The organism is Enterococcus sp. DIV0970a (assembly GCF_051711265.1).
Lineage (GTDB): Bacteria > Bacillota > Bacilli > Lactobacillales > Enterococcaceae > Enterococcus_D > Enterococcus_D casseliflavus.
This window is the reverse complement of the sequence record NZ_JBIOMF010000001.1, coordinates 2,005,344-2,063,014: the sequence shown is the minus strand read 5'-3', so window position 1 is coordinate 2,063,014 and position 57,671 is coordinate 2,005,344. Positions and strand designations below refer to the sequence as shown.

49 protein-coding genes and 1 tRNA gene (1 of these 50 only partly in view) are annotated in these 57,671 nt (G+C 43.5%); 37 read left to right on the top strand and 13 right to left on the bottom strand.

Features of this window, described 5'->3' with window-relative positions:
* Both IGK14_RS09875 and IGK14_RS09870 read left to right on the top strand, forming a co-directional pair.
* Positions 1 to 692, top strand: partial view of a zinc ABC transporter substrate-binding protein AdcA gene (locus IGK14_RS09875; protein WP_010749533.1) — the 3' portion only. The gene continues 847 nt to the left of window position 1, outside the view; the window shows 692 of its 1,539 coding nt (coding positions 848-1,539); its start codon lies beyond the left edge, outside the window; the stop codon is at positions 690 to 692.
* Positions 693 to 758: 66 nt separating this feature from the next.
* Complete coding sequence (locus IGK14_RS09870; protein ID WP_010749534.1) at positions 759 to 1,769, top strand: plasmid pRiA4b ORF-3 family protein; 1,011 nt, start codon at positions 759 to 761, stop codon at positions 1,767 to 1,769.
* Positions 1,770 to 1,859: 90 nt separating this feature from the next.
* On the opposite strand, the gene IGK14_RS09865 is transcribed toward IGK14_RS09870, so the two are convergent.
* Positions 1,860 to 2,975 carry an NAD(P)/FAD-dependent oxidoreductase gene (locus tag IGK14_RS09865; protein ID WP_010749535.1) on the bottom strand — a complete coding sequence of 372 codons (1,116 nt, stop codon included), beginning with the start codon at positions 2,973 to 2,975 and terminating at the stop codon, positions 1,860 to 1,862.
* A 118-nt stretch (positions 2,976 to 3,093) separates the two neighbouring features.
* Between IGK14_RS09865 and recQ the strand changes: the two genes are divergently transcribed.
* From recQ to IGK14_RS09825, 8 genes are all read left to right on the top strand, one after another.
* Positions 3,094 to 4,860: a DNA helicase RecQ gene (gene recQ / locus IGK14_RS09860; protein WP_010749536.1), complete on the top strand. Its 1,767-nt coding sequence runs from the start codon at positions 3,094 to 3,096 to the stop codon at positions 4,858 to 4,860.
* Between the two features lie 57 nt (positions 4,861 to 4,917).
* Positions 4,918 to 5,337 carry a GNAT family N-acetyltransferase gene (locus IGK14_RS09855; protein WP_010749537.1) on the top strand — a complete coding sequence of 140 codons (420 nt, stop codon included), beginning with the start codon at positions 4,918 to 4,920 and terminating at the stop codon, positions 5,335 to 5,337.
* Between the two features lie 57 nt (positions 5,338 to 5,394).
* Complete coding sequence (locus IGK14_RS09850) at positions 5,395 to 6,135, top strand: MurR/RpiR family transcriptional regulator (protein ID WP_005229889.1); 741 nt, start codon at positions 5,395 to 5,397, stop codon at positions 6,133 to 6,135.
* Positions 6,136 to 6,676: 541 nt separating this feature from the next.
* Positions 6,677 to 7,042: a hypothetical protein gene (locus tag IGK14_RS09845; RefSeq protein WP_010749538.1), complete on the top strand. Its 366-nt coding sequence runs from the start codon at positions 6,677 to 6,679 to the stop codon at positions 7,040 to 7,042.
* Positions 7,043 to 7,087: 45 nt separating this feature from the next.
* Positions 7,088 to 9,427: a lectin-like domain-containing protein gene (locus IGK14_RS09840; protein ID WP_010749539.1), complete on the top strand. Its 2,340-nt coding sequence runs from the start codon at positions 7,088 to 7,090 to the stop codon at positions 9,425 to 9,427.
* Positions 9,428 to 9,753: 326 nt separating this feature from the next.
* Complete coding sequence (locus tag IGK14_RS09835; RefSeq protein ID WP_010749540.1) at positions 9,754 to 11,382, top strand: PTS transporter subunit EIIC; 1,629 nt, start codon at positions 9,754 to 9,756, stop codon at positions 11,380 to 11,382.
* The gene (locus tag IGK14_RS09830) at positions 11,382 to 12,713 is read left to right on the top strand and encodes a 6-phospho-alpha-glucosidase (RefSeq protein WP_010749541.1); all 1,332 of its coding nucleotides are present in this window, start codon (positions 11,382 to 11,384) and stop codon (positions 12,711 to 12,713) included. Before IGK14_RS09835 ends, IGK14_RS09830 begins: the two co-directional genes overlap by 1 nt.
* A gap of 220 nt (positions 12,714 to 12,933) precedes the next feature.
* The gene (locus tag IGK14_RS09825; RefSeq protein WP_010749542.1) at positions 12,934 to 14,307 is read left to right on the top strand and encodes a gluconokinase; all 1,374 of its coding nucleotides are present in this window, start codon (positions 12,934 to 12,936) and stop codon (positions 14,305 to 14,307) included.
* A gap of 18 nt (positions 14,308 to 14,325) precedes the next feature.
* Here the strand turns inward: IGK14_RS09825 and IGK14_RS09820 are convergent, their stop codons facing one another.
* On the bottom strand, positions 14,326 to 15,066 hold the full coding sequence (locus IGK14_RS09820) for a MurR/RpiR family transcriptional regulator (protein ID WP_010749543.1): 741 nt from the start codon (positions 15,064 to 15,066) through the stop codon (positions 14,326 to 14,328).
* Between the two features lie 151 nt (positions 15,067 to 15,217).
* Between IGK14_RS09820 and IGK14_RS09815 the strand changes: the two genes are divergently transcribed.
* The 5 genes from IGK14_RS09815 to IGK14_RS09795 all read left to right on the top strand — a co-directional run bounded on the left by IGK14_RS09815 (position 15,218) and on the right by IGK14_RS09795 (position 19,412).
* Positions 15,218 to 15,970: an IclR family transcriptional regulator gene (locus IGK14_RS09815; RefSeq protein WP_034695931.1), complete on the top strand. Its 753-nt coding sequence runs from the start codon at positions 15,218 to 15,220 to the stop codon at positions 15,968 to 15,970.
* 110 nt (positions 15,971 to 16,080) lie between these two features.
* The gene (locus IGK14_RS09810; protein WP_010749545.1) at positions 16,081 to 16,728 is read left to right on the top strand and encodes a bifunctional 4-hydroxy-2-oxoglutarate aldolase/2-dehydro-3-deoxy-phosphogluconate aldolase; all 648 of its coding nucleotides are present in this window, start codon (positions 16,081 to 16,083) and stop codon (positions 16,726 to 16,728) included.
* Position 16,729: 1 nt separating this feature from the next.
* On the top strand, positions 16,730 to 17,728 hold the full coding sequence (locus IGK14_RS09805) for a sugar kinase (RefSeq protein ID WP_231435004.1): 999 nt from the start codon (positions 16,730 to 16,732) through the stop codon (positions 17,726 to 17,728).
* 12 nt (positions 17,729 to 17,740) lie between these two features.
* Positions 17,741 to 18,583, top strand: a complete 843-nt coding sequence (kduI, locus tag IGK14_RS09800; protein WP_005229915.1) for a 5-dehydro-4-deoxy-D-glucuronate isomerase — start codon at positions 17,741 to 17,743, stop codon at positions 18,581 to 18,583.
* A gap of 22 nt (positions 18,584 to 18,605) precedes the next feature.
* Positions 18,606 to 19,412, top strand: coding sequence for a gluconate 5-dehydrogenase (locus tag IGK14_RS09795; RefSeq protein ID WP_005229917.1), 807 nt, complete (start codon positions 18,606 to 18,608; stop codon positions 19,410 to 19,412).
* Positions 19,413 to 19,670: 258 nt separating this feature from the next.
* On the opposite strand, the gene IGK14_RS09790 is transcribed toward IGK14_RS09795, so the two are convergent.
* The 5 genes from IGK14_RS09790 to IGK14_RS09770 form a co-directional block, all read right to left on the bottom strand.
* Complete coding sequence (locus IGK14_RS09790) at positions 19,671 to 20,342, bottom strand: rhamnogalacturonan acetylesterase (protein WP_010749547.1); 672 nt, start codon at positions 20,340 to 20,342, stop codon at positions 19,671 to 19,673.
* 10 nt (positions 20,343 to 20,352) lie between these two features.
* Positions 20,353 to 21,741, bottom strand: a complete 1,389-nt coding sequence (uxaC, locus tag IGK14_RS09785) for a glucuronate isomerase (RefSeq protein ID WP_010749548.1) — start codon at positions 21,739 to 21,741, stop codon at positions 20,353 to 20,355.
* Positions 21,742 to 21,761: 20 nt separating this feature from the next.
* Complete coding sequence (locus IGK14_RS09780; protein ID WP_010749549.1) at positions 21,762 to 23,273, bottom strand: UxaA family hydrolase; 1,512 nt, start codon at positions 23,271 to 23,273, stop codon at positions 21,762 to 21,764.
* 12 nt (positions 23,274 to 23,285) lie between these two features.
* A complete protein-coding gene (locus IGK14_RS09775; protein ID WP_438712139.1) occupies positions 23,286 to 24,689 on the bottom strand; it encodes a tagaturonate reductase in 1,404 nt (467 codons plus the stop codon).
* A 69-nt stretch (positions 24,690 to 24,758) separates the two neighbouring features.
* Positions 24,759 to 25,739 (bottom strand): LacI family DNA-binding transcriptional regulator, encoded by a 981-nt coding sequence (locus IGK14_RS09770; RefSeq protein ID WP_010749551.1) that lies wholly within the window; start codon positions 25,737 to 25,739, stop codon positions 24,759 to 24,761.
* Between the two features lie 162 nt (positions 25,740 to 25,901).
* Here IGK14_RS09770 and IGK14_RS09765 point away from each other — a divergent pair, with 162 nt between their 5' ends.
* A complete protein-coding gene (locus IGK14_RS09765) occupies positions 25,902 to 28,115 on the top strand; it encodes an AraC family transcriptional regulator (RefSeq protein WP_010749552.1) in 2,214 nt (737 codons plus the stop codon).
* A gap of 59 nt (positions 28,116 to 28,174) precedes the next feature.
* Here IGK14_RS09765 and IGK14_RS09760 read toward each other — a convergent pair whose 3' ends face one another.
* Positions 28,175 to 29,062 (bottom strand): carbohydrate ABC transporter permease, encoded by an 888-nt coding sequence (locus IGK14_RS09760; protein WP_010749553.1) that lies wholly within the window; start codon positions 29,060 to 29,062, stop codon positions 28,175 to 28,177.
* A 259-nt stretch (positions 29,063 to 29,321) separates the two neighbouring features.
* Between IGK14_RS09760 and IGK14_RS09755 the strand changes: the two genes are divergently transcribed.
* The 12 genes from IGK14_RS09755 to IGK14_RS09700 all read left to right on the top strand — a co-directional run bounded on the left by IGK14_RS09755 (position 29,322) and on the right by IGK14_RS09700 (position 41,189).
* Positions 29,322 to 30,290: an ABC transporter permease gene (locus tag IGK14_RS09755; protein ID WP_005229934.1), complete on the top strand. Its 969-nt coding sequence runs from the start codon at positions 29,322 to 29,324 to the stop codon at positions 30,288 to 30,290.
* A gap of 15 nt (positions 30,291 to 30,305) precedes the next feature.
* Positions 30,306 to 30,983, top strand: a complete 678-nt coding sequence (locus IGK14_RS09750; protein WP_010749554.1) for a YesL family protein — start codon at positions 30,306 to 30,308, stop codon at positions 30,981 to 30,983.
* Positions 30,984 to 31,147: 164 nt separating this feature from the next.
* The gene (locus tag IGK14_RS09745) at positions 31,148 to 32,269 is read left to right on the top strand and encodes a glycoside hydrolase family 88/105 protein (protein ID WP_438712135.1); all 1,122 of its coding nucleotides are present in this window, start codon (positions 31,148 to 31,150) and stop codon (positions 32,267 to 32,269) included.
* Positions 32,266 to 33,582 carry a glycoside hydrolase family 28 protein gene (locus tag IGK14_RS09740; protein ID WP_010749556.1) on the top strand — a complete coding sequence of 439 codons (1,317 nt, stop codon included), beginning with the start codon at positions 32,266 to 32,268 and terminating at the stop codon, positions 33,580 to 33,582. The genes IGK14_RS09745 and IGK14_RS09740 overlap by 4 nt, the downstream gene beginning before the upstream one ends.
* Positions 33,579 to 34,469 (top strand): dienelactone hydrolase family protein, encoded by an 891-nt coding sequence (locus tag IGK14_RS09735; protein WP_010749557.1) that lies wholly within the window; start codon positions 33,579 to 33,581, stop codon positions 34,467 to 34,469. The genes IGK14_RS09740 and IGK14_RS09735 overlap by 4 nt, the downstream gene beginning before the upstream one ends.
* On the top strand, positions 34,430 to 35,347 hold the full coding sequence (locus IGK14_RS09730) for a pectinesterase family protein (protein WP_010749558.1): 918 nt from the start codon (positions 34,430 to 34,432) through the stop codon (positions 35,345 to 35,347). The genes IGK14_RS09735 and IGK14_RS09730 overlap by 40 nt, the downstream gene beginning before the upstream one ends.
* Positions 35,344 to 35,790, top strand: coding sequence for a hypothetical protein (locus IGK14_RS09725; RefSeq protein ID WP_010749559.1), 447 nt, complete (start codon positions 35,344 to 35,346; stop codon positions 35,788 to 35,790). Before IGK14_RS09730 ends, IGK14_RS09725 begins: the two co-directional genes overlap by 4 nt.
* Positions 35,787 to 37,379 (top strand): glycoside hydrolase family 43 protein, encoded by a 1,593-nt coding sequence (locus IGK14_RS09720; protein WP_010749560.1) that lies wholly within the window; start codon positions 35,787 to 35,789, stop codon positions 37,377 to 37,379. Before IGK14_RS09725 ends, IGK14_RS09720 begins: the two co-directional genes overlap by 4 nt.
* A gap of 3 nt (positions 37,380 to 37,382) precedes the next feature.
* Positions 37,383 to 38,876: an extracellular solute-binding protein gene (locus IGK14_RS09715; protein ID WP_438712132.1), complete on the top strand. Its 1,494-nt coding sequence runs from the start codon at positions 37,383 to 37,385 to the stop codon at positions 38,874 to 38,876.
* 149 nt (positions 38,877 to 39,025) lie between these two features.
* Positions 39,026 to 39,859, top strand: coding sequence for a sugar phosphate isomerase/epimerase family protein (locus tag IGK14_RS09710; RefSeq protein ID WP_438712130.1), 834 nt, complete (start codon positions 39,026 to 39,028; stop codon positions 39,857 to 39,859).
* A 165-nt stretch (positions 39,860 to 40,024) separates the two neighbouring features.
* Positions 40,025 to 40,897 (top strand): VOC family protein, encoded by an 873-nt coding sequence (locus IGK14_RS09705; RefSeq protein ID WP_010749563.1) that lies wholly within the window; start codon positions 40,025 to 40,027, stop codon positions 40,895 to 40,897.
* Positions 40,898 to 40,961: 64 nt separating this feature from the next.
* Complete coding sequence (locus tag IGK14_RS09700) at positions 40,962 to 41,189, top strand: hypothetical protein (protein WP_005229963.1); 228 nt, start codon at positions 40,962 to 40,964, stop codon at positions 41,187 to 41,189.
* Between the two features lie 88 nt (positions 41,190 to 41,277).
* On the opposite strand, the gene IGK14_RS09695 is transcribed toward IGK14_RS09700, so the two are convergent.
* The 3 genes from IGK14_RS09695 to IGK14_RS09685 form a co-directional block, all read right to left on the bottom strand.
* On the bottom strand, positions 41,278 to 42,549 hold the full coding sequence (locus IGK14_RS09695; RefSeq protein ID WP_010749564.1) for a hypothetical protein: 1,272 nt from the start codon (positions 42,547 to 42,549) through the stop codon (positions 41,278 to 41,280).
* Positions 42,550 to 42,749: 200 nt separating this feature from the next.
* Positions 42,750 to 43,976 (bottom strand): Ltp family lipoprotein, encoded by a 1,227-nt coding sequence (locus IGK14_RS09690; RefSeq protein WP_010749565.1) that lies wholly within the window; start codon positions 43,974 to 43,976, stop codon positions 42,750 to 42,752.
* 406 nt (positions 43,977 to 44,382) lie between these two features.
* Positions 44,383 to 44,465: transfer RNA gene (locus tag IGK14_RS09685), tRNA-Leu, on the bottom strand.
* A gap of 195 nt (positions 44,466 to 44,660) precedes the next feature.
* Between IGK14_RS09685 and IGK14_RS09680 the strand changes: the two genes are divergently transcribed.
* From IGK14_RS09680 to IGK14_RS09665, 4 genes are all read left to right on the top strand, one after another.
* Complete coding sequence (locus IGK14_RS09680) at positions 44,661 to 45,773, top strand: hypothetical protein (protein ID WP_010749566.1); 1,113 nt, start codon at positions 44,661 to 44,663, stop codon at positions 45,771 to 45,773.
* The gene (locus IGK14_RS09675; protein ID WP_438712127.1) at positions 45,770 to 46,984 is read left to right on the top strand and encodes an ABC transporter permease; all 1,215 of its coding nucleotides are present in this window, start codon (positions 45,770 to 45,772) and stop codon (positions 46,982 to 46,984) included. The genes IGK14_RS09680 and IGK14_RS09675 overlap by 4 nt, the downstream gene beginning before the upstream one ends.
* A gap of 10 nt (positions 46,985 to 46,994) precedes the next feature.
* Positions 46,995 to 47,870 (top strand): ABC transporter ATP-binding protein, encoded by an 876-nt coding sequence (locus tag IGK14_RS09670; RefSeq protein ID WP_005229973.1) that lies wholly within the window; start codon positions 46,995 to 46,997, stop codon positions 47,868 to 47,870.
* Positions 47,871 to 48,037: 167 nt separating this feature from the next.
* The gene (locus IGK14_RS09665) at positions 48,038 to 49,255 is read left to right on the top strand and encodes a pyridoxal phosphate-dependent aminotransferase (protein ID WP_005229975.1); all 1,218 of its coding nucleotides are present in this window, start codon (positions 48,038 to 48,040) and stop codon (positions 49,253 to 49,255) included.
* A gap of 55 nt (positions 49,256 to 49,310) precedes the next feature.
* On the opposite strand, the gene IGK14_RS09660 is transcribed toward IGK14_RS09665, so the two are convergent.
* Positions 49,311 to 49,490, bottom strand: coding sequence for a hypothetical protein (locus IGK14_RS09660; RefSeq protein ID WP_005229977.1), 180 nt, complete (start codon positions 49,488 to 49,490; stop codon positions 49,311 to 49,313).
* 159 nt (positions 49,491 to 49,649) lie between these two features.
* On the opposite strand from IGK14_RS09660, the gene IGK14_RS09655 reads away from it, so the two are divergent.
* The 5 genes from IGK14_RS09655 to IGK14_RS09635 all read left to right on the top strand — a co-directional run bounded on the left by IGK14_RS09655 (position 49,650) and on the right by IGK14_RS09635 (position 56,991).
* Positions 49,650 to 50,495, top strand: a complete 846-nt coding sequence (locus IGK14_RS09655; RefSeq protein WP_010749568.1) for a helix-turn-helix domain-containing protein — start codon at positions 49,650 to 49,652, stop codon at positions 50,493 to 50,495.
* A gap of 68 nt (positions 50,496 to 50,563) precedes the next feature.
* Positions 50,564 to 51,709, top strand: a complete 1,146-nt coding sequence (nagA, locus tag IGK14_RS09650) for an N-acetylglucosamine-6-phosphate deacetylase (protein WP_010749569.1) — start codon at positions 50,564 to 50,566, stop codon at positions 51,707 to 51,709.
* Between the two features lie 122 nt (positions 51,710 to 51,831).
* Positions 51,832 to 52,671: an SDR family oxidoreductase gene (locus tag IGK14_RS09645; RefSeq protein ID WP_154694511.1), complete on the top strand. Its 840-nt coding sequence runs from the start codon at positions 51,832 to 51,834 to the stop codon at positions 52,669 to 52,671.
* A 195-nt stretch (positions 52,672 to 52,866) separates the two neighbouring features.
* Positions 52,867 to 53,568, top strand: a complete 702-nt coding sequence (locus IGK14_RS09640; RefSeq protein ID WP_010749571.1) for an ABC transporter ATP-binding protein — start codon at positions 52,867 to 52,869, stop codon at positions 53,566 to 53,568.
* Positions 53,569 to 56,991 (top strand): ABC transporter permease, encoded by a 3,423-nt coding sequence (locus tag IGK14_RS09635; RefSeq protein WP_194186068.1) that lies wholly within the window; start codon positions 53,569 to 53,571, stop codon positions 56,989 to 56,991. It begins immediately after the preceding gene.
* Positions 56,992 to 57,035: 44 nt separating this feature from the next.
* Here IGK14_RS09635 and IGK14_RS09630 read toward each other — a convergent pair whose 3' ends face one another.
* Entirely contained in the window at positions 57,036 to 57,635 is a 600-nt protein-coding gene (locus tag IGK14_RS09630) for an FUSC family protein (RefSeq protein WP_005231932.1), read from the bottom strand.
* Positions 57,636 to 57,671: the final 36 nt, after the last annotated feature.

Below are 57,671 nucleotides of genomic sequence, written 5' to 3'. Positions count from 1 at the left end.
AACTGGCTGTCTTGAATCCATTAGAAGGGTTGACCCAAGAGCAAATGGATAACGGGGAAGACTATATTTCGATCATGGAACAAAACCGTGATGCCTTGAGAAAAACGACCGATGTAGCAAATGACAAAGAAATAGCGGAAGCCGAAAAAGAAAAAACGGTTTATAACGGCTATTTCGAGGATGCAGATGTTCAAGATCGTCCCTTATCTGATTGGGCAGGAGAATGGCAATCCGTGTATCCATTTTTACAAGACGGAACATTAGACCAAGTGTTTGATTATAAAGCAAAAATGGACAAGAAAATGACGGCTGACGAATACAAAGAGTATTATACGACCGGTTATCAAACAGATGTTGCTCAGATCAAGATCACAGACAATACAATGACGTTTATCTTCGATGATGGTACGAAGAAAGAAGCAAATTATGTGTATACTGGCAAAGAGATTTTGAACTATTCCGCTGGTAATCGGGGCGTACGTTTCTTGTTTGAAAGCACTGACGAAGATGCGGCATTCAAATACATCCAATTCAGCGACCATATGATCGCACCAAGTGCGTCCCATCATTTCCATATCTTCTTCGGCAATGATAGTCATGAAGCCTTATTAGAAGAAATGGATCAATGGCCAACCTATTATCCAACTGGGATGAGCGGATTAGAAATTGCACAGGAAATGCTTTCCCATTAAAAAAAAGATTGACAATCCTCGCTCTTTTCGTCAAAGTAAACTTGATAGGAAGGAGCGAGAATTTTTTTGGAAAAAACATTGAAGAAATTAGCGAAAGTGATTGACCGTATGATGGATCACGTTGATTTGTATGGCGGACCAAGTGTGGTTAGTGACGACGATCTTGAACACTACTTAGATCCTGTTTTTTACTTGATCTTTTGCGCGGAAACAGATGGTGGCATGACTAAATTAAAAGACAAAGTCTTTGTCGAATCGGTGTATACCGAAATGCTGCCTCAAGAAGTACCGTACAGTTTAAATTTTCTTCCGTTTGCCAAAACAGCCATTGAAGACTTTTATTACTGCATGTATAAAGAAAAGCATATCACCAAAACACAATACCAAGAAATCGCCTTTGTATTGGCTGAAAAACAACCTATCTTTTTCGCACGGATGTCCAAACCCCAGTTTTGGTCAGCTGAAAAGAAAGAAGCGATGTTAGCGATGATTCAAGACACCGATCCTGAAGAACATGAACTATTGCCCGTTGATGACCCGCGTATTGCTGCAATCTCGCCAAAAATCGTCCCATTTCCAACGAAACATACGGCCTTTGATGAAGCGGCGAATAGACCAGTCGCCTATCAGATCCGTATTGATTTAGAAGGATACCGTCCGCCAATTTGGCGTCGTTTGATCATTCCTGCAGGGCTGACTTATGAGCAGCTGCATATTTTGATCCAGATTGCCTTTGAGTGGATGAATCAACATTTGTACTTGTTTATTGCCGGTTCGAAATCGATCGGCTTAGGCAATTCCGTACCAACGGATGCTTCCGGTATTGACCAAGATTTTCAGTATTGCAAGTCCATGACCTACATTTATGATATGGGGGCAGATTGGACACATAAGATCAAAATTGAAAAAGTGTTGACCACAGAAGATCACCCAGATCCCGTCGTTCCAGTTTGTATCAAAGCTGTTGGCGATGTTCCAATTGAAGATGCCTTTGATGACGATTTCCGAGAACCACTGGATCGCGAGATCATCAATGAAGTGTTACTCGATTATTGGGAAACAGGAGAATATGTTTAGCGATCAGCTAGAAGACTGTATCGTAACTCTGCAAGACTATCAATGACAACCACCAGACCCTAGCGGTTCTGGTGGTTTTTTAGTCTTCTGTCAAAGACGCTTCTTGATATATTCTGTCATCGGTTTTGTGTAGCTCAAGAATTTTTTTGGTTGAGATCGTCCATCATTGATCCGATTGGCTAGGAGATAACCGATATAAGGCCCGGTCGTTAACCCAGAAGAACCAAGTCCACTGGCGGCGAACAAATTCGTTTCATCAGGCACTTCCCCAAAGAACGGCGCAAAATCAGAAGTATAGGCACGTGTGCCAACGCGCATGGTCACAGGCGTGGCAAAGAGTGCTTCGGGATCTTCAAGAAAAGCACCGATTCCTGTCATCAATTGCTGCTGGGCAGCTTCCGTAGGCGTCAGATCCCAACCAGCATCATTTTCATGCGTAGCGCCTAATAAAATTTGACCATTTGAGAAGGGGATCAAGTCGCCTTCACCCTCTAGCATGGCGACTGGCCAATTATCTGTCGGCAAGTTGGCAGCAAAGGAAAGCAATTGGCCTTTTTGCGGACGAATATCAACGTGATACCCCAAAGGTGATAACAAGTCTAACAATCCAGGTCCAGCTGTCAGACAAAGAACCTCAGCCTCAAGGAGTTGATCCTTTGCTTTGATTTGCCAATGGCTGTCCTTTCTTAAAATTTCGGCTTTTTCTTCGATAAAAGTCACTTGCTGCTGTAAGGCAACTCCTTTTACGTGCGCAAGATAAGCACGACCATCTAAACGACCACCCCCTGAGATCCGTAATGAGGGCATTTCCTTCAATAATGGCAGTGCCTCTTTGGTTTGTGGTTCTGTCAGTAACTCGATCTCGCCGATTTCTGGCGCTTCTTTGCGGCGACTTACAGCCAGATCTGCTAGCTCCTGAAGCGCGTTTTCGGGACGCACCACCAACGTGCCACAGGGGGCATAGATGGAATCATCTAATGCAAAATCCCGCACCAATTGTGGGAAAAACGCGGCACCGTCTTGTGCAAGCTGGTACCATTTTTTATTGCGGCGTTTGGAGAGCCAAGGGGAGATGATGCCAGCACTAGCAGACGTTGCTTGCCCGATAAGGGAATCAACGACAGTCACGTCAAATTTGGTTTTATCAAGATAATTGGCGAGGGTCAATCCAATGATCCCACCGCCGATAATCACAACTTTTTTCATAGTAGAAGACTCCTTTGGTTGATTTCAATGAAAAGCGAATAAAAAGCGAAAGTTCTCTTAATGCCGTTTTCTTTGCGTACTTAATTGCGTATAATAAGGAAATGGAAAAGAGGGTATTATGCAAACTATTCAAACAGTCTTAAAAGAACATTTTGGCTATTCACAGTTTCGTGAAGGTCAAGAGACGATTATTCAATCTATTTTAACACAACAAAATGTTTTGGGAATCATGCCTACTGGTGGCGGGAAATCGATTTGTTATCAGTTACCAGCGCTCTTGCTGGATGGGGTCACCTTGGTCATTTCACCTTTGATTTCTTTAATGAAAGATCAAGTAGACAGCCTCGTTGATATGGGGATCCCCGCTGCTTACATCAATTCTTCCTTGACAGGAGCACAGATCAATCAACGCTTGCAAGAAGCTCGCCAAGGACGAATCAAGCTGCTGTACGTTTCTCCAGAACGTCTGGACTCAGAAGCTTTTCGCTATTCGCTGCGGCAGATGCCGATCGCTTTGTTAGCCGTTGATGAGGCCCACTGTATTTCCCAATGGGGCCACGATTTTCGCCCGAGCTATCTGCGGCTCGCCGAAACGATCGACAATTGGGAACAAAAGCCCACGATCGTAGCCCTTACCGCAACAGCTACGCCCAAAGTTGCCGAAGATATCGAAAACTTACTTTCGATTCCAGCTGAAAATCAAGTCAAGACCGGCTTTGCGCGGGAAAATTTGGCTTTTCAAGTCGTCAAGGATCAAAAAGATACCTACATAACGACGTATTTGAAAATGAACCAAGGACAATCAGGTATTATTTACGCCAGCACCCGCAAAGAAGTGGAACGAATCTATCACCTGTTGAAGCATGAACACGTGTCAGTCGGGTATTACCATGGCGGGCTTTCAGAAGAAGAGCGCTCCTTTTTCCAAGAAGAATTTCTCTATGACCGCCTACAAGTGATGGTAGCCACCAATGCATTCGGAATGGGAATCAACAAAAGCAACGTCCGCTTCGTGATCCATGCCCAGATACCAGGTAATTTGGAGTCTTATTATCAAGAAGCAGGGCGTGCTGGACGAGATGGGGAACCCAGTGATGCGATCTTGCTTTATGCTCCGCAAGACATGCAGATCCAGCAATTCTTTATCGATCAATCCGAATCAGACATTCTTTATCGCCAAAACGAATACTTGAAGTTGCGGGAGATGAGCCAATACGGACATACCCAACTGTGTTTGCAGCGCTATATTTTGCGTTATTTCGGAGAAGATGGTCCCGATTGCGGACGTTGTAGCAATTGTCTTGATGAAAGAGAACAAGTGGATATCACAGTGGATACACAAAAAGTGTTGTCATGTGTGAAACGAATGGGCGAACGCTTTGGGAAAGCCTTGGTGGGGAAAGTGCTAACTGGCTCAGGCGATCAAAAAGTCAAACAGTGGGGCTTTGAAAAGTTACCAACTTATGGATTAATGAAAGATTGGTCCCAAAAGGAAGTCAATCAGCTGATCGATTATTTAACAGCATCAGGGTATCTTTTGCCGTCTGAAGGGCAATACCCGTTGTTAAGTGTGACCAATGCGGGGATTGATGTGTTGCTTGGAAAAGCAAAAGTTTATAGAAAACAAACCAAAGTCAAACAGTTAGTGGTGGATGATGAGCTATTCGATCAACTGCGCACCTTACGATTGAATCTTGCACAAGAACAAAATTTGCCGCCGTATGTGGTTTTTTCTGATAAAACACTGCGAGAGCTGGCAGAAGTCCAGCCAAAAACACCGATCGAGTTTTTACAGATCAAAGGAGTTGGCCAAAATAAGTTGGATAAGTATGGCGACGCCTTTTTAGCATTGCTTTCTGAATACGAAAAGACGGAAAGTGACTAAAACAGATCATTTTTCTAAGATAAGACAAAAAAGACAGCAGGAAGGGAGGAAACATCAGTGATTACGATTCGACCGGCAGTAGCTGCAGATCAAGCATTTTGGTTTTCTTTGGATACTCACTTACCAACGGAAGTCTTCGCCAAAAAGATAATGGAAAAAACTGCTTATGTTGTAGTTGCAGACGAACAGCCAGTAGGGTTACTGCGCTACAATTTTTTCTGGGACACGATTCCTTTTTGTACCATGTTAGTGATCGCAGAAGCGCATCAAGGCAAGGGACTTGGGAAACGGTTGGTTACTTATTGGGAACAACAGCAAAAAGCAGCCGGCCATGCTCTTTGTTTGACTTCCACGCAAGTCGACGAGCAGGCACAGCATTTCTATCGCAACCTTGGTTACCAAGATGCCGGTGGGTTACTTTTGACAAGTCCTGGATTTGAACAGCCGATGGAATTGTTCCTTGTCAAACAGTTGTGATGTTTCTGCCAGCTTATGGTACATTGATAGGAGAACAAAAAAATAGGAGCGTTTAACATGTCTTTTTTTGGAAAAATCGATTTCAATGAGTTATCAGAGACCGATCGTGCAATCTATCATTACATGTCCAGCCAAAGTGATAAAATTCCTTACATGCGTGTCCGGGAGATCGCGCTTGAATCCCACACTTCAGCTTCTTCGGTCATGCGCTTTATCCGTAAATTAGGGTATGAGAGCTTTACGGAGTTTCGTACCCAGTTTAAAGTCCCTGAATTAGATGCCGTTAGTTTTTATAGCAGCATGAATGTCCTGAATGCTGAACATTTTCCGCGAGATATTGAAGGAAAGATTCGTCGGATCGCAGAAAGAATGTTGGAATGCGACAACATCATTTTTTATGGCATCGGTGCCTCTGGTTCCATGTGTGAATACGCTGCCCGCCGTTTTGCTACGATTGGGTTTAATAGCTATGCATTAGTGGATAATACGTACCCCATTTTTGCTAAGTTGAAGCATACTTCGGATAATATGATCGTCGTCTTGTCCATCACGGGAATGACTACCGAGATCATTGAAGTCGTCAATGGGTTTCGTAACAATCCAGACTTCACCACGGTAGCGATCACCAGTGATGCCAATAGCACTCTGGGACGAATGTCCGATTATGTCTTGGACTATTCAGTTGATGTAAAACGCATCAACAAGTATGAAGATTTGACGACGCAAATTCCTTGTCTTTTCTTAGTGGAAGCGTTGTCGGAGACGGTTCGTCAGTTTTCTTTATCCGCAGGGGAATGAGAAACGTTTTTCCTTTAATAAATGAAAAAACAAACTGGTTCAATGGATCAAGATGCTTTTCTCTTGATGACTTTTGGAACAGTTTGTTTTTTTGAATTTTAGCAAGCTAATTAAGGTTCAGTCTTGTTTAAAGAAAATGAGAGGGGCGCCTGACATGAAGCGTTGATTCAAGGTATCGAGGATTACGGGAATAACGTAATCTAAAATCATTGAGCTTTTTGTTGAATAAAGAGAGATGGCAAGTTTCTAAAATAGTTGCAACAATAACATATGAATGAAACGTATGTTTTTTAAACTTCATGCAGGATATTCATCGATCGAGGAATATCGTGAATTTTAATCTAAGTAGAACATCGATATAATTAGTATGACATGTTTGAAAACCATCGTTTTTGAGATATCAAATACGACAATGATCAAAAAAGAATGAATCCCATTTAAACAGTACTATTTAGACTTTTGTAAAGAGATCTACCTAAAAAAATAACACGTCTCAAAAACGATGGTTTTCGAAATGAACAACTCACAAGGAGGAGGGAGAATGGATATTAACGGTGCGTCAATTAGAGGAAGGGCTTTGAAAGTATGTTTGGTCTTATTGTTCGCTTTCGGGTTTACAAGAACGAGTTTTGGCGATGAGAGACGTTCAACGGAAACGGAAGGGACAGTGATGTTTACCGGGATTTATGAGCCTGTGGATCAACCAGAACCATCTCCGCCAACAGGTCCTGTTCCGCGTCCACCGCAAGACACGGGTAAGCCCGGCGGGCAGCTACCCCAGACAAACTTCATTCAACGATTGGATTGGGTGATTCTAGGAAGTCTCTTGCTGATCACCGCACTTAACGTTTACGTAGTAAAACAACTTATCAACAAAGGGAAATCAACATCCCTTAAGTGGGACTAGATCCCATGGGAAAAATAAGAGAAATGACATTTAGGAGTGAATGCGATGAACTCATTTTTTCGCAAAAAAAATAAGTGGTTGCTGGTTCTACTTGCCTTACTCCCACTGATTACAACATTAACAATCATGAATGCCGAGACGATTTTTTTGTGGACACCAGAGGAAGAACACGAGGAGAAAGCAGACGATGAAGTGAGTGGAGAAATCTCCTTTGCGGAGGAACTGATCCAAGGCGAGGTCGAGCACGTATTAGATTTTATTTTCTATTCAGAAGTTGCCCTCGAAACGGTGAACATCACGTTGCCTCAGGAAGTAAGCATTGATCAGGAAGCTTTGAACGATGAGCTAACGGTGGTAGAAACAGACTACGAAGGTGTGTGGCAGCTGAACAGCGAGACCCCACAGACGACTTTTGTCTTACCCATTCTTGTGGATACGATCGGAGAATGTGAGATCATCGTTGCCGAGACTGCTACACAGCGCCTGCTGATCTTAGATCATACGGATGCCGAAGACACTGATTCGACTGAAGAAGAGAATGACTCTGCGGAAGCAGATCAAGCAGATGAGGCTGCGGATGAAGTAGTGAGAGAGACAGAAGTAGATGATAGAAGTGATCCTACAGCTAAAATCCGAATTGAGCGAGCAGATTTCTTAGATCATTTTGATTTGCAAGGAGAACCTATCAAAGCTACTTATAACGAGCAAACAGGAGAAGTGCTGTTAACGCCCAATCTATCAAATCACGTTGGTAATGTTACTTTAAAAGAAAGGCTCAGTTTGGATCGTCCATTTACGCTAAAAGGCAAAGCAAATATCGGAACGAGATTAGACGGAGCCGATGGCATTGCTTTTGGCTTTCACAATTCGGCTACAAATGAAGTCGGGTATCCAGGAAATGCGTTTGGTATTGGCGGTTTGATCGATGGCTTTGGGTTTAAATTGGACAATAATTATAACACTACACCTAGTGTTTTTGAAGAATTCACGAATCGATTTGAGGTGATTAGAGATCCAATGTCTGTTGGCGGTGCGCCATTCGCTGGATTCATCTATCATACAGGTCCGCGAACGATGGCGACCTATACCGGCAATGATGCATTACCGCAAAGAGCTGGAAATCGCTTGGGACATGATTTGGATGTACTTATTCAATATCAGCCGGATGAAAATGGGAGATGGTTTCAAGTCGATTATGACAATCGGACATGGCGTAGAGATATTAGTGATTGGCAACCTGAGGATGTTTCTGCGATGGCTTTTCTTATTACTGGAAGTACAGGTGCAAGGAGTGATCGCCATACCTTTACTTTTGATTGGATGGAATATCACATTGGTACTGGAACCGTCCATGTAAACTATCTGGATCGAGAGACAGGGGAGCATATTCTTCCTGCTGAAACACTGGATCTGCCGTTACGCACTCTTCATACACTGGACCCCAAGAACCGAGAGAGCGATGAACCCTATCAGTTAGGGTATGACTATTACGGGGTTGAGTATGTCACAGAACACTTTGATCCAGGTACATTTGATATTATGCCGCAGCCTTTCCATCAGGATGTTACTTTTTTATTTGATCGCGTGCCATCGAACATCAAGATCAATCATATAGATGAAGAAGGGATAACACTGAGGGAACCAACCTATCAAGGAGAATTCGTAAATGAATCGGTTGATATCTTGCCTTTGCCAATTCCTTATTATCAATATCTTTACGAGCGGGACGGTCAGCCGCTGGAAACAAGAGTCACCCGAGCTGAACAAGAATACTGGCTAGTTTATGGTTTGGAAAGTACTCCGCAACCAGTAGACCCTCTTGATCCGGATACGCAAGTAAATCCTGAGAATCCGCCTGAGATTGATGAAGAACAAGGGTTTGTCAGCTTGGATTTTGTTTCCCAATTCCAGTTTGGGACAGTTGGCATTCGGTCAGAAACGACGACCTACGATGCCCTGCCGCAAAAACTCCTTCAGCCGGCTGATCCAAATGATAATCTACGCCCTAATTATGTGCAGGTTTCAGATCGGAGGCGGGAAAATTCCGGTTGGACCCTCCGTGCAACCTTACGAGAGCCTTTTGAAAGTGATGAAGGGCATCAACTGACTGGTGCTAGAATTTTATTAGACAATATCGATGTAGTAACGACTCGAGAAAACGTGTCTGAGCCACCTACTCACAAACAGCAAGCAGCACTGACTGTTGGAAATGCGGAGATAATCGCACAAGCAGGTGCCAACCAAGGCAGAGGCACTTGGGTCCAGCGCTTTGGCGATCGAGACACAATGGATCAAAGTGTCAAACTTGAGGTGCCAATTAGTGCGACTCCTCAAGCCACGAGATATTCAGCAACCATTCTTTGGGAACTATCATTTGTTCCTTAACAATAAACAAAAAGAAGCTGCAGCAAATTGCAGCTTCTTTTTTTGCTCAAAGGACTAGTGGTACTATTAGCTCCTGGTTTTTCTTGGATAACTAAAAGATTATATTCTTCCTTGTCTTACATCGACTCTTAGCCAAAAGATAATTCGCGTCATTTTTTTCAGGGAGAGCTTGATCAACAGTGATAATGTATTTTTTAATGTACTTTGTCATGGATGAAACACATTCCAATCTTTGAAACGCATTGAATTGAAAACGTTTGCTATTCTATTAGTAACAAATGTTTCCTATAATGAACCTACAAATCAACTACAAAGGAGTTTCCTCAATGAAAGAAAAAGTGATGGATGCGATGCAGAAATTCTCCAAGGCAATGTTTGTGCCCGTTTTGATTTTGCCGATCGCAGGGATATTGATTGCCGTTGGGAATGTGTTTACAAATGTCCGCTTGCTTGAGCAGTTTCCTTTTTTGGATAATCCGATAACCACCGGTTTTGGTAGTATCTTATCCGCTTCCTTATTACCGATTTTAACCAATTTAGGCATTATTTTTTGTGTCGGGATCGCTCTAGGGTTAGCCAATAAGAAAAAGGCTGAAGCGGGATTTACCGCGTTGTTAGGTTATTTCGTCTTCTTAAATGCCATGAACAAATTCATGGAGCTTCGAGGGATGTTGGTTCCAGCCGATGCCCTTCAAGGTTCAGGACAAGCGATCGTTTTAGGAATCCAAGTGTTGGATATGGGGGTCTTTCTGGGTATCATTTTAGGGATCGTCGTGGCATTGGTCCATAATCGTTTTATCGATACGACCTTTAACAACGCCTTTCAAGTTTATGGCGGCGCGCGCTTCGTCTTTATTGTCTTGATTCCGGTCGTCGTGTTATTAGCCATCGTTTCCACGTTTGTATGGCCAGTAATACAAACTGGCATCGACGGTTTAGGCGGCATCATTCAACAAACGGGCAACTTTGGTATCTTCTTGTATGGTACGCTAGAACGCTTATTGATTCCAACTGGCTTGCATCACTTGATCTACACGCCGTTTTTGTATACTTCATTAGGCGGAGTCGCAGAAGTCGGTGGCCAAGTCTTTGAAGGGGCACGGAATATTTATTTTGCGGAAATTGCTGACCCAGCAGTCCGCGTATTATCGCAAAGTGTCATTTGGGACGCTCGTGGGATCTCAAAAATGTTTGGACTGATCGGTGCCTGTTTGGCGATGTATCAAACGGCAAAACCAGAAAATAAAGTCAAAGTCAAAGCCATTTTGATTCCAGCAGTTGTGACTTCCTTTATCGCAGGTGTGACTGAACCAATCGAATTTTCTTTTATGTTCGTGGCACCTGTTTTGTTCGTCATTCATTCTGCCCTTAGCGGCTTGAGCATGGTGGCGTTAAATCTCTTTGGTTCTCGCGCCATCGGACCGAATGGCTTCATCGACTTTCTTTTGTACAACTTGCCCTTAGGGATTGAGAAAACTCGCTGGCCAGTGTACTTGATCGTCGGAGTCGTCTTCTTCTTTCTTTATTACTTCTTGTTCCGCTTTTTGATCACGAAACTGAATTTGAAAACGGTCGGTCGTGAAGAAGATGGGACAGAGACCAAACTGTATTCGAAGAAAGAGTACAAAGAAAAACAACTTGCTGGAGCAGGTGTCGGGGTCATGGCGAGTGACCAAGCCGCCCCTAGTCCAACTAGTGAAACAAGTATCTCAGCAATCATCACCAAGGCGCTAGGTGGCGATGACAATATCAAAACCATCGACAACTGCTATACCCGCTTACGTTTAAAACTAAAGGATCCTGAACTCGTGGATGAAGCGCTGCTAAAAGACGAAACACAAGCCAAAGGCGTGATCAAAAATGGTGAAAATGTCCATGTCGTTTACGGGTTGACCGTGCCGAAAGTGCGGGAAGAGTTAGAAAATTATCTTGGAAGAGAAGGAGAGATTGAATGATGAAAAATTTTTCAGTAGTGATCGCAGGGGGCGGCAGTACTTTTACCCCGGGAATCGTTATGATGCTGCTTGACAATCAAGAACGCTTTCCTTTAAGAAAGCTGAAACTATACGACAATGATGAAGCACGCCAAGCGATCCTCGGTGAAGCCCTAGCGATTTTATTAAAAGAACAAGCACCGCAAATCGAATTTTCGTTTACGACGGATCCTGAAGAAGCCTTCAGCGATGTCGATTTCTGTATGGCGCATATCCGAGTAGGAAAGTATGACATGCGGGAAAAAGATGAAAAAGTCCCCTTGCGTCATGGCGTCTTTGGTCAAGAAACCTGTGGACCAGGAGGGATCGCTTATGGGATGCGTAGCATCACTGGTATGCTGGAGATCATTGATTACATGGAACAGTATTCCCCCGATTGTTGGATGCTGAATTATTCCAATCCGGCTGCAATCGTAGCTGAAGCATGTCGGGTCTTGCGTCCGAAATCAAAGGTTCTGAATATCTGTGACATGCCCGTAGGCACGTTGCGTCGCATGTCGCAAATCATTGGCAAGCAGCCAGAAGAACTAGAAGTTCGCTACTTTGGCTTGAATCATTTTGGCTGGTGGACCAGCGTCAAAGACAAAGAAGGCACGGAGTACATTCAAACCATTCGTGACTACGTTGCAGAACACGGCTATTTGACGCAGATCGAAGTGGATACCCAACATACTGACCCAAGTTGGCAAGACACCCACAAAAAAGCCAAAGACCTCTTGGCGCTCACACCAGAATATCTGCCAAATACGTACTTGAAGTATTATTTATACCCAGATTACGTCTACGAACACATGAAAGAACATCCAGAGTATACGCGTTCCAATGAAGTGATGGAAGGGCGGGAAAAACGAGTGTTCGATCATGCCAAAAAGATCACTGCCCAAGGATCTGCTGAAGGGATCGCTTTTGAGATTGATGCCCATGCAACCTTTATCGTTGATTTGGCACGCGCCATCGCTTTTAATACGCATGAGCGAATGGTCATGATTGTGGAAAACAACGGCGCGATTGCGAATTTCCCGGATGATGCCATGGTGGAAGTGCCATGTATCGTCGGTTCTGATGGACCAGAAGCCCTCGCTCAAGGAAAAATTCCTGCCTTCCAACAAGCGCTCATGTTCCAACAGGTGACTGTGGAAAAATTAGTGGTCGAAGCATATGTGGAAAAGAGCTATCAAAAAATGTGGCAAGCGTTAAGCCTTTCCAAAACGATTCCTAGCGCAAAAGTAGCCAAAGAGTTACTCGATGATTTGGTCTCGGAAAATGGTGATTACTGGCCAGGATTGTCTTGATTTGTTTCACATTTGCGAAACATTCGCTGATTGGATAACTGAAAGAGGAAGATTCTCCAAGAATCTTTCTCTTTTTTTATTTTTGTTGTGGAAGGATAATTCTCTGAAGAAAATCATCACTAAACGTGTTATCAACAAAACGATCAGACAGGTATACTAGAATATGCCACTAACTATGGTAGAATAAAGCTAATTGAATCAGATGAGAGGGAGCAATGCGATGTTTTTAGGGATTGATATCGGCACGACAGCCATAAAATTTGGGGTCATTGAAGATCGGAAAATCATTTACTCACAGTCATTACCAATCAAAACCCATAGCCACGGGTTAAAACAGACCCAATCAGCGACCCAGATCAGTAGCCAATTGATCAGTGGTGTCACAACGATTCCCGCTCAATTAAAAGCGGCAATCACAGTGATCGGGTTCAGTACCGCCATGCACAGCTTGATGCCAGTGGCTGGTGAAACAGCAGAAGAGATTTACATTTGGTCAGACAATCAAGCGAGTCAAACGATGACGGCCTTTCGTCAAACGGATCTGGCGGCAACGTTTTATGAAGAGACAGGGACACCGATCCATGCGATGTCTCCCTTTGCGAAACTGGCTTATTTTCAAACGAATGGTTCATATTCCAAAGAGACGAAATGGTTTGGCTTAAAAGAACTAGCAATGGCGTTGTTTACCGGACAAGCACGGATCGATTACAGTACCGCATCAGCGACCGGTCTTTTTTCTTTGAAAGAAAAGCAATGGAGTCAAAAGATTCTTAATTATTTATCCCTTTCAAAAGCCCAGTTAGCGCCTTTATGTGCACCGACTGATCGTTTTTTGATTACCGAGGAGATGGCGCAGCGGTGTGGCTTGAAGCCTGAGGTAGAAGTGATGTGTGGGGCTAGCGATGGGTGTTTAGCAGCATATGCTGGCTATATTTCTACAGGGATCCGCAATAGCTTGACGATCGGAACCAGTGCGGCGGTTCGTAAAGTAAGTGAGACCACCGTCTTTGATCGCCAAAAACAAAATTTTTGCTACTATCTGCAAGATGACCTCTATGTCGTAGGGGCACCTTCAAACAATGGTGGCTGTGTCCTTGCTTGGGCAAAAGAGACCTTATCAGAAGATCCTGATGCGTTTTATCATTATCTGCCTCAAGTCATGGAGGAATCGCCGATCGGCAGTAACGGCTTACGTTTTTTCCCCTATTTAAACGGGGAGCGGGCACCCTTTTGGACAAATGAGATCACAGGCGGCTTTTCTGGCTTGACCCTGAAACACAATCGCTCAGACATGTTGCGGGCAGTCATCGAAGGCATGCTAATGAACATCGATTTATTAAAGCAAATGGCGCAGTTGGAAGGGGCAGTCACTGTAAGTGGTGGTTTCTTTCAAACAAAACTTTTAGGTCAAATGACCGCGGATGTGTTGGGGCTGACCTGTTATCTTTCCGATGAAAACGAACCGATATTCGGCTTGTATGATTTATACAAAAGCTCTGTTGTGCGGCAAGATCAGCCAGATGAAAAATTTGTTCCTGATCCGCAGAACCAAGCGCTTTATCAAGAATTGGCAAAGACCTATTTTCAAGCATAAGCAAAAACCAGCAATCCACTAGGGTTGCTGGTTTTCTTTTTCAACTCGGGTAAAAGCGTCGACGATATATTCCATCAATAAGAGCAGTTTACCAAAGAAGCTAGTGTACTGGATGTTTTGAGTGTCGTAGGGACGTTCATCGGTCACTTCAAAGGAAAAGGTCGCTAGTTGATTGGCGCGATGATCACCGTTCCCGCAAAACAAAACAGTTGGTATGTGATGTTCATTGGCTAATGCCATCTTTTCCAGCACTTTTTGTGTTTCGCCAGATTTAGAAATGGTGATCAACATACTGATGTTCTCGATGTTGTTACTAATGATCCCACCTGAGTCAGAAGCACTGACTAATAAGGTTTTGATGCCGTTGACAAGCATTTTTTTGTGGAGGTATTCTGCCACAATCCCAGAAAAACCTGTTGCATAAATCGTAATAAACTTGTCCTTGTTTCGTCCATAGATTTCTTTGATCGCGTCGATCGTATCTGCAATACTGGCAGCGTCAATTTGGTAATCGATGGCGGCTTCAGTGATCGTCTGATTTTTCAAGCGATTCTTTAAGAAGTAAAGTAGCTCTAGATAGCCAGAAAAACCTAATTTCTGCGCAAGTCGCACGATGGTTGCAGGGGAAGTGTAGATCGCTTTAGCGATTTCTCTTAAGGGCAGTCCATCGATCGCAGCGGTATTTGCAAGCAAATAATCAAGAATTTGCAGCTCATTGTCAGTCAATTTTTTTCCTTTGATCAATACATTTAAGTCCATTGTTCGGCACTCCTTTGTCTTGTCTTCATCATACAATGAATAACGACAGAAAGTAAAATGGGAATCGCGTCATGCTGATATAGAGGAAAAAAGATTGTGCATTTCCTAAAAAGATATTATAATTTCTTATATAGAAAATAAAGGTGGAGAAATGATGACGCAAAAACCATATGGAACCGTACTACTAAAAGCAGCAACCATTTTAGATTATCTAGCAGAAGCGCCAAGTAAACCATTGCAAGAAATTTCTGAAGCAACGAAACTGACCCCATCCACAGCTTTGAAAATATTAGAAACGCTGCAAATGATCGGCTATGTCAAACGGGACAAAGAGAAGAATTATCGCTTAGGGTCTAAGCTGATCAAGTATGCCAATCAAAACATTCAAGAGCTTGATTTAGTGGAAATCAGCTTTCCTTACTTGGAAGCATTGCAGAAAACGGCGGATGAAACAATCCACTTAGGTGTCTTGACTGCCAATGAGATTCTTTATGTCAATAAATTGGAGCCCCACAATCAAACGATCCGCATGTCTTCAAAAGTAGGGATCACAAGACCATTGTATAGCTCTGCCATGGGGAAAGCCGTTTTAGCGGAGTTTGATGCCCCTCAAGTGGAAGAATATTTGGCAGCAACGCCTTTAACCGCTTATACGGAAAACACCATTACGAACCAGTTGAAGTTGAAGAAAGAATTGGAACAGGCAAAAGAAAACCAAGTAGCGTTTGATGATGAAGAAATGGAACAAGAAATCTATTGCATCGGTGCCTCACTGATAAAAGATCAGGAGATCGTTGGGGCGTTTTCTATCAGCCTACCGAAATATCGCTTGACCACAGAATACAAAACGACATTGATCGATGCGATAATTGCGACAAAACAACAAATTGAACAAGCATTATAAACTTTTTAGTGGAAAGCCCTTGCAAATAAAAACGAGAACGGTATAATAAATGTGTAAGTTTCTTTATAATAAATACCATTTTCCAAATAGGAAATAAATGGAGGGTCTCAATGAAAAAAGTAGCGAATTTAATGAAACTAAAGGAAAGCGGCGTGATCGCTGTTGTGCGTGGCGCTTCAAAAGAAGAAGCGTTACAAGCAAGTAAAGCGATCGTTGCAGGGGGGATCACTGGCATTGAGTTGACTTTTACAGTGCCTCAAGCGGCAGATGTAATCGCTGAATTAGTAGCGACCTTCAAAGATAATCCAGAGGTAGTCGTTGGTGCGGGGACCGTTCTTGATGCAGTGACCGCTCGCTTAGCGATCATGGCAGGCGCAGAATATGTGGTAAGCCCAACCTTTGATCAAGAAACGGCTGAATTATGTAATTTATATCAAATCCCGTATCTGCCTGGTTGCATGACCATTTCAGAAATGAAGGACGCCTTAAAAGCAGGCGCAGATATCATTAAACTATTCCCGGGTAGTGCGTATGGACCAAGTATCATCTCGGCCTTCAAAGCACCATTGCCACAATTAAACATTATGCCGACCGGTGGTGTCAGCTTAGACAACATGCAAGAATGGTTTGCGGCGGGTGTCGTAGCCGTTGGTGTAGGGGGGAATTTGTTAGCGCCAGCAGCAAGTGGGGATTTTGACAAAGTAACAGAAGTAGCGAAACAATATGCGGCAAAATTAAAAGAGATTCGAGGAAAGTAAGATGGCAAACATTCTGACACTAGGAGAAATCATGTTGCGTCTATCGACAACGTTAGGCGACCGAATCGCCCATAGTTCGATGTTTGCTGCCCATTATGGTGGCGGGGAAGCCAATGTTGCGATCTCCTTGGCAAATTTTGGTCATCACGTTTCTTTTGCTAGTAAAGTACCGGGAAATGCTTTAGGAGATGCCGTTTTTCATCATTTACGAAGCTATGGCGTCGATTGTCGCCACTTGCTTCGTGGCGGTTCCCGACTAGGTTCTTACTATATTGAAACCGGTATCGGGGAACGAGCAGCGCGAGTGGTTTATGATCGCGCAGGCTCTAGCTTTGCTCAAATGAAGGAAAATGAGTGGCAATCTGACCTTTTTGATGGGGTTGACATTGTTCACCTTTCAGGGATCACGCCAGCTCTTTCAACGACTTGGCAGACACTTTTACTGACGTTGATCAAAGAAGCGAAAGCAGCTGGTTGTAAAATCAGTTTCGATATCAATTATCGTGGGAAGCTGTGGACGACCGCTGAAGCACGCGTCTTTTTGCAAGAAGTGCTCCCTTATGTCGATTATTGCTCGGCAGGACAGTTAGATGCCCAAGTCTTTATGGATGTATCAGCTCCAACAGAGGAAGTCGAAGATGACTACTATTATCAAGAAATGCATCGGAAATATCCAAATATCCAGCTCTTTTATTCAACTAGTCGTCAGGTGCTCTCAGCAAGTCACAATCAATTGACAGGAAGCCTATGGCATAACGGCAATTATGTCGTTTCTGCTACCCATGAGATCAATCCAATCGTTGATCGCGTCGGAGGCGGCGATGCCTTTTCAGCTGGTATCCTACATGGTCTTGTCACGAAGAAACAAGACCAAGAAATCATTGATTTTGCCACTGCCGCATCTGCCTTGAAACATACGATCCATGGCGACTGTAATCAGTTTAGCGCCAATGAGATACAAGAATTTATTGCAACAGGTTCAGGAAAAATTATCCGATAGGAGGAATTAAACATGCAACACATGGAAACACGCTATACCCATAGTCCACTTGATATTCGTCACTATAGTACCGAGGAATTACGCAGAGAATTTTTGGTAGAGAAAATTTTCACACCAGGACAAATCATGCTGACCTATACCCACAATGATCGGATGATCTTTGGCGGAGTGACACCGACGGAAGAAGCGTTAGAAGTGCAATTAAGCAGCGAATTAGGGGTGGAATACTTCTTAGAACGTCGCGAATTAGGTGTCATCAATATTGGAGGACCTGGTGCGATCACGATCGATGGCCAAAAAGAACCAATGAAAAAACAAGACGGTTATTATATCGGCAAGGAAACCAAACAAGTCTTGTTCCACTCAGATGATCCAGCAAATCCAGCGAAATTCTATCTATCTTGCGTGCCAGCACATAAGAAATACCCAAATGTAAAAATCAGTATCGATCAAGTCACACCAATGGAGACAGGCGAGGGCTTGACATTAAATGAACGGAAAATTTATCAATACATTCACCCAAATGTTTGTGAAAGCTGTCAATTACAAATGGGGTACACGATCTTAGAACCAGGCAGTGCTTGGAATACGATGCCAAGTCATACCCATGAACGTCGGATGGAAGCATATGTGTATTTTGATTTTGCCAACGAAGACACAAAAGTGTTCCATATGATGGGCAAACCAGATGAAACGAAGCATTTAGTCGTTAGTGAAGAACAAGCAGTTATTTCTCCAAGCTGGTCGATCCATTCGGGTGTTGGAACCAGTAACTACTCCTTTATCTGGGCAATGTGTGGCGAAAATATCACCTATACCGACATGGATATGGTGGCAATGGACGACTTAAAATAAAAAGAAAGAGGGTTTATCAATTATGGATTTTTCAATGGATCAATTTCGTTTAGATGGTAAGATCGCATTAGTGACTGGAGCTGTCTATGGGATCGGTTTTACGATCGCTCGGTCACTAGCAGCAGCAGGAGCAACGATCGTTTTTAACAACTTGGATCAAGAATCAGTGGATAAAGGATTAGCAAACTATCGTGAAGCAGGGATCGAAGCCCACGGCTATGTCTGTGATGTAACGGATGAAAAAGCAGTCAACGAAATGGTCAAGCAGATCGAAGAAGAAGTTGGCGTGATCGATATCTTAGTCAATAATGCTGGGATCATCAAACGAATCCCGATGTTGGAGATGTCTGCTGAAGACTTCCGCCAAGTCGTTGACGTGGACTTGAACGCTCCATTTATCGTTTCAAAAGCAGTCTTACCGTCAATGATCAAAAAAGGACATGGAAAAATCATCAACATTTGCTCAATGATGAGTGAATTGGGAAGAGAAACGGTGGCTGGTTACGCAGCGGCTAAAGGCGGCTTGAAAATGTTGACGAAAAACATTTGTGCCGAATTTGGTTCAGCAAACATCCAATGTAATGGGATCGGACCTGGTTATATTGCAACACCGCAAACTGCACCATTACGAGAGATCCAACCAGACGGTTCTCGTCACCCATTTGATCAATTTATCGTAGCGAAAACACCTGCTGCCCGTTGGGGTGAGCCAGAAGATTTAGCAGGACCAACGGTTTTCTTAGCTTCTGAGGCATCAAACTTTGTCAATGGCCATGTCTTATATGTAGACGGCGGTATCTTGGCGTATATCGGGAAACAACCTGAATAAAACAATCAGTATTAGGGATGGGGACGATTGCAATCGTTCCCATTTTTATGGTACAACACCAAAGAAATGCAGGGCTTTAAAAGGTAGCTTGGCGATAAATGGGTTGAAGCAAAGGAACAGCAAACAAATCTTTTAAAAAGAATCAAAAGCAAAACGCTGTGAAGGAAAATGTTCTTCGCAGCGTTTTGCTTGAGTAGCTCTTTTTTAAATCAGGTAGCGTATTTATGTTAGGGGAAGATTCAACACGAACAATGAGTTTCAATCTAACAAAACTTGTTGTGCAAGCGGTAATGGAGCATTTGACAAACATTTGGCAACTAATTTGGCGACGGCTGTAGCACCTTGGTCATTCAAATGCGTGTTATCCGTAATGCCGGCTGGATAATTGGGGTGCTGGTTTTTTTCTAAATGAAGAAAATAGGTTTTCGCCTGTTGTGGTTCCAGTGCTGAAAAGAACCGTTGTGTTGCGGCAAAAAGATCCAGACAGACCACATCCAAGGAGGTAGCCAAAGCACGCATTGCTTCTGGGTAAGGACCGACTGCCAAAGGATCAAGTTGCTGAGGGTCCACGTAATGCAAACGAGTGATCGAGGTCAATAGGATCGGTGTCGCTTGCTGCTGGCGTGCCGTTTGCACGAAGGTTGCTAAATTATGCTGATATTCTACAGGTGTCGTGCCGCGACTATCTGTTTTTTGATCGTTGTGTCCAAATTGAATCAAGAGATAATCACCAGCATGTAGTTCTTTTTTTGCCTGCAACAAGCGTCCTTCTTCAATGAAGCTTTTGGAGGAACGCCCATTTTTTGCCAAGTTGACGATTTGATGCTGGGGGAGATAGCGTGAGATCTTTTCACCCCAGCCCGTTTCTGGACGAGCGCTAGGCTCTTTGATCGATGCGGTGGAATCACCGACGATGACGATTTTTTCCATTGTCTTTCTCCTAAAATTTGAAGTAGTTGTTGGCGTTTTGATAACAGACATTTTCTACTAATGGTTTTAGCTGACGAAGATCAGCAGGTGCTTCACCACGTACAACGATCTCAGCAAGCCATTCACAAAAGACGCGTCGGAAATATTCATGACGGGTGTAAGACAAAAAGCTTCTTGAATCCGTCAGCATGCCGACAAAGTTAAAGATCACACTGCCGTCTGCGAATTTCGTCAATTGGTGACGCATGCCTGCGCGGGTGTCGTTATACCACCAGCCAGATCCTAACTGCAATTTATTATTGCCTTCTTGCTGGAAGCACCCCATCAAAGCGACGAGTGCATCATAGTCATTGGGATTTAAGGAGTAGAGAATCGTTTGAGGCAAATGGTCCTGCGCATCAGCAGCGTTCAATAATTTCTGCAAGCTTTGAGTCAGTGGTTGATCATTGATGCCATCGTAGCCCGTATCTGGTCCCAAGCGCTCAAACATTCGTTGATTGCAGTTACGGTACGCATGGACATGCAGTTGCATCGTCCAACCATGTTCGTGATACAGCTTCATCAGTTCAACTAGAACATTGGTTTTGAAGAACGAGACTTCGTTTTCCTCCAAAGATTCTCCAGCTAATGCTTTGGCAAAAATTGCTTCAAGGGATAACTGTTCGTCTGCAGCATACACTAAAGTATCCAGTGCATGGTCAGACAAGCGGCAGTGATGCTGGTGAAAGTAGGTTACACGGTCCTGCAAGGCTGTCAAGAAAGCATCGTAGGTAGTGATCGCGTTTTCGACACTCTTTTCGAGTTTGGTAACATAGGTAAGAAAATTCGGATGGTCGATTTGTAACGCTTTGTCAGGTCGAAAGGTCGGCAAGACCCGAAAACGTTGTTCTGTTTGGCTTAATTGGTGATGATAGTGAAGATCATCGACTGGATCATCTGTGGTGCAAACGATCTCGACGTTACTGCGAGCAATCAAAGCTCTTCGGGTAAAGTCTTTTTGCTGCAATTTTTCGTTGCATAGCCTCCACAAAGTTTCGGCGTTTTCTTCAGTAACGGGAAGATCGATCTCAAAAAATCGCTTTAATTCTAAATGGGTCCAACTGTAAAGGGGATTTCCCACCAATTTTGGCACTGTTTGACACCATGCCAAAAATTTTTCATAATCACTGGCATTGCCCGTAATCGCTTCTTCGGGTACGCCACAAGCGCGCATCAATCGCCATTTGTAATGATCACCACTTAGCCATGCCTCGGTGATAGTTTTAAAGGGCCGATCCTCATAGATTTCTTTCGGGTCTAGGTGGCAGTGGTAATCAATAATCGGCAGCTCTTTGGCATAGTCATGGTATAGTGTTTGAGCAATTTCATTTGGCAATAAATAGTTTTCATTTAAAAACATGTCGGACCTCTTTTCTTTGATTATAGTGTCACGCCATTTTTAAAGATGGCGATCTCACGAACGTTGTTGGCTTCATTACGCGTCGGTTTTCCACTGGCAGTATCGATGATCGCTTGAATAAAATCTTCCAGCACGACCTCCATCGGCTCTTCCAACAAGCGACCAGCGTTGAAATCCATCCAGTGGGGTTTCTTATGATAAATCTCTTGATTCGTGGCAACTTTCATGGTCGGCACATAGGCACCAAATGGCGTGCCGCGACCAGTGGTAAATAAGACGAGTTGGCAATCGGCAGAAGCCAGTGCAGAAGCGGCAACAAGGTCGTTTCCTGGACCTTCCAGCAGGCTCAAGCCTGGCTTACGGAGTTTTTCCCCATATTTTAAGACATCGACGACAGCGGAAGTCCCAGATTTTTGGGTACAGCCTAATGACTTATCTTCTAGCGTAGTGATACCGCCTGCCTTATTGCCAGGAGAAGGATTTTCATAGACTGGTTCACCGTATGCAAGGAAATAATCTTTAAAGTCGTTGATTAGATGGAGAATTTTTTCAAAGGTGGCTTCATCTTGTGCACGCGCCATCAAGACTTGTTCAGCGCCAAACATTTCGGGTACTTCCGTCAAGACTGTACTGCCACCTTGAGAAACTAAAAAGTCAGAAAATGCCCCCAACAAAGGGTTGGCGGTGATCCCAGAAAACCCGTCGGAACCCCCACATTTTAACCCGATCTTTAGCTCACTCAAGGGAACGGCTTCTCGTTGATCCTCTTTTGCTGCTTCCTGTAATTCTTCTAATAAGCTTTCGCCGACCGCAATCTCATCGTCGCTTTCCTGTGCCACCATAAATTTGACGCGCTTTGGATCGTAGTCACCAAGGTTTTTCTTAAACTCGGGAACGGTGTTGTTCTCACAACCTAAGCCAAAGACCAAGACGCCACCGGCATTTGGATGATGCACCGCATCAATTAAAATTTGACGGGTGTTTTGATGATCTTGGCCTAACTGGGAGCAGCCGTAGGGATGTTTAAGGATCGTAATATGATCAAAAGTGCCATGATCTGGATGATTCTTCTTGAAGTTTTCAACAATGATCTCTGCGATGCCATTGATACAACCAACTGTTGGCACGATCAGTAAATCATTACGAATTCCAACTTTGCCGTTTGCCCGACGGTACCCTTGGAACGTCGCAGCCCTTTTTGGATAACGGACGGGATGCAAATCGGGGGCATAGGTGTATGCTAAGGTACCAGAAAGGTTGGTTTTGACATTGTGGGTATGCAACCATTGGCCAGTTTTAACATCAGTTAAGAGATGTCCAATGGGGTAGCCATATTTGATCACGTCTTGTGATTGAGCTAGGTCTTTGAGGGCGATTTTGTGTCCTTGTGGAATATCCTCAAAAAGGGTGATCGTTTGGCCTTCAAATGCAAGGGTCGTTTTAGCAGCTAGTGGTTTTAATGCGACTGCGACATTGTCTTTAGGGTGCAATTTCAATAGTTGCGCGGGTGTTTCTGTTAATGTGCTGGACATAAAGATTCTCCTTTATTTCAAACTTGGCTCAGGGGTGTCAATCGACGCAAGTAACTGGCGGGGTCCGTCTTGTTTTAGACATGCGCACATTTCATTGATTGTCTCTGTCATAAAGCTCAGGTCTGCATGCCAAAGTTGCTCATTTTTTAATAGAGCTGCGATCTGTTCTTCTGCTGGTAATTGTTTCACTTGCTGAAATATGGTTGTCACTAGCTCATCATCTTGAAAGGGTCGTGTGAGATAGAAAGTCAGCAATCCTGCCAGTGCGGCAGTGATTCGTTTTGGTACCTGCTGGTTTTGTTGGACATAACGACTTAAGACTGGTTGAAGACGCGCACGGAATTTTGAGACGCTGTTTAAAGCGATCGATTGCAGCTGATGCTTCACATAAGGATTTCTGAAGCGTTCTTTGATTTGGTCCGCATAAGCTGCAAGCTGTGCTTTAGGCAAATCAAGCATTGGAATCAACTCTTCCTGAAAAAGACCATCCAAAAAGGCTGCAAATTCACGGTCGTTCATTACTTCTTCAACGGTTTTTAAACCCGCTAAAAGACCGAGTGGAACCATCGCCGTATGAGGACCATTTAATAAATGTACTTTTTGTTCACGGTAAGGAGTCATATCTTCTGTCACGATCACATTCAACCCAGCTTCTTGCAAAGGGAGCTTTTCGGCTACGCCGTTTCCTTCGATCACCCATAGCATAAAGGGTTCCGCAGTGACCATTACGGCATCCTCATAGCCAAGAACCTCTTGGTATTGTGCCACTTTGTCGCGAGGATATCCTGGAACGATCCGATCGACTAAGCTGCAGCAGAAGGTGTTTTCTTTTTCTAACCAGTTGACGAAGTCTGATTCCAAAGACCATAATGCGGCATATTGTAAGACGATCTCTTTTAGTTTTTCCCCATTCCGATCGATCAATTCACAAGGAATGATCAAAAATCCCTTTTTTCGTAGTTGAAAACGACGATACAAAAGAGCGGTCAGTTTTGCGGGAAAACTTTGGGGAGGGGTATCGTGTAAGGTATCCTCTGGGTGAAACGCAAAACCTGCTTCCGTCGTATTAGAAACGATGATCTCAAGTTGCTCGTCTTCGGCTAAAGCAAGATAGTCTTCCCATTGCTGATAAGGATTCAGCACTTGATCAATGGTGGAGACGACTTCAAATGTTTGAGATAAAGCGCCATCGACAAGTCCTTCTAAGATAACGGTGTAGAGATTTTTTTGTTGTGCCAACAGCTCTTTCAAGCCGTGATCAATCGGCTGTACCACAACGGCACTGCCGTTAAAAAGACCTTGCTTGTTCATTTGCTGCAGCTGCCAGTTAAAAAAGCCCCGCATAAAATTGCCTTCCCCGAATTGAATCACTCGGGCTGGATAGGTTTGATGGGGTTGTTCGGTAACTTTTTTCATAGAATCCTCCTTAAAATTATATATGCACACGTTAACATTTTTGCGTAAGCGCTCTTGAAAACAAGAGGCTTACAACGATTGACGAATGATTAACGAGGTATCAAAGAAATGTTGTTTCTCAACTACTTGATTGGCAAATGCTTGCAACAGCAGGGTTGCTGCCAATTGACTCATTTCATAGACTGGTTTGCGGATCGTTGTTAATGGGGGATACGTATAGGGAGAAAAAGAACTATCATCAAAACCGATGATACCGATCTCCTCTGGGATCTTTCGTCCTTCTTGATGACAGGCATTGATCGCACCGATCGCCATATCATCATTGGCGCAAAAAATCACTTCAGGTGGTTCAGGTAAAGCGAGTAGTTGCTGGGCACCCAGCTGACCGCTTTCCAACGAGTAGTCGCCAGCTACGAAGTATTCTTTCGGGCAGACAAGCTGCTTTTCTTGAATCGCTTTCATAAATCCTTTGCGACGCTCTCTAGCGGAACCAAAGGAAGCGATCCCTTCGATCATGGCGATCTTTCGAAAGCCTTGTTCAAGTACATAGGTGATCATTTGATAGACCCCTTGGGCATCATTACTAGTGACATTCATCAAGGTTGCATCCTGTAATTGACGATTCAAAACGACAATGGGAATGTTTTTCTTTGAAAGAGCAGCGATAAAGCCGTCATCACGATCGCTTTGACTCATCACGATCGCTCCATCTAGGCGATTCGGCTCTTCATCAAATGTATCGGATTGCAATAATTCATGAACCGCCAAAGTATATTCGGATGGTAGGGTATCACTGATTCCTTTGATCACTTCGACTAAAAAGCTATCGGAAGTACCAATGGATAGATGAGAAAAATAAAGACCAATGATATAGGATTTTTGATTCACCAGACTTTTGGCATTGACATTGGGCACATAGTGTAAAGATTCAGCGAGGGCTGCGATCTTCTTTTTTGTTTCTGGCTTAATTAATGGGCTATCGTTTAGCGCACGAGAAACAGTTGTATGTGAAACACCAGCGACTTTGGCGATATCTTTGATCGTGACCATAGAAAACCTTCTTCCTTTTTGCTTGATTCAAGCATAGCTTGTTCCCACGAGAATGTCAATACACCAAGGATGCACACGTGAAACATTTTTCAAAATAACATAGGAACTTTTTCTGGGATGTGCTAGTATAAAAGAAGATAGTTAGGTAATGGGAGGGAGTCTATGAAATTCTTTTTAAGCTATCATCAAATGTCCAACTTGTTTTATAAAATATTTATTTTGATTTTTCTAATTGGTAGCGCTTTAATCATTGGGTTTAGTGGGGTCATTTATCATCGAACGTATCAAAACATTCAAGAAACATTTTTGCAAAGTCAACATAATTTGGTCAACCAAGTCAAAGAAAATCTGGATCAAAAAATTCAGATGGTGGAGTATGCCTTTTCTACATACAGTAGCACACAAAGCTTTTCCGATACGATGGAACAGCCGTTTTCTGTGACGAATTATCGACAAGTACGAGAGATCAATTCACAACTGGCTTACATTGGTGTGATGGGGATCGAAAACGCCAGTTACCAATTGGTGAATTTGAACCAGCATTGGAAAATCGAAGAAGGCTCCTTAAAACAGATCGATGATACTGAATTCGCTGCTTTTCAAGCGTTGATCGACAACCAACGCTACTTGTATTGGTTGCCAGAAGATGGCTATTTAAAAATGGTGATGACGCTGCCTGTGTTTCGACAGGAAACCACTGCTTTGGGGATCGCTGAAATCCAAGACCATACCATTGCGCAGTTGGTGGCAGATCATGACGATTCCTTTTTGAATATTTTTCATGCAGACGGACAACTGCTTTTCGATAATGGTGAAGTGATCGATTCTGCCTTACAAGAAACAATGATTGCAGCTGCCCACGGCGATGGCATCTTCACTGACAAAGAAAACAATAAGTATGTGGTCACACAATCGGATTACAATCAGTGGTATCATGTGATCCGCCTGGCGCCTGCTAGCGTTTCACAAGCAATCCGTGAATTAAGAAGCGGTTTGATCGTGATTGGCAGTCTTTTGATCATCCTCTTTTTATTAGTATCCTATCGCATTGCGATCGTGGCTACCTCACCCATCAATCGGATCGGTGAGCTTTTAAAGCCCAAAAAACAAGGTCAGAAATTAGAAGTCAATCAGTTGATTTCCGATATCGACCAGGTCTTACATCAAAACCACGATCTCGCCGTCAAAGTCGAGCATCAAAAGCCCGAATTAGAATCCTTGTTTCTATTAAACTTGTTTCGCGGCTGTATCTCAGAAGAAGATATTCACTTAAAACTGTCACAATTTGGGTATGAAGTATCCAAAACAGAACACTTTGCCGTATTACTGATTCAAATCGATGATTTGTGTGGACGAGAAACAGCGACTATTGATATTTTCTTGCTTGCCATCGAGAATCTCGTTTCTGAGATCATTCCAGAAAATTTGCGTTTTCAACCAATCATCTCCAGTCAAGAAACCCAAGGAACGATTTTAAAGCTTCCTGAATCAGTTGACCAAAAACAAGTATTGACCTATTGTCAAAAGATCCATCAAGCGGCAAAAGATTACTTGAAAATCAAAATAAGTTGTGGGGTCTCACAATCCTACGACCGCCTCGTAGAAACCAAATTAGCGGTTGATAACGCCAAAGAAGCCTTGCACTATCGAATGAATTTAGGGGAAGAAGTCATTATCTTTTTTGACGACATTGCAGCACAATTAGACAATAATGCGATCGTTCAATACCCTAGAGAAGCAGAAAGCACCTTTTTGGATGCGATGCGTAGTGGGGAACTAGCGACCATCAAAGCGAGTTACACGGAAGTCGTACGGGAAATCATTCATGAAAACAAAAATCCGTTGACGATTGAAAGTGCCTTGTTTAAGTTGATCAACAGTATCGTTCAGCTAGGGCAACTCTTAGGAGCGGATCATACCAGCTTGCAGAATAGTCGTAAAGTTTATCAATCCGTGCTCAACCAAACTAGTTTGTTCAAAGTTGAGCAAAACATCTATCATGAGTTAGTTTTACCTATCGTTGAAACGACACAAGCCAAAACAGATCGAGAAATTCGCTCCTTGTCTGAAAAGATGGTCTTGATCGTACACCAACAATACGATCAAGATCTCTCCTTAGATAGCATTGCTGAACAGCTGCATTATAATGCCAATTACTTAAGTAATGTGTTTAAAAAGGAATTATCCATCAACTTTGCCGATTACTTACAAAACTATCGGTTGCAAATCGCCAAAAAATGGTTGCGGGAAACGGATATGACGATCAAGGAAATCGCAGCCAACCTTCAATATACCAACTCTCAAAACTTCATCCGCTTTTTCAAAAAGAAAGAACAGATGACCCCTGGAGAGTATCGCAAACGATCCAAAGACTAAAAGAAAAAAGCGCTTTTTGATCGTTGATCAAAAGCGCTTTTTTCTTTGCTGCCTGTTGGTTACCCTTTGACGGAACCAACCATTGCACCTTTCACGAAATACTTCTGGACAAAGGGATAGGCGATCAACATTGGCAGAGTCGCAACGACGATCACGGCCATTTTTACGGATTGTGCTGGGGGGACAACATCGACACTAGCGGCATCAGCGTTCATCCCGCTGGAGACGATCACGATTTGTCGAAGGAGCACTTGGATCGGCCATTTCGCTGAATCATTGATGTACAAGATTGCTGATTGATAAGTATTCCAATAACTAACAGCGTAGAACAAAGAGATCGTCGCAATCGATGGTAAGGAAAGGGGTAAGATGATACGGAAAAAGACGCCCCAATCAGAGCAACCATCCATTTTTGCGGATTCCTCTAAACTATCAGGAATCCCTTGGAAAAAGTTTCTCATAATGATCATATTATATGCACTGATGGCGCTCGGTAAGATCAATGCCCAGAGAGAATCGATCAAGCCGAGGCTTTGTACCAAAATAAAACTTGGGATCATCCCACCGCTAAACAACATGGTAAATACGACAATAAAGTTGAAGATGCCGCGTCCATACAAATATTTTCTCGAAAGAGCATAGGCCATAAAAGAGGTCAAGATCATTGAAAGAACCGTTCCGACGATGGTCACGAAAAGGGAAACGCCAATACTCGTAAAAATCGTGGGTGTCGAGAGAATATACCGGTAAGCATTTAAGCTAAATTCACGTGGGATAATGATAAATGTTCGTGTCGCGATCTCAGAAGAAGAAGCAAAGGAGCTTCCGAGAATGTTTAGAAAAGGTAAGAGACACGTTAAGGTGAAGAGTAGCAGAAAGCCAATAATAAATCCTTGAACGACCCGTTCACTTTTCGGGCGGTTCGTTTTTTTCAGGGTTTGTTGCATAGAAAAAACCTCCATCTTTTTTTACTTAAATAGGTACTTCCAACGTATCATGAGGCGGGGACAACGTATATAATCACTTTTACATGTTAAAAAATTCACAATAGTGATAAACGTTGATAAATCAAGGGTTTTCCAATTCGATTGAGAAATAATCCTAAAAAATGTATGCCTTTTCAAAGCTGAGAAAATGATTATATACGTTATCTTTTTTTCACGCTACCATGGGACTATCAAATCAAAAAAATTCGGAGGAACAAGTATGGAAACAAAAGTTGATAATTACTTCTCACCACTTAATGAAGAAGAACAGCGGCTGCGGCTGAAAAAGAAAAAATGGGCGCAAATCAGAAAAAATCGTGCCCTCTATATTATGGTATTGCCTGGGATTTTATATTTTCTTATTTTCCGTTACATACCGATGGGCGGTTTGGTCATCGCTTTTCAAGACTACCAACCATTCTTGGGGATCCTAGGAAGCCCCTTTGTTGGCTTCACTCATTTTATTCGGCTCTTTACTGAAGATACTTTCGTGATGTTGATGCGCAATACACTGATCATGTTTTTCTTAAATATCACGATTTCCTTCCCTTTTCCTATATTATTGGCACTTATGCTAAATGAAGTAAACAATCGCCGTTTGAAAAAGGGGATTCAAACCATCATTTATTTGCCTCATTTTATGTCGTGGGTCATCGTTGTTTCCATCTTCTATGTTTTATTAACGACAGAAGGTGGTGTGATCAATAACATGATCGAAAGCCTTGGTGGCGAACGTATCCCGTTTCTAACAAGCCGCACGTGGTTGCGTCCAATGTACATTTTCCAAGATCTTTGGAAAGGTGCCGGTTGGGGGACGATCGTCTATCTAGCCGCTATTACCAATGTTGATGAACAGCTTTATGAAGCGGCGGATATGGATGGGGCTGGTAAGCTACGAAAAATGTGGCATATCACATTGCCTTGTATTCGTCCAACGATCGTAACCTTATTGATTTTAAAGATCGGTTCGATCTTAGATATGGGCTTTGAGCATATGTTCTTGTTGATGAACTCAATGAACCGTGAGGTTGCCCAAATTTTTGATACCTTTGTCTATACCGCCGGGATTCAAAATGGTCAATTGAGTTACTCGACAGCTGTTGGGCTGTTTAAAGGACTTGTTGGCTTGATCCTCGTTATCTTTGCGAATCGTTTGGCGAAAAAAATTGGCGAAGACGGGATTTATTAAGAAAGAAGGGATCACATGACGATCGAAAAGATCACGAAAATCAACGAAGGATTACTCGCATTTTTGACGCTGATCGCACTTCACTTTCTTTGGCTCAGTGTGACTCTCCTGGGAGGGATCCTCTTTGGCATTGGTCCTGCGTCGTATGCCATGATGAAATATTATGATCGCTGGCTTCGTCTTCATGAACGACCGCCTTTGATCAAAAGTTTTTTCTACTATAGTAAAGAACGGTTCCGACAATCGGTGCTGATCAGTTGGTTGTTTCTGATCATTGCAGCGATCGTGATCACCAATATATTTGCGCCATTTCCATGGTTTATCCAAGTAGCGAATGTCCTCTTTTTGATTGCGTTTCTCTTTTTATTCATGCATGTGTATACCGTCATGGCAGCCACCAACTTTGTGACCGTGTTTGAGATCCTGCGGGGGAGTGCGTTGTTAGGTTTAGGCTATCTGCATTATTCGATCATAAGTTGGACGATTTTGATCGTTGGCTATTTAGTCCTGGGCAGTTATTTCTTGATCGGCCTCTTTTTGATGGGTAGCAGCTTAGTTGGTGGTGTTTTTGCCCTTGCTGGTAAAAAAATTCTTCAAGATATCCACCCAATTGATACAGATCAGGTGGTTTCAAAAACGGCATCGACTACGGAGCAAACCGTTGCCAGCAAAGGAGATGAGGTCATTATCTAAAGAAAACGGCTCAAAGACTTTTACTGGTCCGCAAACAAAACGGTCACTAGAGAACACCTGAAAATAGCAAAACAAGCTGAACCCTCATGAAATACAGCCAGTAAAACGGATTCATTGAATAGCTCTATGAATTGAGGAGACTACAATAAAAGGAAGTATCGTACATGAAGAACTATTCGGAAATTGCTTTGAACACATTATTTGAGCGCTATGACTACTTATGCAAAGAAAAAATTTATCACGGAAAATGGTCCTATGACATCGGGGTCGTTTTACAAGGCGTGAAAGAAGCCTATGAGCAAACTGGTGATAAACGCTATTTTGATTATATCCAAAACACGATGGATTTTTATATTGACGAAGACGGTCGTATCAAAAACTATCAGATGGATGCGATGAATATCGATTACATCAATAATGGCAAATGTTTATTCTTACTATACAAAGAAACAGGTGCTTCAAAATACAAGATCGCCTTGGACACGCTGTATCAACAATTACAGCAGATGCCAAGAACAAGCGAAGGCGGGTTCTGGCATAAAAAAATCTATCCTTATCAAATGTGGTTAGATGGCTTATATATGGGGGCCCCATTTTTGACAGAATACGCACTGACATTTGAGAAAGAAGAAGCATTGGAAGATGTAATCAAGCAATTCACCTTATGCTTTACGCATACCCTAGATCCAAAAACGGGTCTTTTGTATCACGCGTGGGATGAACAAAAAGTCCAGCCGTGGGCAGATCCTGAGACCGGTTGTTCAAAAAATTTCTGGGGACGGTCAATGGGATGGTTCATGATGGCACTCGCAGATACGATGGTGCTATTAGGGGAATCAGAGCAGAAGAATCCATTAGAAAAAATGTTTGTCTCCTGTCTAGAAGCTCTTGCTAAAGTAAGAGATCCCCAGAAAAAAGTGTGGTATCAAGTCTTAGATAAAGGCAGTGAGCGTGGGAATTATTTAGAAGCATCCGCTTCTTCAATGATTTGTTACGCAACAGCGAAAGCAGTCAAAGCAGGGATCATCGATCAAAAATGGCAAGTGTTTGCCCAAGAGACCTATCAAGGATTGCTTGATGAGTTTGTCTTTTTAACAAAAGAAGGCTGGTTGAATCTGATCAGAAACTGTGAAGTTGCTGGTCTTGGTGGACCAGATGATCGGGATGGTAAGTTTGTTTACTATATCAGTGAACCCGTTATCACGAATGATTTCAAAGGATACGGTGCCTTTTTACAAGCGAGTTTACTGCTGCAACCACTAACGGAGGAAGGAAGCAAGAAATGAATATCCAATTGACTACAGCTGATTTACAAGGAAAAGAAGGTCTGTTGACAGAAGCGATTCAAGAAAAAATTGATGAATTGCATCAACAAGGAGGAGGCAGAATCACTTTTTCCGCAGGACGCTATCCGACAGGAGCGCTCTTTTTAAAAAGTAATATTGAACTGCACCTACTATTGGGGGCGACCTTAGTATTTTCTGATGATCCCAAAGACTATCCCGTCGTCGTGTCTCGCTGGGAAGGGGTCAAACGGGAAGTTTATGCCTCTTGTTTATATGCCGAGAATGCGGAAAATATCGCTGTCACAGGATTAGGAATGCTTGATGGACAAGGGCAAAGATGGTGGAACACCTTTCGGGAAAACCGTGAACAGCTTGCTTATCCACGACCAAAATTAATCAGTTTTGACTCTTGCCAGCAAATTACGTTGAAAGATATCCGTCTTGTCGATTCACCAAGTTGGACCGTCAATCCGATTCTTTGCCAAGATCTAACGATCGATAATCTTCGCATCAAAAATCCAGCGGATTCGCCAAATACGGATGGGATCGATCCTGAATCTTGTAAAAATGTCCGCATCAGTAACTGTCATATCGATGTTGGTGATGATTGTATCGCCATCAAATCAGGAACGGAGGACACCAAAGAACGGGTCGCTTGTGAGAATATCACGATCGTAAATTGCCATATGCTTCATGGGCATGGGGCAGTCGTTCTAGGTAGTGAGATGAGCGGCGATATTCGTAATGTCACCATCAGTAACTGTATTTTTCAAGATACTGATCGTGGGATTCGGTTGAAATCCCGTCGGGGACGTGGCGGAACGATCGAAGATATTCGAGTGAATAACATTGTGATGGATAATGTTATCTGTCCATTCACTTTAAATCTTTACTATTTCTGTGGACCGAAAGGCAAAGAAAAGTATGTTTGGGATAAGAATCCGTACCCGATCACCGATGAAACCCCTCATTTCCGGAGAATCCATTTTGCAAATATCTCGGCTCGGAATGTCCATGCGGCCGCTGGGTTTGTTTATGGCTTGGCTGAACAATTTATTTCAGATATCACTTTCCAAGATATTGCCATCTCTATGGCTGAACACCCGATTCCTGGAAAGCCTGCGATGATGACAGGTATCGAAGAGATGACAAAACAAGGCTTTTATATTGGCTGTGGACGGAATATTCAGTTTGATCGTATCAATTTGGAAGGCGTAACTGAAGCGTTCCATATCGAGAATAGTCGGGAAATCACCGTCACACAATCATTTGAGAATCGTCAGCCTCTGGCATTTCAAGGAGATTTTTTGTGAGGGATCCTCAGTTACTACAGCTGCTAGGTCCTGATATGAAAGTTGCACCACAAGTGGTTCAGCAAACAAAAGAGCAAGTGCAAAATTATACCTTGGAACATTTACTTCTACGATTAAATCAAGAAGAGGATGTCCCTGCATACTTTGCTTATCCTAGCTCTCAGCAACCTGTTCCACTCGTTTTGTTCAATCATTCTCATGGCGGCGACTTCACGATGGGGAAAGAAGAACTTCGACAAAGTCCGTGTTATATGCAAAAAGAAAGCCTATTCGCGACATTTATGAAGTTGGGCGTCGCCGTTGGGGTGATCGACATGTGGGGCTTTGGCGAACGAAAAAACGGTGAGAATGATAGATGCAAGCGGTTTCTGTTGCAAGGCAAAACATTATGGGGACAACGAATCTATGACAATCAACAGTTTTTGACCTATCTTGCTTCCCGCAAAGAAGTGAAACATTCCGCTATCGCCACACTGGGACTTTCCATGGGCGGCTTGATGAGCTGGTGGTTGGCAGCGCTTGATGAACGGATATCAGTGGTGGTGGACATGGCAGCACAAGTGGACTATCAAGCATTGATCGAAGAGGATCGTCTAAGCAAACATGGGTTTTACTATTATGTTCCTAATGTGTTGAAAGACTTTACGACTGCGGCGATCCAAAAACAGATCGCACCACGCCCGCGTTTAAGTTTGGTTGGCAAAGAGGATCGTGGCTGTCCCTCAAGCGGTGTCGCTCGTTTGGATCAGCAGCTCGGGCAGCATTATGAAGCAATAGGCTACAAGGAGCATTGGCAGGCGTGTTGCTTGCCAGGTGGTCATGAAGAAACCAAGGAGATGAGAGCGCAGTGGATCGAATTTCTAAAACAGCACCTCCTATCAAGCTAAAGGTTAGTAAAGAGCCGCAAAAGGGTGATTTTACGAGTATCCAAGCAGCCGTGCTGGCTGCTGAAGCCTTAAACGTACCTTGTGAAATCACGATCGCCACTGGCGTGTATCAAGAACAGGTGAAAATCTATAAGAACCAGCTTACGTTGATCGCGGAACCTAACACGTTCTTATGCTACCACTTGGCTGCCGAGCAAACCGATGAAAATGGGCAAAAAAGAGGAACGTTTCAAACAGCGACGCTCTTTATCAATAGCCGAGAAGTCTTTGTAAAAAACCTGACCATCATCAATGACGCAGGGGATGGGCGAGCAGTCGGGCAAGCAGTTGCCGTCTATATCGAAGGGGATGACATTCGCTTCGAACGCTGTCATCTCGATGCTTTTCAAGATACCTTGTGCCTGGGTCCATTACCAAAATATACCAAAGAAGGCGAACCAATGATCAGTCCTTGGCGAAAGACAATCTTTGACCAACAACAGAGTTTGTTTTTGCATTGCAAGATCAGTGGAACAGTCGATTTTATTTTTGGCGGTGGTTCCGCCACCTTTGAAGAGTGTCACTTGCATTGTAAAAATACACCACAAACGAACTACATTACTGCTGCCTCAACCAGCAAACAAGCAAGCGGGTTAACCTTCGATCGGTGTCGGGTGACAGGGGACAAAGCCTATTATTTAGGCCGCCCTTGGCGTAATGACGCCAAAGTCACCTTTTTATCCTGCTGCTTTGATCAACAGCTCGCCCCTTGCGGATGGTCTGATTGGGGAAAAACAGCGAGCCACCAAACGGTCACATTCACGGAGCGAATGTGTTGTTACCAAAGAAGTCCCCAACGTCCTGAATGGGTGACTCTTGAAGGAGTGATAGAAAAATGAGCAAGGCAAAATGGTCTGGCTGGATCGGGATGGTTCTCGCTCTGGTGTTGATGGGCGGCTTTTCCTTGGCGATCAATCAAATGACTGTCCAGCAGTTCGAAGAGATCTTTCAACGTGCGTTTCCCACTATACTGAATCAAATGACGGCAGAAGCAGCATTGGCGCAATTTAAAACACTCGGTGCTTGGTTTGGCTTCACGCTGTTGGCACTCCTGATATTGGTTTCAGTGGCGACGATGCTTGTTCGCTATCGTAATTATCGAAAGCAATCTTGTGCTATTTATTTTTTGACTGGTGTCGTGACATTGATTGGTAGTCAAATGCTCGCTTTTCCGATTGCCTTTTGTTTCTTTTTAGCGGCGGGTTTTTGTTTTCTCCATCGTGATGACCGACACAAGAAAAAAACAACGGACGCAGTCAGCAAACAAGGAGGGGTTGCATGAAGGCAATAATCAATAATCCGATTTTAAGAGGGTTTCATCCTGATCCGAGTATTTTAGAAGTCGAGGATACTTATTATTTAGCGGTTTCTTCCTTTGAGTGGTTACCAGGAATTCGGGTCTACTGTTCCCAAGATCTAGTCAATTGGTCCCATGAAACAGATATTCTGACCAATCAAGTGGATTTATTAGGCAACGCAGCAAATGGCAGCATTTGGGCACCGCAAATCAGTTACGCAAACGGACAATACTATTGTGTCTATACAAATGTTCGCAACACGACGCGCCCTTTCAAAGACTGTCGAAACTATCTCATCACGGCTCCTACGATTCATGGGCCATGGAGTGAGCCCATTTACTTAAATGGTAGTGGCTTTGATCCGTCCTTGTTTCATGATCAAGAGGGGCGTATCTGGTTATTGAATGCGCTTTGGGATTATCGTAAGGATACACCAAATAAATCGGTAGGGATCGTGCTCCAGGAATACTCTGAAGCACAAGGCCGCTTGATCGGTGACAGAGTGCCGATTTTCTCTGGAACCCAGCTGGCGAAGACCGAAGCACCGCATCTTTATTACCATAACGAGTTTTATTACTTACTGACGGCAGAAGGAGGAACGGGTGCAGGTCATGCGGTAACGGTTTGTCGTAGTAAGACCATCACCGGGCCTTATGAAGTAGATCCGCATTTTCCCATAATGAGTGCCTATCAGCTCAAAGATTCCCCCTTTCAATGTACAGGTCATGGCAGTTTGACGATTGCGCCATCAGGAGAATGGGTCATGAGCTATTTGATGACTCGGCCAGTAGAAGGGGCAGCGATTCTTGGACGAGAAACTTCACTACAAACCGTCTATTGGGATCACGAAGGATGGCTGCGTCTTAGCAATAACGATACGATCCCCGATCAAACCATCAGGCTCGCTAGCGACGCTCAGAAGCAAAGGGCATCACCTGCTGTTTTTATTGATGACTTTAAAGGATCGTTGCAAAAAGCATGGAACGGTAGACGATTGCTGCCCAATGAAGAGTGGTGCAATCTGAGTGAGCGACCAGGGTATCTGCGATTGATCGGCGGAGAATCGATGCAATCGAACTTTCATAAGCACTTATTGGCGATTCGTCAACAAGACTTTTGTTTTGAAGCTGAAACAGTGATGGAATACCACCCCCAATCGTTTAATCAGATGGCTGGATTGTCGCTTTTCTTAAATGAAGAAAACTATTTATTTTTCTACGTAACCTATGATGAAGAAGAAGGCAAGGTCCTTCGGTTGCTGCGGTGTTGTGAAGGAGAATTTCACTTGTTCCCAGATAAATTGCCCCTCGCTGCTGCAAGTGAGCCGATCGGATTGAAAGTAGTCGGTTCTTATCTAGAAGCCCAATGGTTCTATCGGCAAGCACAAACGTGGCATCCCTTTAAAAAGCAAAACATCCAGTTCTTGTCTGGTGGTTTTACGGGGAATTTCATTGGAATCAGTGCCCATGATTTAGATCACTTTGCCAAAAGCTATGCTGATTTTGAATATTTTGCGTATCAAGGGAAAGATCCACTCGATGATGGCTCCCTAAAAATAGAGAAAGAAGGTTAACAAATGAAAAAGTTGAAAGTTGCAAGTTTATTATTATGTGCTGGACTGTTTTTAGCAGGCTGCGGCGATGGTGGAGGTTCACCTGAAGGATCAGAAAGCAAAGGAAAATCAAGTATTTCGTGGATGGCGATGCTACATACTGCTTCCCCACCATCTGGAGATGTCACGCAAAAGTTAGAAGAATACACAGGGGTCGAGATCGACTTTACGTGGGTGCCAGATGCTTCAAAAACAGAACGCTTGAATGCAGCATTGGCGTCGAATTCTTTAGCAGATATCGTTAGTCTGACAGAAATCAATAACACAACCGTCCGCAGCTCACTCGCATCTGGAATGTTCTGGGATGTGGAACCCTATTTAGAAGAGTTCCCGAATTTGGCAGAAATTTCCGAAGATCGGTTAGAGTCTTCTCGAATTGATGGTCGAATCTATGGTGTTCCGTTTTTAAAACCGATCGCTCGTTATGGCGTCCTTGTCAGAAAAGATTGGTTGGATCATTTAGGCTTGGACGTGCCATCGACATTAGAAGAATTAGCTTCTGTCGCCCAAGCCTTTACGGAAGATGATCCAGATGGAAACGGTGCGGATGATACGGTTGGTTTCGTAGAGCGTGATGAGTCCTTTAACGTTGGGTTCCGTTCGCTTTCAGGTTACTTTGGGGCAGACAATTGGTTTACGATCACGGATGATGATGAAGTGATGCCATCCTTTATGCAACCAGAATACAAAGAAGCAATGGAATGGTTCCGTAATATCTATGATAACGGCTGGATGAATTCTGATTTTGCGGTAATGGCGAAAAATGATCAGAAGAACTATATCGTTCAAGGTCGTGGTGGGATCGTATTGAGTGGTTTGCAAGAAGTACGTAACTACATTGATGATGCAGCTGGTACTGATGAAGAGCATATGGAATGGGTCTTGATCAATGATATCGTCCATGAAAATGTGGAACGTCGTATCCTTTCTGATACCAATGGTGGAATGGGCGGCTGGTTAGCCATTCCGAAAAACAATGTTGAAACCGAAGAAGACTTACGTGTTGTTTTGAAATTTATCAATGATTTGATGGACGAAGAGCCGTTTACGTTGATGACGCAAGGGATCGAAGGGGTCCATTATGAAATTGATGATGAGGGTGTCTATGTCCGTTTGGATGATACGAAGTGGCAACAAGAAGTACAACCATTTTCTTCGTCTCGTCCATCAGAATTAGTAACAGTTTTCCCTTCAAGCAACCCATATGTCAACTTAGCCAATGAAAAGATTCGCGAAAATGAAGAGTTTGCGGTGATCAATCCTGCACAATCGCTGACCTCTGAAACCTATGATCGTTCATGGTCAAGCTTGATTGAAGGAATCTCAGACGCTTACTACCAATATATGACTGGGGAAATCGAGATCGATGGGTTTGATACAGCAATCGAAACCTTCTTAAGAAATGGTGGACAGCAAATCATTGACGAGTTCACGGAAGACTATCGTTCACAACAATAAAGGTTACAAAAGGTTCTGATGATCTATTGAGAAGAAAAGGATGAAGTGAGGAGCCGCTACTGCTGAATGATTTGAAGACCAAGACCAGTTGAAGTGATTCGCTGCTTGGTCTTCTTTTTGCTTCAAAAGCAGTGAAGAAAGGAGAAGCTATGTTTCAACTAACTGTTCGGGGGCATGATTTAAAGAATTATGGGTCCCCAGAAGAATTAGCGCAAAAAATTGCCGCCCAAAACATTCATAACATTCAATTTGCATTAAATAAGTCCTTCCCACAATGGGCAGAGCCAGAGCAATTAAGCCCTGGTTTAGGCCGTTTTTTCAACCGTGTTTTTGGTCAATCTCACGTTCAGGTCGCTTTATTAAGTTGTTATTGTAATCTGATCCATCCTGATCTGGAAAAACGGGAAGCGATTTCATCCAGATTCGAGACCTATCTCGCACATGCCAAATATTTTGATGCAGCTATGGTCGCAAGTGAAACTGGTTCGGTTTTGCCAAATATGGGGTATACCGAGGAAAATTTCAGTGACGTCGTTTTCGATGATTTGGTTCAGGTGATCAAGCGTTTGGTCCAAGTGGCTAAGAGACATCAAGTGATGCTAGGAATTGAAGCGGGCTTAAATCATCCACTATCATCGATCGACCGAATCCAAGAATTGCTGGAACGGGTACCCTCTGACTATTTAGGGATCATCTTTGATCCAACCAATCTGATTACTGCGAAGAACTATCAAGAGCAAGTCGCTTTGACAAGGGAAGCTTTTTCCCGCTTTGGCGATGCCATCGTTTGCTTGCACTTGAAAGACTATCAAGTAATCGATGGTAAAATCAAGGTAGTCCCATTGGGAGAAGGAATGATTGATTATCACCAACTATTGGCCATCACCGCTGAATACAAGCCATATTGTTATGTTGTGTTAGAAGGGACGACCGAAGAAGCGATGCAGCCAGCCATTTCACTGATTGAAGCACTGAAAAAGTGAGCGAGTTGTCTTTGATTGTGACTGATGAGGAAATGCTTTGTTTCTAGGAATCACGGAAGATCACGGAGTCCTTTCCTCAACAAGCAGATTTATTTACTTACTAAAAGTTAGTGTTATACTTAAAGGTACAAGTGAATTTAACTGTTTAGAAAAGAGGAAATAGCGATGAAAATGATTCAATCAACCTATCAAATCGATGCAGCAGCCGCAATTGGCAAAGTCGTTTTAAAAGTAGCAAACATAGAAAAAATGAGCCAGTTTTATTCGGACGTGATCGGCCTGACTTTATTGGAGCAAAGTGTAGATCACGCGCGATTAGGCGTGGGAGCGCAAGAGCTTTTAGTTCTAGAGAAGGTGAGTGATCCGTTGCCTTTGACACGGAAAACAGGCCTTTTCCATACGGCGTTTCTTTTGCCTAGCCGTAAAGACCTAGGAAATATGCTGATTCATTATTTGGAAGCCAAAGCTCCCCTGGATGGTGCCAGCGATCATGGATATAGTGAAGCGTTATACCTGACCGATCCAGAAGGGAACGGGATCGAAGTGTATCGTGACAAACCGATAAGTGAATGGGATATTCGAGCAGATGGTGAGATCGTAGGCGTTACTATCGAAATGGACGCGCAAGGCGTGCTGGGAGCCGCTGACCGATCTCAAACGACCTTTCCAGTTGGCACCACGGTGGGGCATGTCCATTTGAAAGTGGCGGACTTGGCAAAAACAGAAGAATTCTACACTCAAGTTTTAGGCATGCGTTTGACTTCAGATTTTGGTAGCCAAGCAAAGTTTTTTGCTGCTGGTGCGTATCATCACCATATCGGATCAAATATTTGGATGGGAAAAAATGTTCCAGCTATGGAAGAACAGGATCTAGGCTTAGCGTACTTTACGATCGTTTTGCCAGCGTTGGCTTTTTCTACGTTACGAAGTCATCTAAAGGCAAGAGGCGTTTCGTATGAGTTAGAAACAGACAGCCGCTTGCATTTGACTGATCCGAATGGGATCAATCTGATCATCGAAAGAAAGAATCAGCCTTAAGATGGAGGTTTTTTCATTCATGAAATGAGAGAATAACCTATAATCAAGTAAAAGGAGAGCAAGCATGAAAAAAAACGGGGCGGGACAATCACTATTTCTAGCATTATTGATCAGCATGGGCTTATTTTTCTTTGTCCAAGGGAAACAATTAATAGAAAGTGGGGCGTCTCCTGTGATTTTTATTGCTTTTTCGGCTTTTGCAGGAATTATCGGAGTTGGTGTCTATGGTCTTCAAGCAATAATGAAGCAGCATCGGCGCAAAGCCATGGTACCAATCAAAACCAAAAAATAAAGAAACCGGCCAATCTTAAACAGGAAGATTGGTCGGTTTTTTGTTTAAGCTAAGACAAAATGGGAAATGGGGTCTCGTCCCCTACATATTAATTTTCCATGTTTTCAATCGCAAATTCGATCTCATCAGGTAAGAAGCCGTTCCCTTCAAGGTGATCGGCCATATTTCTTTGACGGATCCCTAACACCCGACGGGATTGATTAGCGCGTCCTAAAGCATGGCGATGCCAATCTACATTAAGGGTTTCTAATGCCCATTGTGTTTCCTCCGCAGTGAAACCTTCTGTTTCTAACAGTTCTGCCATCTCTTGTTTTGAATAAAAGCGACGATTTCCTTGCGCTCTAACTAGGAAAAAGGCTTCCCGTTCTCGTTCTGTCGCATTGTTTTCGCGCTCATAGCGTGCTGCTACAGTCGGGGCGAGATGAAACCCTGCTAAAATCGTTTCCTCGGTCACTTCGTTATCAAACACGTAGGTTCTGAATTGAAAACGATTGTCGTTCTCCAGTTCAAGCCATAGTGATTCAACTAGAAATCGATAACCGACTGGAATCGTTTCATAAACAGCATCGGCAATTTCGTTGAAATAAGCGGAAACGGCTTCGTAAGGAGTCATTATCTCGGGAACGATTTCCGTCGTTTGTCCATTAAACAAAGTGATTGCGGAAGGGTAGATCTCGCCAGCATTCGTAAATGTGAGAATCTCCACTGGCTCATGTTTTGTTGAAAAGACATTCATGGTCACACCGTTCGCCAAATCAATAGCAGTCTGCCACTCGATTTCTTGGTCTTCGCTTTGTTGGTGTAAGCGATCAAGTGTATCAGGGGTCAACCCAAGCTTTTCTCGGGTATCTTCATTGATCCCTTCTTCATCGGCAAGTGCATTGTTTGCCCCTGCTGTCACTAGTGCCAAATCCTCTTCGTATTCATTGAATAATTCTTGCAATTTTGCTCGTCTACTGACGATGATCGGGCTTTCCTCATGGATGGCAAGTAAGGCTTCGATACGGCCATTCCGAGCGGCAACCCAACTGGGCATATCCAGATAGCGAGCTTCGATCGCTTCTTGAGCGAGTGCGATCATTGTTTCCGTGTTTTCAATAAATGCCGCCTTTTGTTTTGAGTTGCTATTGACCTGGTCTAGAAAGGCCAATTCTGCTTCTTTGCCTCGAATCATCAGTTCGAGATTTTCAATACTCAACTCATAAGTAAGATTTTCTGCATGATAGGTATGTTCCCAACCGGCATCTAAAGCGGCACCGATACGCTCAGAAAGTTCCTCAGGACTTGCTGAATTTATCGTCCCACATCCTGAAATCAGGGACAGTATTAGTAATAAAGGCAACAAAACTTGTTTTTTCATTTTTCTCCTCCTCGTGAGACTCTAGTAAACCTCGCCATTTTGTACGAATGAACGCATTAGATCGAGCTCTTTCTTGGGTATAAACATAGTCACATTATAAGGGACATCAACTGACCCCCAAAGTTAGACCAAAAAACCTAACTTTTTGGGGTCACTACAACAGCATATGGGCATCTCGATGCCCTTTTCTTCGCTAGCTTTTAGTTACCTATGTTTGTCATCGCGTAGTCGATTTGTTCTTCTGAAAAGTCTTCAAAAGCCAATAACCGGCGAATGTTGTCAGGAGGAAGACTCATCAAGGAATGGTAACTATTTGCTTTCTTCAACGCCTGCTCGTTCCAATCAATCGTGAGCTGATCAACTGCCCATTGTGCATCATTATGGGTAAACCCTTCAAATTCTAATTGTTGTATCAATCGTGCACGTGAGAAAGCCATGAGGTTCGTATAGGATTCGGCACGAGCTATCGCTCGTCTTTGTTCTGAAGATCCTTCATTCTCGGTCTGAGTTTGTTCGTCATTGTTTTGCTCTTGCTGCAAAGCCGTAGTTGCTTCTTGTTTGGCGTTTGCTTCTTGAAGCTGTTGATACACGGTAGTGACCATGTCTTGATCAATGTCATGATCAAAGCCATAGGTCATCACCGCCAGCTGATGTTCATCAGAAGATTGATCGAATCGATTCATAAACATCAATGATTCACGAGGAATATTTACGGCGAGCGCTCGTAAAATCGTTTCATAGAAAGCAGCTTTTTGCTCGTCGGCAGTTTCCCGATTAAGAACAGTAAACCCAGATGCGTACTCCTCATCGGGCATCGCAAAAACGAAGACGTCAACATTCGTTTCGCTTGTGTGGTAAACAGTGGCAGTGAGTCCATCGTCAAGTTCGATTGTGCGATGAAGAGTAAGCGCATCTTCTGTGAGCTGCTGAAGCTGCTCGATATCGTCTGCCAAAAGCCCCAGCTTTTCCCGCGGATCGGCTTCAGGAATCGTTTCGTTTGCTACCTCTAGTAGACTGTTGAGGTTGTCTTGATTACTGAGGATGATCGGACTTTTTTCATGGATTGCAGCAAGGGCTTGGCTACGACCAATGCGAGCGGCAAACCAAGCAGGGACATCGATCCGACGCTCCACTAACGCTCGTTCAGCGGTTGCCATCAAATCACTCGTGTGGCTGATCAATTGCTGAAGGTCTTCGTCTGAAGAATCAAGTTCTTCCAAAATAGCCAGTTCGGCTTGGCTGCCTGCAATCAGCAATTCTAAGGTCGCTGGTTGATAATAGGCCCAACCCGTTCCAGACTGGTTTGTATATTCCAGTCGTGCGTCGATGCCAAGCGCAACGGTCTCTGACAGTTCTTCATCTGCCTTAGTGCAGCCGATAAGCAAAATAACGAATGACAATAGGGTGATCAGTATTCTTTTTTTCATTAGACTCCTTCTTTCTATCGAAAGTAACTGAGAAAACGGTCGGCAGAGGTTGGTTCATCTGGGGGAAGGAGGAGGGCAGGTGAATGGAAAAAATGTTGAAAAGATTTCCATCACAAGTTCATTCAAGCAACTGTTTCTGATACGCTAATAAGAAAAAACGGAACATTGAACTAGTTTTCATTAATAATTGTTATATTATTCATTTTATATGAAATATAGCGTGTAATGCAACTTAAAAAGAATTTTTATCGGTTTTTTATAATTAGGGAAAGGAAGCTTACTATCAACTTTTGAGGAGTAGGTACTCAAGATCAAAGCGATCGAGGGAATTCATTGAAGGGTCGCCATGGAGGAATCTTTTGTGTAAACAAAAAAACAACTTCCCACAATAGGGAAGCTGTAAGGATGCGGAAAATGGGATTTGAACCCACACGAGCGATTGCTCACAAGACCCTCAATCTTGCACGTCTGCCATTCCGTCATTTCCGCAAATAGTATAGAAGAAAACGCAGGCTGAGGTAGTTCTGTCACGCCGCGTCTAGAAAATATCTTACCTGATTTTCAACAGGTTTGTCAATAACTTTTCCTCATGCTATTTGAAAGAATTTTCAGACTTTAGATTGCATTTTTTTCCATAAAAGGTATGCTAAAAGAATGAATAATTATTTTTTGAGAGGAGAGCAAATGAACTATTTTAAAAACCAACTGGCAAAAGCTGTTAAGCAGAAAACATTCATCTTCCTACTCATTGGTGCCTTTAGTTTGGGCTGCTGTTTTTCCATTTATTTGAAACTAATGGAACCTGTCAACTTGCCCGCTACCATTACCGCCGAAAAAGCGGAGGCTTCACGGCTTGTTGATCGCTATCAAGCCAATCAATCTGGTTCACCGGATGAGCAAGAGGTATATCAGCTATTACTTGATAACAATACTCTGACCTCACGGCAGCTGTCCAACTTGATTATGGAGGAATATGAACGATTTAATCAAACGAGTATTCAAATTGCGGAGCTAAAAAAGCAGATTTGGGCGTCTGAAGTTGATGACAAAGCCTTTTTACCGCCTATGTGGACGATCGAACAAGAGCAAACGGTCTATCAAGCCTTAGCCGAGCAAGAAAAAGATCCGGTTCTCACGGCTGCTAATACCCAGACGGCTGTCGCTTTGGCAATAACGTTTTTACTGAATTTTGGGTTCTTCTTCTGGGCTTTTTTTGCTAGTGACAATTTATTAGAAGAAAGAGAACACTTCTCCTTGATCCGCTCATACCCGCAGATTTTCCCAATTCGGATGGTCAGTAAGGTTTTTGTCAAAACGATCACCAATTTAGGAATCTTGCTCGTGTTTTTCTTAGGCGTCTTTCTTTCAATGAGCCTTCTGGGGGAGTTCGGGGATTGGCAGTATCCAGTAGCCGTCTATCTCAATGGGGATTGGGTAGCCTTACCTTTTTGGCAGAGCGTTTTATCTAGTATGGTTTCTTTTGCCTTGCTGATTGGTTTGATCGAATGCTTAGGTTTTGTCATGAACATGGTCGCAGCCAATCGATACGTCTCTTTCTTTTTACTGGTGCTTTTTTATGGATTCGGCTTGATTCCGATGCTGCAAAAGATCCCTATATTACCAGTTCATCTAGCTGCTATGGATAAATTTTATTCGGGTGCCTTTGCTTTGGGCTCTGGCACTTCTTGGGGCGTCTATGCCAGTTGGCTGCTGACGCTAGTGTGGATCTTCCTTTGTTTAAGCATCATGCTCGTTGCGGATAAACAGAATCGCTTGTTAAGAGGAGGCAAAGGATGAAAGACTATTTTTTCTTTGAATTACGCCAGCTGTTAAAGAGCAAGAAAACCATTGGCCTTTTTTGCTTGCTGCTGATCTACAGCGGCGTTTACAGTTTTTGGCAAAGAGACTTTCGCCCGATTGAACGAGTAGATAAAACAGAAATGCAACAACGCTATACCGTGCGACAAGATTTTCTTGATCAACAAGCAGCCAATCCTTCTGACCATTGGTCGGCAATCATGGCAGTCGAAATGTTTACCCCATGGAATGAAGCAGAAAAACAACGGCTCGACGCGCTAGCCGAGAAAGACTGGCAAGCATACGCACAAAGCACAAGTACTTGGTACCATCTCGCTTTGCAATTTACCGATGAACGAAATATATTTTATACCCCTGATTATTACACGTTTCGAAATTACTACGCTGGGTATGACGGGCGCTTCGGCTATGCATCAACCGCAAAACTGATGGAGGCTTTTAGCCAGCTGCCCAATAGCAAACTCTCTCAAGCAGTCATGGAGCAAAAAACGGGGATGCAAGCATTACAGCGAAGTTTTACTGGATATTTACCGATTCTGTTGCTTGCTGTTTCTTTATTTTTGGCGATCGATTGCTTACCAAAAGAACGAAGACATAAATCCCTGTTTCTTTCACTGCCATTATCGGCAGAAGAGATCCTTTGGAGCAAAACGGCAGTATTGATGGTCGGTTCTGCAATTGCAACGATTGGGACTATGTTCTTTCTCTGGTTTGGCTCTGGAATTCAATTCGGCTTTGGTTCCTTGGAACTGCCAGTCACGATTTTATCATCGACCTTTGATGCCCGCTACCCGATCACAGATTTCAATGCTTTTGAGACCCAATCGATCGGTCTTTTTCTAAGTCAATGTTTTCTTGCAACACTTTTCTTGCAGTTTATCTATTGTCGTGGCATCTTGCTGTTCAGTGCCCTGTTTCGCTCAGAGCTGATTAATCTGCTTGTGGCTGGTTTTTGTTTGCTTTCGCCCTTTCTTTTCCAACGGCGCTGGTTTAGTGCCTACCTTGATAAAACGCTGTATGTCTATCTGTATCAAAATGTGGGACAAGTCCTTTCAGGCTGGACACGCTTTTACTTTGGTTCTGCAGGATTTACGATTGAGAAAGGCTTACTTTTATTAGGCGGGGTTTGGCTTCTGATCGAAATGTGTTTCTTTTTGACGATCCAACGCAAAAAATTTCATTTGGCATAGGAGGAACGATATGTTAGAACTGAAAAATGTGACTGTCACGTATACGAGAAAAGTATTGGATCAACTTTCCGTTGCTTTTTCTCCCGGGGAGATCGTCGGGTTAGTCGCCCCTAACGGCACTGGGAAATCCACACTATTGAATGTGGCGATGAATTTCATCCAGCCGAATGAAGGCGCAGTATTTTTAAACGGCAGTCAAGTATATGTGACCAAAAAATCAGAAGTGGCAGCGCATCAACAAATTTCATTTTTTCCTGACCAAAATGATTTGTACAATGATTTAAGTGGACTCGAGCATCTGAAACTGTATCAGCGAATGTGGCGTTCAGAGGAACGCTTGGTGGAAGAAACGATTGCTCGTTTGCGAATGAGCGATTATATCAAACGCCCAGTGGGAACCTATTCGCTGGGGATGCGGCAACGTCTGTGTTTTGCGATGCAGATCGTGACAGATACGCCTTACATGCTGATGGATGAGGTGATGAATGGCTTAGATCCGACAAATGTCGAATTGATCTCTAATGTGTTGAAAGCCTTGCGGGAGCAAAAGAAAGCGATCGTGATCGCTTCGCATATTCTGACGAATTTAGATTCTTACGCGGATCGGGTCTTGTTTTTAAAAGACGGTAAGATCATTCACGAATACCTTGGCCGCAAGTCGTTGGTCAATGAACCCTTGTATGTAAAGACGGACTCGGCGGATTTCTTGGTGGCTTTTCCAGAGTTAACGACAGTGACTATCGATCTGCAAGGGCGGATCTATCTAGTAGAAATCAGCGATCCGCAGTTGCCGCAACGTTTTATCGCAGCAGGAATCACTGATTTTTCGGTGGGGCATTTGGCGTTAAATGAATTGTACTTGAAGTATTTTCCTGAAAATTCCTGAATGAACCAAATTCAGTGGATGAACGCAGGGCAAGCCCTCTCGACCGAGAGGTGAAAAATTTTCGCCACAGTTAAAATTTTTTTGCTATAATAGGTTCAATCTGAAAAGAGATCAACGACGAGAACCAATAACCTGACGTTGACCTATGGTTAAAGGAGAAATGGAATATGAAGAAATTTTCAAAGTCGTCAAAACTTGAAGGGGTCAGTTATGATGTACGCGGCCCTGTTTTAGAAGAAGCTGATCGGATGCAAGAAGAAGGCATCAGTATCTTAAAATTAAATACTGGGAATCCCGCGCCCTTTGGCTTTGAAGCCCCAAATGAAATCGTCAGAGATTTAATCATGAATGTGCGAGAGTCGGAAGGCTATTCTGATTCAAAAGGGATTTTCTCGGCACGTAAAGCGATCGAGCAATATTATCAATTACAAAAATTTCCTGATGTGACCATCAATGATATTTACACAGGTAATGGTGTTTCCGAGCTGATCACGATGTGTATGCAAGGGTTATGTAACAATGGGGACGAAGTGCTCGTGCCGATGCCAGACTATCCTTTGTGGACTGCTTCGATCTCATTAGCTGGCGGAAAACCCGTCCATTATATTTGTGATGAACAAGCAGATTGGAATCCTGATATCGAGGATATCAAAGCCAAAGTAACCAGCAAGACGAAGGCCATCGTCATTATTAATCCAAATAATCCCACCGGCGCCGTTTATCCGAAAGAAGTTTTACAACAAATCGTCGAGGTTGCTCGTGAGCATGACTTGATCATTTTCTCCGATGAGATCTATGACCGTTTAGTCATGGATGATTATGTCCATGTACCGATTGCTACACTAGCACCAGATCGCTTCGTTGTGACGCTAGGCGGTTTGTCTAAGTCTCACCGAGTGGCAGGCTTCCGCGTTGGCTGGATGGTTCTCAGCGGGGATAAGTCCAATGTCAAAGACTATATCGAAGGCTTGAATATGTTGTCATCGATGCGGCTGTGTTCCAATGTTTTATCGCAACAAATCGTCCAGACTGCATTAGGCGGCTATCAAAGCTCCGATGAGCTGCTGCTGCCAGGTGGTCGAATCTATGAACAAAGAGAGTTTATCTACAAGGCGATCAATGATATTCCTGGATTGTCAGCAGTGAAACCGAAAGCAGCCTTTTATATTTTTCCTAAAATTGATATTCAGCGCTTTAACATTACCAATGATGAACAATTTGTTCTCGACTTTTTACATGAACACCATATCTTGTTGGTGCACGGCGGTGGGTTCAATTGGCAACAGCCCGATCATTTCCGTATCGTCTACCTTCCTAATATGGAAGATTTAAAAACGACTGCTGAAAAAATGACAGAATTCTTGGCAGCGTATCGCCAGAAGTAAGTACATGAAAAAGCACCGCTCCTTCAGCGATCGTGAGGGAGCGGTGCTTATGTTTTTATTCGGTAACTGGTTGACAAATTTTTTTGCTGACAATCATCCGATTGGTAAACTTATCCAGCATTTCAGCACTAGGATCGGTCACTTGAACGAGGACCGAATTTTCATATTCCCGTTCGATGATCCCTTGGTATTTTTTGCCTTCCCATGTAAAAAAGATCGTACTGTCGATCGTCATCTTAACACCTCATTTGAAATTGTGGAAAAATAACAAGACATTCTTGAAATTGCTTTCCTTTTTGTCATTATGTGCTAAAATAAAGAAAATTAAAAATGCGAATTCGCATTTTTGACAAGAAACGTTCGATTTTTTTAGAATTCCCCCTGGAGGACGATTATGAAAAAAAGAGATGAATCTTTTGGTCAAAATATCCGTTCAATTCGGTTGAAACGAAAGATGACACAGAAGATGTTAGCAGAAGATATTTGTTCGCAAAGTGTGTTAAGTCGTATCGAAAACAACGAAGAGCTGCCCAATGTCTGGGTGATGTATCAAATCTGCCAACGCTTAGGCGTCACCTTAGATCAAGTAATGATGCTTCATTCGGAAGAAATCAACAAAACCAATCAAATCTTTGCCGAAATCGAATCACATTTTGTCCATAAACAATTTCAAGAAATGCGGGAAAAATTGGAAGACAAGGCGATCAAGGATTATTTGTATCTGGATTCAGATATGCAAATGTATTACTACTATCTAGGCAGCTGTGATTATTTCCTCGATCAAAACTATGATGCCGCCCTTGAGGCGCTGAAAAAAGGATTGGCCTATTCCTATCAACAGGATAAGACCAATGTTTCGGTGATGGAAATTCGTATCCTGAGCTGCATGGGTCGTGTCTATAGTGACTTGCTGCAACTGGGTGAGGCGCGTTTTTATTTAGAAAAAGCCTACAATGCCATGCATGCCTTGCCGCCGGAGCGACTGTCCACAGCGCTGACCAAAATTTATTACAACTATGCGGTCTTTTTAAAGGAGCAACAAGAAGACTGTCGCGCGCTAAAAGTAACCAACGAAGGCATTGCTCTAGCGAGAGAGAAAAATAGCTTGTATTTTCTAGAAGAATTGTTTGAACTAAAAGGACAATTGCTTCAAAGACTAAAAGAAGAAAAAGCAGCTGAAAAAAGTTTTCAACTGTATCGTGCCGTCATGGATATTCGCCAATCTGACAAAGTGGTGTAGACCTTTCTTGACTTCTGCTGCAAATAAGAGTACTTTTAAGGAAGAAAAGAAATAGAGGAGCGATCAAGATGAATAAATATATTTACGCAGACAAATTCTTTCTGAAATCAGCGGTTCATGGCCCTGGTTACTTGGAGGTCAAGGAGGGAAAATTCGGCGCGATCGTCGATGAAGTCCCTGCTGGTGCAGACGTAGAAGATTATTCAGGCAAATGGGTAGCACCGGGTCTTGTGGATACTCATATCCACGGGTTTATGAACCATGATGTGATGGATAACGATGCAGAAGGCATCAAAGCCATGTCAGAAGGTCTTTTGTCTTGTGGTGTGACATCTTTCTTACCGACAACTTTAACATCTAGCAAAGAACGGTTGCGTGATGTTGCTGAAACCGTTGGGAAAGTCAAAGACGAAGTTACAGGAGCGAAGATCCAAGGCATCTACTTTGAAGGTCCGTTCTTTACTGAAGAACATAAAGGGGCGCAAAATCCAATCTACTTTGGTGATCCTGATATTGATACCTTCCATGAATGGCAAGAAGCTTCTGGTGGAATTATCAAGAAAATCGCCTTGGCTCCTGAGCGCGAAGGTGTGAGTGAATTTGTTTCGCAAGTGACGGAAGAAGGCGTAGTGGTTGCACTAGGGCATAGTAACGGAACGTTACAAGAAGCGCAAACAGCAGTAGAAGCTGGTGCCAGTGTCTTTGTTCATGCCTTCAACGGAATGCGCGGATTAAACCATCGTGAACCTGGAATGGTTGGTGCCTTACTTTCATTAAAAGAAGTTTTTTCTGAGTTGATTTGTGATGGCCACCATGTACATCCTCAAGCAGCTGAGATTTTGATGGAAAAAGCTGGTCACGACCATGTGGCCTTGATCACCGACTGTATGATGGCTGGCGGTATGCCAGACGGTGATTACATTTTAGGTGAATTTCCAGTAGTGGTAAAAGATGGCACGGCTCGAATGGAAACAGGCAATCTTGCTGGCAGCATCTTGAAACTAAAAGAAGCCGTGAAAAATGTTGTAGACTGGGGAATCGCTACCCCTCAAGAAGCGGTCATGATGGCAAGCTTGATCCCAGCGATCAGCTGCAAGATCGACCACGCTTGCGGTATGATCAAACAAGGTCGTCCAGCTGACTTCATTGTTTTGGATCAAGAAATGAATTTAGCAGCCACTTATTTAGATGGTGTTTGCCGTTACCAGGCATAAAATGAAACAATCTGCTTCAAGAAACAAGAAGAGAGCTTCTCTTGATCTGTTTTTTGAGCAGATTTTTTTATTTTCAGTTATGATGAAAGAAACCGGTATTCTTAGAAGGGGAAGGTGGCAAATTGAAGACGATTTTAGTTACGGGTGCCAACGCTGGCATGGGCTTTGCAACAGCTAAACAATTGGCAGAATTGGGGATGCATGTGATTTTGTATTGCCGTTCTGCCGAACGAGGGCAGGCAGCACAGCAACGTTTGAAGGAAGAGACAGGCAATCCAAGCATCGATCTAGTGATCGGTGATTTGGGGTCGTTGGCTAGCGTACGCAAGTCAGCCGCTGAAATCAATGCCCGCTTTGAGAAATTGGATGTACTGATCAATAATGCGGGCATCGTCAATTTAAAAAAAGAGCGAACAGCCGATGGATTTGAACAAATGCTGGGCGTAAACTACGTGGGGCATTTTGAACTGACCCGTCAGTTATTGCCGCTAATAAAACGTGCGGATGCTGGTAGGATCGTTAATGTTGCTTCTGGTGCTTACAAATTTGTAAAGAAAAAGGATCAGCGCTTTTTCGATGTGCCGAATTTTTTGCCTTGGCGGGAATATGGCCGCTCAAAAAAAGCCCTGATTTTATTTACAGATGCGCTTGCGTTTCAACTGCGCAATACGACCGTTACTGCCAATGCCTTGCATCCGGGAGCTGTGGCGACGAGCTTAGGGGTCAGCCGACAAACAGGATTTGGTCAATCTGTCTACAAAATGCTCACGCCTTTTTTCAAAACACCAGAGGAAGGGTCTGATACAGCGATATATTTGGCACTAAGCCCCGAGGTGGCTGGCATTAGCGGGCGCTACTTTGTCGATCGGCAGGCAGTGCCGACGGAGATCCTTGATGAGCGGCAGCAAGCGCAAAAACTTTGGGAAGAAACCCAGCGAAGAATTGCCGACCAAGCACAATGATTGGTTTTTGTTCTTTGTCAATCAAATTAGATGGAAGTGTAAAATCGATTCTGGGACAGAATGAGCATCATTTTGTCTCAGATTTTTTAATTTGATAAAATAAGCTGCTTTTTTGCTGTTTCTTTCGCAGGAATAAGTATGATACACTATTAAGCGAGAAAGCGCATGCGGCGCTGGAATTCTTGGAGGAACATAATGAGTTTTATCGAAGTTGTGAAAGAAGTGAAGAAATACACAATGGGCGACACGGTCATTGCTGCTAATGATGGTGTTTCGTTTTCCGTAGAAAAAGGAGAGATCGCACTGATCCTTGGTCCTAGTGGCGCTGGTAAGTCCACCGTTTTGAACATATTAGGTGGAATGGATCAATGTGATAGTGGCAAAGTGATCGTTGATGGAACAGATATTGCTGGCTTTGATGCCAAACAATTGACGACCTATCGCCGCAAAGATGTCGGTTTTGTCTTTCAGTTTTATAATTTGGTCCCTAATTTGACAGCCAGAGAAAACGTTGAACTCTCAGCACAAATCGTGCCAGAGGCACTTGATGCAGCTGAGATCTTGACCCAAGTTGGGCTTGGTGATCGCTTGGATCACTTTCCAGCGCAATTGTCTGGTGGCGAGCGGCAGCGAGTCACGATCGCTCGTGCTATTGCGAAGAAGCCCAAATTGCTGCTTTGTGATGAACCAACAGGGGCCCTTGACTATGAAACGGGGAAACAGATTCTAGCAATTCTAGAAAAAACGGCTCGCGAGACTGGGACGACCGTTTTGATCATTACACATAACAGCGCATTGGCTCCCATGGCTGATCGTGTGATCCATATCAATGATGCAAAGGTCCGCAAGATGGAACAAAATACTCATCCGATTCCAATTGCCTCTATTTCTTGGTAAATGCCTATGAAAAAAACATTATTACGTTCCAGTTTACGTGAAATCAGGCAAGCACCCGGGCGGTTTTTGTCCATATTAGGCATTATCTTTTTAGGGGTCGCTTTTTTTGTGGGGATCAGTGCAACTGGTCCGAATATGGAACAAGCAGCTGAAGATTATTTTGCTCGCCAGAAATTAGCGGACTTTACGATTGCGTCAACATTAGGGTTGTCGACTGCCGATCGGGAAATTATTGAAGAAATGCCTGGTGTCACGTCTGTTGAAGCAGAGCAGATCGCCGATATCAATGCCGAAAATCACCGTGCCGTGATCCGTGTCTTTTCCCTTTCGAAGGAGCGGCAAGTCAATCAATATCAGGTGACTTCTGGTCGATTGCCACAAAAGTCAGGGGAAATTGCTTTGGATCAAGCGGCACAAAGCAGCGGTGGGTTTGCACTAGATGAAACTTTCGAACTGCCAGAAAACGGTGAAAACCAGCTAGAAACGCACACTTACACGATCGTTGGCTTTGTCAATAGTCCCGAATTTATTGAGAATTTTCATCGAGGCAATAGTACCGTTGGGAATGGGACGGTCGATTACTTTGCAGTAATTCCAGAAGAAGATTTTAAAGAAACTGCGTATGCTAGATTGTTAGTTCGTTTTGATGAGCTATCGCAAGTGGCTAGCTATTCAGAAGCATATCAGACAAAAAGGGATAAAGTAAGTGATGAAGTAGAAGAACGGTTGGCTCCGCGGGCACAAGGACGGCGGCAAGAGTTGATCGATGAAGCGCAACCAGCCATTGATGAGGCCAAAGAACAGATCCGTGATGGCGAAGAAGCATTGCAGCAAGCGCAAGCGGAACTTGACGACGCAACAGAGAAATTGGCGCAGGCGCATCAGGAGTTGACGGAACAAGAAGCAGCTTTTCAGACAGAGATTCAAACTGCCCAAGAGCAATTGAATGGAGAAGCGCAAAAATTAGCTGAGGGGAAACAGGCATTGATCGAAAATCAACGCCTGCTAGATCAAAATGAACAAGCATTGATTCAGCAAGAAGCCCAAGTACAGTCAGCCCAAGCTCAGTTGGCACCCGTTTTGGCACAAAGACCTGAACTACAAAGGGGCATCCAGCAGGTAGAGGAGCAACTGGCGCTGGCATACCAAGGCATGGATCAAATCAGAAGTGTGGGTCAACTTTCTGCAGAGGAGCAAATGGCCCAACTGCCTACCGTCTATTCACAAGTAACCGCGGCTCTGGCACAGTTGAACCTGCCGACAGATGTCCTTGGTCCGATTCCTGATCTGGAGGAAATCGATGAAACGATGATTGCTACTATGCTAACGGCAGCTGAAGATACATTGCGTCCACTCATTGCCGAAGGTGAGCAACAACGTGCGCAATTACTTGGGCAAATGGCTACGATCAATGACCAAGAAGCGCAACTTCAGCAGGCACAACAGCAAGTCAATGCTGGCTGGAGCCAAATCAGAGCTGGGCGCCAAGAATTGGCACAAGCGCAGACCCAGATCACCCAAGGAGAGACGCAGCTGAGCGACGTTCGTGAGACCTTAGCTTCTGAAAAAGCCAAGGGTCAGTCTTTATTAGCTGCTGGTTGGCAAGAATATCGAGAAAACGAAGCAACCCTTCAAGAAAAGCTTGACGAATTTAAAGAAAGAGCACCAAAAGAACGCGAAAAACTTGAAGATGCCAAAAAAGAAGTTGCTGAAAAAGAGCAGGAATTATTGGATCTAAAACCGGCAGTTTATCGTGTCGCGAACCGCGATGCGAATCCTGGTTATTCAGAGTACCAAGACAATGCGGAACGAGTTTCTTCGTTAGCGACGATTTTCCCAGTTATCTTCTTTTTGATTGCAGCGTTAGTCAGTCTAACCACCATGACGCGGATGATCGATGAAAAACGTAGTGAGATCGGTACATTGAAAGCATTAGGCTATCGTAACTGGGAGATTGGACAGAAATTTTTGCTTTATTCCTCTGCAGCAGGCATCACAGGTGCTGTATTGGGTCTAGCAGTCGGCTTTTCCTTTTTTCCAGCAATCATCATTCAAGCTTATGGACCGCTTTACAATCTCACGGAGTATGACACCCCATGGTATTTGCGGCTTTCATTGATTGCTGTGGGAGTCAGCTTGCTTTGCACCATCGGTATCGCGCTGCTGGTTTTACGTTTTGATTTAAGACAGTCATCGGCTTCATTGTTACGACCAAAGGCACCCAAAACTGGAAAACGAATTCTCTTAGAAAGAATCACCGTTATATGGCGGCACTTAAGTTTTATTCAAAAAGTTACAATGCGAAACCTGTTTCGCTACAAGTCCAGAATGCTCATGACCATCTTAGGGATCGCGGGATGTACCTCCATGATCTTGACTGGATTTGGTCTAAGATATTCTATCAGCAATATCATTCCTTTACAGTTTGAGAAAATCTGGCAGTATCAGGCGGTGATCACCTTTGATGATGAGGATTCTGAAGCAATGAGTGAAACAAAAGCCGCCGCAGAAGATATTGAAGGCTTTGAAGCAGGGTTATTCTTGCATACGGAAAGTCTGACGTTGGCTCAATCGGGGGTCACGCAGCAAGAAGTAACCGTCACCGTGCCAGAAGATCCTGCGGCTTTATCGAGATTTGTCCACTTGAATGATCGGGTTTCAGGAGAAGCTTACGAGCTAGAAGGAGAGGGCGCCATCATCAATGAAAAGCTTGCTAAGTTGTTTGGATTATCGGTGGGTGATACGATAACGTTGACGAATGAAAGCGGCGAAGCATTTGAACTGAATGTGGCTGCAATCGCAGAAAACTACACAGGGCATTTTGCTTATTTGACCCCAGATGCGTATCAAAAGATCTTTCAGGCCGCCCCTTCTTACAACAGTGAGTTATTGAAATTCAGTCAGCGTTTGACGAAATCGGAGGAAGAAGCGATCGCGGCTAATTTGATGGCACAAGACAATGTCATCAATGTTTCCTTCCTCTCAGCTTCAGCGGGTGCCTTAGATGACACGACAGCAACCTTGAACATCGTCATCTGGATCTTGATCTCGTCTGCGGGGGCATTAGCCTTTATCGTGTTGTACAACTTGAACAACATCAATATAGAGGAACGCATTCGCGAGTTGTCGACCATCAAAGTATTGGGCTTTTATGATCGAGAAGTGACCATGTACGTCTTTCGTGAAAATATCTTTCTGACGATCTTCGGCATTGCATTTGGTTTATTATTAGGGGTGCTTCAGCATCAATTTGTCTTACAGACCATCGAAGTCGATATCGCCATGTTTTCACCGACAGTCGAACCAATGAGCTATGTGTATGCCGCTGGATTGACCTGCTTATTTTCAAGCGTGGTAGGGATCGCAATGTATTTCAAACTGAAACATGTCAATATGATCGATGCACTGAAAGCCAATGAGTAACAAAAACAGCCTTTTCTCAGAATGATTCTGGAAAAAGGCTGTTTTTATTTTTCTTGTTTTTCTTGTTCGGAAATCTCACCTTGGACTTCTTCTAGCATGGCTTTTAGTTCAAGCTCTTTTTGCCTCAGCACCACCAGATCTTCTTGGATCTCATCCTTTTTCTCTTCCTCAGGTGGTCGAATGACGAAATTGATCGATAGGGCAACTAACGTGCCGATAAAGGTGTCCAATACACGGTCTAAGGCGAAGATGATCGATTCCCCTTGAGGGACACTGGAAGTGATCAAAAGCATCGTCGCAATAGCAGAGATAATGCCAGAATTGTTATTGATGCCATCTGAAAAAACGATGACAAAAATGACTAGCGCTGGCAAGACAAACAATTCGATCAGAAAGTCATTTTGAAAATATTGCTTCGTCAAAAAGTAAAAAATGGCTGTACCGCCGCCGATCGTATTTCCTAATACCCGTGACTTACCAAAAGAGATCGTTGTGGTCAGGTCTTGTCGCAAAGAAAAGACAGCCGACAAGGCAGCAATCAATGGTTGGCCACGATCAAGAAAATGAAAGAGCAGAATACAAAGCATGACAGCAATGGCTGTTTTTATCGTTCGCATACCCAAGCGAAAACGCCCCAGTTTCATGGTCAAATGCCCCCTTTACTTAATCATACCCAAAGC

Coding starts and splice junctions, on each gene's coding strand:
- IGK14_RS09865 (WP_010749535.1), bottom strand. CDS start 2,975: ATGAAAAAAGTTGTGATTATCGGCGGTGGGATCATTGGATTGACCCTC.
- recQ (WP_010749536.1), top strand. CDS start 3,094: ATGCAAACTATTCAAACAGTCTTAAAAGAACATTTTGGCTATTCACAG.
- IGK14_RS09850 (WP_005229889.1), top strand. CDS start 5,395: ATGTCTTTTTTTGGAAAAATCGATTTCAATGAGTTATCAGAGACCGAT.
- IGK14_RS09845 (WP_010749538.1), top strand. CDS start 6,677: ATGGATATTAACGGTGCGTCAATTAGAGGAAGGGCTTTGAAAGTATGT.
- IGK14_RS09840 (WP_010749539.1), top strand. CDS start 7,088: ATGAACTCATTTTTTCGCAAAAAAAATAAGTGGTTGCTGGTTCTACTT.
- IGK14_RS09835 (WP_010749540.1), top strand. CDS start 9,754: ATGAAAGAAAAAGTGATGGATGCGATGCAGAAATTCTCCAAGGCAATG.
- IGK14_RS09830 (WP_010749541.1), top strand. CDS start 11,382: ATGAAAAATTTTTCAGTAGTGATCGCAGGGGGCGGCAGTACTTTTACC.
- IGK14_RS09825 (WP_010749542.1), top strand. CDS start 12,934: ATGTTTTTAGGGATTGATATCGGCACGACAGCCATAAAATTTGGGGTC.
- IGK14_RS09820 (WP_010749543.1), bottom strand. CDS start 15,066: ATGGACTTAAATGTATTGATCAAAGGAAAAAAATTGACTGACAATGAG.
- IGK14_RS09815 (WP_034695931.1), top strand. CDS start 15,218: ATGATGACGCAAAAACCATATGGAACCGTACTACTAAAAGCAGCAACC.
- IGK14_RS09810 (WP_010749545.1), top strand. CDS start 16,081: ATGAAAAAAGTAGCGAATTTAATGAAACTAAAGGAAAGCGGCGTGATC.
- IGK14_RS09805 (WP_231435004.1), top strand. CDS start 16,730: ATGGCAAACATTCTGACACTAGGAGAAATCATGTTGCGTCTATCGACA.
- kduI (WP_005229915.1), top strand. CDS start 17,741: ATGCAACACATGGAAACACGCTATACCCATAGTCCACTTGATATTCGT.
- IGK14_RS09795 (WP_005229917.1), top strand. CDS start 18,606: ATGGATTTTTCAATGGATCAATTTCGTTTAGATGGTAAGATCGCATTA.
- IGK14_RS09790 (WP_010749547.1), bottom strand. CDS start 20,342: ATGGAAAAAATCGTCATCGTCGGTGATTCCACCGCATCGATCAAAGAG.
- uxaC (WP_010749548.1), bottom strand. CDS start 21,741: ATGTTTTTAAATGAAAACTATTTATTGCCAAATGAAATTGCTCAAACA.
- IGK14_RS09780 (WP_010749549.1), bottom strand. CDS start 23,273: ATGTCCAGCACATTAACAGAAACACCCGCGCAACTATTGAAATTGCAC.
- IGK14_RS09775 (WP_438712139.1), bottom strand. CDS start 24,689: ATGAAAAAAGTTACCGAACAACCCCATCAAACCTATCCAGCCCGAGTG.
- IGK14_RS09770 (WP_010749551.1), bottom strand. CDS start 25,739: ATGGTCACGATCAAAGATATCGCCAAAGTCGCTGGTGTTTCACATACA.
- IGK14_RS09765 (WP_010749552.1), top strand. CDS start 25,902: ATGAAATTCTTTTTAAGCTATCATCAAATGTCCAACTTGTTTTATAAA.
- IGK14_RS09760 (WP_010749553.1), bottom strand. CDS start 29,062: ATGCAACAAACCCTGAAAAAAACGAACCGCCCGAAAAGTGAACGGGTC.
- IGK14_RS09755 (WP_005229934.1), top strand. CDS start 29,322: ATGGAAACAAAAGTTGATAATTACTTCTCACCACTTAATGAAGAAGAA.
- IGK14_RS09750 (WP_010749554.1), top strand. CDS start 30,306: ATGACGATCGAAAAGATCACGAAAATCAACGAAGGATTACTCGCATTT.
- IGK14_RS09745 (WP_438712135.1), top strand. CDS start 31,148: ATGAAGAACTATTCGGAAATTGCTTTGAACACATTATTTGAGCGCTAT.
- IGK14_RS09740 (WP_010749556.1), top strand. CDS start 32,266: ATGAATATCCAATTGACTACAGCTGATTTACAAGGAAAAGAAGGTCTG.
- IGK14_RS09725 (WP_010749559.1), top strand. CDS start 35,344: ATGAGCAAGGCAAAATGGTCTGGCTGGATCGGGATGGTTCTCGCTCTG.
- IGK14_RS09720 (WP_010749560.1), top strand. CDS start 35,787: ATGAAGGCAATAATCAATAATCCGATTTTAAGAGGGTTTCATCCTGAT.
- IGK14_RS09715 (WP_438712132.1), top strand. CDS start 37,383: ATGAAAAAGTTGAAAGTTGCAAGTTTATTATTATGTGCTGGACTGTTT.
- IGK14_RS09710 (WP_438712130.1), top strand. CDS start 39,026: ATGTTTCAACTAACTGTTCGGGGGCATGATTTAAAGAATTATGGGTCC.
- IGK14_RS09705 (WP_010749563.1), top strand. CDS start 40,025: ATGAAAATGATTCAATCAACCTATCAAATCGATGCAGCAGCCGCAATT.
- IGK14_RS09700 (WP_005229963.1), top strand. CDS start 40,962: ATGAAAAAAAACGGGGCGGGACAATCACTATTTCTAGCATTATTGATC.
- IGK14_RS09695 (WP_010749564.1), bottom strand. CDS start 42,549: ATGAAAAAACAAGTTTTGTTGCCTTTATTACTAATACTGTCCCTGATT.
- IGK14_RS09690 (WP_010749565.1), bottom strand. CDS start 43,976: ATGAAAAAAAGAATACTGATCACCCTATTGTCATTCGTTATTTTGCTT.
- IGK14_RS09680 (WP_010749566.1), top strand. CDS start 44,661: ATGAACTATTTTAAAAACCAACTGGCAAAAGCTGTTAAGCAGAAAACA.
- IGK14_RS09675 (WP_438712127.1), top strand. CDS start 45,770: ATGAAAGACTATTTTTTCTTTGAATTACGCCAGCTGTTAAAGAGCAAG.
- IGK14_RS09670 (WP_005229973.1), top strand. CDS start 46,995: ATGTTAGAACTGAAAAATGTGACTGTCACGTATACGAGAAAAGTATTG.
- IGK14_RS09665 (WP_005229975.1), top strand. CDS start 48,038: ATGAAGAAATTTTCAAAGTCGTCAAAACTTGAAGGGGTCAGTTATGAT.
- IGK14_RS09660 (WP_005229977.1), bottom strand. CDS start 49,490: ATGACGATCGACAGTACGATCTTTTTTACATGGGAAGGCAAAAAATAC.
- IGK14_RS09655 (WP_010749568.1), top strand. CDS start 49,650: ATGAAAAAAAGAGATGAATCTTTTGGTCAAAATATCCGTTCAATTCGG.
- nagA (WP_010749569.1), top strand. CDS start 50,564: ATGAATAAATATATTTACGCAGACAAATTCTTTCTGAAATCAGCGGTT.
- IGK14_RS09640 (WP_010749571.1), top strand. CDS start 52,867: ATGAGTTTTATCGAAGTTGTGAAAGAAGTGAAGAAATACACAATGGGC.
- IGK14_RS09635 (WP_194186068.1), top strand. CDS start 53,569: ATGCCTATGAAAAAAACATTATTACGTTCCAGTTTACGTGAAATCAGG.
- IGK14_RS09630 (WP_005231932.1), bottom strand. CDS start 57,635: ATGAAACTGGGGCGTTTTCGCTTGGGTATGCGAACGATAAAAACAGCC.